The sequence below is a fragment of the Acidovorax sp. GW821-FHT09B03 genome (genome assembly GCF_059418305.1).
This window is the reverse complement of record NZ_JBWKPP010000017.1, coordinates 1-55702: the sequence shown is the minus strand read 5'-3', so window position 1 is coordinate 55702 and position 55702 is coordinate 1. Positions and strand designations below refer to the sequence as shown.

The following is a 55702-nucleotide window of genomic DNA, read 5'->3' as shown; positions in this document are numbered from 1 at the left end:
AGCATTGCCGGCGCCATGGCCTTCGACTGCCGCACGGCCGAGTTCCACGTGGTCCGCGCCAAGGCTGTGGTGCTGGCCACCGGCGCCGCCGGGCGGCTGGGGCTTCCGGCCTCGGGCTACCTCTTCGGCACCTACGAGAACCCGACCAATGCGGGCGACGGCTACAGCATGGCCTACCACGCGGGCGCCGAGCTCTCGGGCATCGAGTGCTTCCAGATCAACCCGCTGATCAAGGACTACAACGGCCCTGCCTGCGCCTACGTGACCGGACCCTTCGGTGGCCACACTACCAACAACAAGGGCGATCGCTTCATCGAGTGCGACTACTGGAGCGGCCAGATGATGATGGAGTTCTACAACGAACTCCAGGGCGGCAACGGCCCCGTCTTCCTCAAGCTGAACCACCTGGCCGAGGAGACCATCGCCACCATCGAGCACATCCTGCACACCAACGAACGCCCGAGCCGGGGCCGCTTCCATGCCGGGCGCGGCACCGACTACCGCGCGCAGATGGTGGAGATGCACATCTCCGAGATCGGCCTGTGCAGCGGCCACTCGGCCTCGGGGGTGTGGGTGGACGAACACGCGCGCACCACCGTGGCGGGCCTGCATGCGGCAGGCGACCTGGCCTGCGTGCCGCACAACTACATGCTCGGCGCCTTCGTCTACGGCAGGCTCGCCGGGGAAAGCGCTGCGCGCCATTGCGCCGAGACCGAACTGCCCGCCCTCGATGCCGGGCAGGTCGCGCGCGAGCATGCGCGTGTCACCGCACCGCTGCTGCGGGGCAGCGGCGGCCTGCCGCCCGCGCAGGTCGAATACAAGCTGCGCCGCATGGTCAACGACTACCTGCAGCCGCCCAAGGTGACGCGCAAGATGGAGATCGGGCTGGCGCGTTTCGAGCAGATCCACGAGGACCTGGAACAGCTCAGCGCCCCCGGGCCGCATGAGCTGATGCGCGCCATGGAGGTGCACGCCATCCGCGACTGCGCCGAGATGGCCGCACGCGCCTCGCTGTACCGCACCGAGAGCCGCTGGGGTCTGTACCACCACCGCGTGGACTTCCCCGAGCGCAACGACCGCGACTGGTTCTGCCACACGCAGCTGCAAAAGCAGGGCGAGGCCATGGTGAGCTTCAAGCGGCCGATCGATCCCTACATCGTGCCGCTGGATGCCCACGAGATGTTGGCCTACCAGCACCTGCGCGTGCCCGCCACGGCGCGTGAAACGGCCGAGACCTGACCACCCCCAACACCCCAAGAAGACCCCATGCCACTCGCCTTCAACCCCACCAGCGTGCCCGTGCGCGTGGACGAGGACAAGTGCATTGCCCACAAGGGCTGCACCGTCTGCGTCGACGTCTGCCCGCTCGACGTGCTCGCCATCGATCTCAGCAAAGGCAAGGCCTTCATGAAATTCGACGAGTGCTGGTACTGCATGCCCTGCGAAAAGGACTGCCCCACCGGGGCCGTCACGGTCGATATCCCGTATCTGCTGCGCTGAGAACCTGTTCGAGGCAGCAGCCCTGTCTATCCAACCGGAGGAAACCACGATGAGAAACGCACGATCCCTGGCCCTGTGGGGCGCAACCCTTGCCCTGGCGCTGGCCTTTCCGGCTGCCCAGGCCGAGACCATCCGCATCGCCATCGGCACGCAGGACACCACGATCAACTGCGCCACCGGTGGCCTGCTGATCCGTGAGCTCAAGCTGCTGGAGAAATACCTGCCACGCACCGGCAAGTACAAGGACGCGCAGTACCAGATCGAGTGGAAGAACTTCACCTCCGGCGCACCGCTGACCAATGAAATGGTGGCAGGCAAGCTCGACCTGGGCTCCATGGCCGACTTTCCGGGCAGCTTCAACGGCGCGGCCTTCCAGAAGGCGGGCAAGAAAAGCATCTTCATCACGGTGCTCTCCGGCAGCACCACCGGCAGCGGCAACGGCATCGTCGTACCCAAGGATTCCAAGGTGCAGTCGCTCGCCGAGCTCAAGGGCCGGACCATCTCGGTGCCCTTCGCGTCGACCTCGCACGGCATGCTGCTGCGCGCCATCCAGGCACAGGGCTGGGATCCGCTCAAGGATGTCACCATCACCACCCAGGCGCCCGAGGTGGCAGGCCCGGCGCTGCAGGCCGGCAAGGTCGAGGCGCATGCGGACTTCGTGCCCTTCGCCGAGCTGTTCCCCTACCGCGGCTTCGCACGCAAGATCTACGATGGCTCGCAGGCGAATGCGCCGACCTTCCATGGCAGCCTGGTCGATGAGGACTACGCCAAGAAGTACCCCGAGATCGTCGCCGCTTACCTGCGTGCCGCGCTCGAAGCCGATCGCCTGGTGGCCGCCGAACCCGAAAAATACAGCGAGCTGATCGCCAAGGTAACCGGCATCGAGGCCGAGGTCAACTACCTGTTCCACGGCCCGCTGGGCCTGCAGACGCGCGACCTGAGCTGGAAGCCCGAGTACCGCCAGGCGGTGAAGACCTCGCTGGAGACCTTGCGCCTGCTCAAGCGCACCGACAACGACATCGATGCCGAGGCCTTCGTCCAGGACGGCTACATCCGCACGGCCTTCAAGGAGGCGGGCCTCGACTACGACCGCCAGCTCAAGAACTACGCCCGCGCACCGCTGGTGGCCAAGGACGCCGTGACCGGCAAGCCCATCACCGACGTGGCCCGCGTGGCCCAGGTCTGGGTGGCCGGCGAACCGCTGGTGCGGCACTACGCCTCGCCCGAGAATGCCCTGGGTGACCTGAACAGGCTGGAAAAGGCCGGCAAGAAGGCCCGCGTGGTCTACGCCCAGGACCGCAACAGCGGCAACAAGCTGCTCGCGGCCGATGCCTGGTTCGTGCTGGGCGCAAAGGGCGAGGTCGATGCCTTCCTGCTCAAGGAGCAGGCCGATGCCTGGGCCGCCAGGCACGGGGGCAAGGTGGCGGACTTCGCCGGCGTGCGCGCCGCGCTGGCCGGCTGACGCCCCCTCCCACCCGACTGCACCACGCGCCAACCGCTCCTGACCGACCATGGCCAGTTCCACCTCCCTGACCCTGCGCGCCGGCCTGCCGCGCGCGGCCTGGCGCATCGCCGCGCTGCTCGCCTGCGTGCTCGCCTGGCATCTGGCCACCGGCCAGCGCATCAACCTGGGTTTCATCACCTTCCAGAACGTGCCGCCGCCGCGCGAGGTGGCCGCGTCCGCCTGGGCCCTGGTGCAATCGCCGCTGGTGCTGCAGCACCTCGGGGCCAGCCTGCGCCGCGTGTTCATCGGCTTCGGGCTGGCCGCCGTGGTGGGTGTGGCGCTGGGCCTGGCCATCGGGCGCGCCCGCTGGGCCGAAGACACGCTGCTGCCGCCGCTGGAAGTCCTGCGCCCGATTCCCGCCGTGGCATGGATTCCGCTGGCGATCCTCATGTTCCCCTCGTCGGAGGCGTCGATGGTGTTCATCACCTTCGTCGGTGCGCTGTTCCCGGTGCTGCTCAACACGGTGCACGGCGTGGATGGCGTGGATGCGCGCCTCGTGGCGTCGGCACGCAGCCTGGGCGCGGGCCGCCTCGCCGTGTTCCGCGAGGTGGTGCTGCCCGGGGCACTGCCCAGCATCGTCACCGGCCTGGCCATCGGCATGGGCACGGCGTGGTTCTGCCTGGTCACGGCCGAGATGATCTCGGGCCAGTTCGGCATCGGCTACTACACCTGGATGTCCTACACGATCCAGAACTACGCCGACATCGTGGTCGGCATGCTGTGCATCGGTGTGCTGGGCATGGGCAGCAGCACGCTGGTGCGCCACGCCGGCCAGGCGCTGATGCCCTGGCGCGCGTTGCAGGAGCAGCGCTCATGAAGGCCGACGTGCGCACCGGGCGCATCGCCATCGACGGCCTGCGGGTGCGCCTGGGCCAGGGCGCCCAGGCCTTCGATGCCGTGCAGGACATCACGCTGCACGCCGAGCCCGGCGAGTTCATCTGCCTGCTCGGCCCCTCGGGCTGCGGCAAGTCCACGCTGCTGGGCGCGCTGGCCGGCCACCTCACGCCCGCCGGCGGTGCCATCCGCGTGGACGGCGAGCCGGTGCACGGACCGCATCCGGACCGCGGCCTGGTGTTCCAGCACCACACCCTGTTTCCGTGGAAGAAGGTGCTGGACAACGTGGCCTTCGGCCTCAAGATGCAGGGCGTGGGCCGCCGCGAGCGCCATGCGCGCGCGCAGGAGATGCTGCGTGTCGTCGGCCTCGGCGACTTCGCGGGCTTCTACCCCTCGCAGCTGTCGGGCGGCATGCAGCAGCGCGCGGAGATTGCGCGCGTGCTCATCAACCGTCCGCGCGTGATGCTCATGGACGAGCCCTTCGGCGCGCTCGACGCCCAGACCCGGCTCATGATGCAGCGCCAGCTGCTTGATGCCTGGGCGCGCGTGCGCACCACCATCGTCTTCATCACGCACGACATCGACGAAGCCCTGTTCCTGGGCGACCGGGTGCTCGTGATGGGGCCACGGCCGGGCCGCATCGTCGCCGAGTTCGCGCTCGGCTTCGCGCGGCCGCGCGATCCCTCGCTGGTCACCTCGCCCGAATTCACCGCGCTCAAGCGGCAATGCCTGCAACTGCTGCATCCCCATGCGGCGGCCAGCGCGCCGCTGGAACGCCTCACGCCGCTGGGTGCGCCCACGGCTGCACAACTGCGTTTCGCCATCTAGACCACCGCCAATGAATCCCTCGACCCTCGACGATCCCGAACTGCAGGCCCTTGCCGAACGCCTGGCCTCGACCGATGCACAGGTGCGCCGCATCGCCGTGATGGACCTCGGCGATCTGGCCGACGAGGCGCATGCGCCCTGGCTGGTCGCGGCCCTGCGCGACGATACGCCGGCCGTGCGCGCCGCGGCCGCGCTGGCGCTGGAAACCATGGAGCAGCAGGACGCGGTGGAAGGCCTGGCCCAGGTGCTCGACGACCCCGATGCCCAGGTGCGTGAGGCCGCCGCCCACAGCCTGGCCGAGCTGAAAGACCCTGCCTGCGCGGCATGGCTGCTGCCGTACGCGAATGGAGGGCCTGCGCGGGTGCGCGCGGCCGTGCTGCGCGCCCTGCGCGAGTTGCGCGTGCCGGCGAGCGCCGCGCCTGCGCTGGCGGTGCTGCAGGAGCCAGGCCCTGGGCAGGACACGGCGGAGGCCGTGGCGCTGCGCCGCGAAGCCATCGGCGTGCTCGGCTACCTCAAGCATGCGCCCGCGCTGCCCGCCCTGGCCGCGCTCGCGGTGACCGACGCCGTGGACGAGGTGCGCCGTGCGGCCGTGGGCGCACTCTCCTTTGCGGCAGGCGACGCCGGCGCCCGCGCCGCGCTGGAAACAGCGCTGCGCGATGCCAGCTGGCAGGTGCGCGAGGAAGCGGCCACCGCGCTGGGCAAGCTGCAGCAGCCGGCGGCCACCGGCGCCCTGCTGGTGGCGCTGGATGATGCTTACTGGCAGGTGCGCCTGCGCGCTGCGCGCAGCCTGGGCCGCTTGCGCAGCGCCGACAGCGTGGCCCCGCTGCTCGCGGCACTGGGCCACAGTATCAGCAACCTGCGCAAGGAGGCGGCGCTGGCCCTGGGCGAAATCGGCGATGCCGCAGCGCTGCCCGGGCTGGAACAGGCCGCGCACGACCCGGACCCGGAGGTGCGCAAGTCCGTGCGCCTGGCCATCGCACAGATCGCTGCCGCAGCAGCAACGCAGTCGGGCACACCCCATGGCGCCTGACTCCATCGTCGACCACCGTGCACGCGCGGCACTCGAGTTCTTCTGGGCGGACGGGGAGCGGCAGGTGGTGGCCTACCCCGTGCTGCGCGCCCACTGCCCTTGCGCCGACTGCAAGGCATTGCGCGGCAATGGTTTGAGCGGGCTGGCCCCGGAGGCCGCGGTCCAGGTGGCAGCCATCCAGCCGGTGGGAGCCTACGGGGTGCAGTTCGTGTTCAGCGACGGGCACGACCGCGGGATTTTTCCGTGGGGGTTTCTCAGGGGATTGCTCGAACGGCAGCACGCCAGCGGCTCTTAGCCCAGAAACAGCCCGCTGAAGCCGGGAAAATACGGGCGATGGAACGACCAAAAGAAAAAAGCCCGCTATCGATGAAATAGCAGGCTTTTCAATACTGGCTTGGAAAATTCTGGAGGCGCGAACCAGAGTCGAACTGGTCTAACCGGATTTGCAATCCGGGGCATAACCGCTTTGCTATCGCGCCGTGAGCCTCAGATTCTAACCGAATTTGCGGCAGGTCTGGAAAACCACCGCTATGCCAGAGCGAAGTCCACGGCCGCCCTGGCGTGCAGCGCCGTGGTGTCCAGCAACGGCAGCGGGCTGTGCACCTGCTGCACCAGCAGCGAGATCTCGGTGCAGCCCAGCACGATGGCGTCGCAGCCTTGTGCCTGCAGTTGCGCAATGGCACGCTGGTAGAAGCCGCGCGAGGCGTCGCGCACGATGCCCTGGCACAGCTCCTCGTAGATCACGCGGTGCACCTCGGCGCGCGTGGGCGCGTCGGGGGTGACGACCTGCAGGCCGTGGTCCTGCGCAAGCTTGTCCTTCAGAAAGGGCTGCTCCATGGTGAAGGCTGTGGCCAACAGGCCCAGCCTGCGCAGGCCGCGCTGGCGTGCGGCCTCGCCCACGGGCGCGGCAATGTGCAGGAACGGCAGGGGCGTGGCGGCGGCGATGGTGCCGGCCAGCCTGTGCATGGTGTTCGTGCACAGCACGATGGCGTCGGCCCCCGCGGCATGCAGGCGGCGCGCGCTGCCGGCCAGCAGCTCGCCCACGTCGTCCCAGCGGCCTTCGTGCTGGGCCTGGGCGACGGGGCCGAAGTCCACGCTGTGGATGAGCAGCTGCGCCGAGCGCAGCGGACCCAGGCGGGTGCGCACCTCCTGGTTCATGAGGCGGTAGTACTCGGCGGTGGATTCCCAGCTCATGCCACCGATCAGGCCTATGGTCTTCACACGAAGCTCCTTCGCAAAAAAATGCCATGATCCGTGCCGTGCAGTCCATCGTCTATCACGGAATTTCAGCGGCCCCTGCCACTGGCCTCACGGTGGAACTGCTCGCGCGCGCGCCCTACAGCGCCCATGACAACCCACAGCGCGCCTCGCTGGGCATGGCGCTGGAGCGGCAGGCCGGCGTACACGCCATCGGCACGGACCGGCGCGAGGACTTCGACACCTGGATGGGCACCCTCTCGTACACGCCGCCGGGCCTGGACGTGTTTTCGGAATCGCCCACAGGCGGTGAGTACCTCGTGATCCGCTGGAATGCTGCGCCCGACGATGGCACAGCTGGCCCGCCCACGCGCCCGCAGTGCACCGCCCCACCCGCCCTGCTGCGCCAAGCCCTGGCCCTGCGGGGGCTGCTGGTGCGCCAAGCCCCGCCTGCAGCGCTGGAGCCCCTGGCGCAAAGCCTGCTGGCTGGACTGGATGCCATGCAGGCCGCCCCTGCCACCCCCAGTGCCCTGGCCGAACTGCGGCCACTGTATGCCCGCGTGCTCGAGCGCATCGACGACGAGGTCGGCCACCCCGATGAGGACCTCTCGCTCGCCGCGATGAGCGCCTGGCTGCAGCTCACGCCGCTGGCCTTTTTGCGCCACTTCAAGCAGCTCACCGGCATGACGCCCCACGCCTACGTCAACGAGCGCCGGCTGCAGCGCGCCCGCCACCTGCTGCATGCGGCGGAGCAGGGCACGCTGGCCGATGTGGCGGCCGCGGCCCAGTACGCCAGCCAGTCGCACATGGGCACGGCGTTCCGCAAGGCATTCGGCACCACGCCCGCAGACTACCGCAGCCGCACCAGCCGTTGACCGGCATGGCGCCTGCGCCGTGGCGCGCGAGCCATAACTCCCCGTCATGGCGGAGTTGCCCCCGGGCCACTGCCGCGATGAAAAGGCCGTACCTAGACTGCGTGGACCGCTTCGGCGGCCCCACTCCCCACCCGAGGTACACCGATGAAATCACGCTTTCGCCCCCTCTCCGCGCTGCTGCTGGCCAGCCTGATGGGCACCGCTCTGTCCGTGTTCGCGCAGCCAGCGCCCACCCCTGCAGACCGCTACCCCAGCCGCCCCGTGCGCATCGTCATCGGGCAGGCGCCGGGGGGTGCGGTGGACACCATTGCCCGCCTGGCGGCAGAGCGGCTGGCCACCCGCCTAGGCCAGCCGGTGGTGGTGGACAACCGGCCCGGTGCCGGCGGCATGCTGGCAGCCGAGACCATTGCCCGCGCCGCGCCGGACGGCTACAGCATCGGCCTGCTCGACGTCGGCGCGCTGGCCGTGAACCCGGTGCTGCAGCCCAAGGTGTCCTACGACGTGGCCAAGGACTTCCGCTACATCGGTACGGTGGCCAGGATCCCGCTGGTGATGGTGGCCCAGCCCGGCATCGCGGCCGCGCCCCGGCCGGCCGAACTGATCGCCTACGCCAAAGCCCACCCGGCCAAGCTGACCTATGGCTCGGCGGGCGTGGGCAGCCCGCCGCACCTGGCTTTCGAGACCTTCAAGGCACGCTCGGGCGTGTTCGTCACGCACATCCCCTACCGCGGCGGTGCGCCGGCGCTGGCCGACGTGGTGGCCGGCCATGTGGACCTGACTTTCATCGACACCAACCTGGCCAGCCAGTACCAGAAGACGGGCAAGGTGAAGGCGATTGCCGTGGCCACGCTGGAGCGCAGCCCGCTGATGCCGGACGTGCCCACCTTCCACGAATCGGGCCTCAAGGGCTTCGACTTCGCGCCCTGGGTGGGCGTGGTGGGGCCGGCAGCCATGCCGGCGGAGGCCGCGGCACGCCTGGCCGCCGCGCTGGAATCCGTCGTCACCAGCGCCGAATTCGCCACGCGCATGCAGGCCCTGGGCTTTGCGCCCTTTGCCAGCACCCCTGCGGACTTCAGCGCGCTGATGCGCACGGAGCTGCAATCCAACCGCGCGCTCATCCAGGAGCGCGGCATCAAACTGGAGAACTGAGCCATGCAAGAAAAAACCCTGCACCTGGACCCTGTCGCGGGCAGCGGCACGCGCGACGCCCGCCCCCGCAACACCTTCGTGGACGCCTGCCACATCCTGGCCCACCAGGGCCATGCCTGCGGCCTGGCCGGCCAGGTGACCATGCGCGATGGCGATTCGTCGCGCATGTTCACGCTGGCCCTGGGCACCGGGCTCGAAGAGGCCGGCGAGGACTCCACCCTGCTCATCGACGAGTACCTGGTCACGCTGGAGGGCCGCGGCAAGGCCAACCCCGGCGTGCGCTTCCACAGCTGGATCTACCGCCACCACCCCGGTGTGCGTGCCATCGTGCACACACACCCGCCCGCCCTGTCGGCCCTGTCGATGCTGGGCATCCCCATGCCTGTGGCGCACATGGATGCCGCCGTGTTCCACGAGGACTGCGGCTACCTGGCGCACTGGCCGGGCGTGCCCACCGGCGACGACGAGGGCGCGCTGATCTCCGGCGCACTGGCGGGCCGGCGCTCGGCCATGCTGGTGAACCACGGCATCGTCTGCACCGGGGCCACGCTGCAGGAGGCCGTCTACCTGAACGTGTTTGCCGAGCGCAACGCACGCATGTGCCTGGATGCCCTGGCCATCGGCCCGCTACAGCCGGTGGAGCCCGCAGCCGCGAAGGAGGCGCACGACTTCCTGCTCCAGGGCGCCATCGTCAATGGCACGTTCGACTACTGGGCACGCCAGGCGGCACGGGCCGCGAACTGACCGATCACCTGCAGCGCGGCCGCCAGCGCCTGCGGCGGCTGGGGGCCGGCGCGGTGGATCACCACCACCTGCCGGCCCAGATCGGCATCGGCGATGGCAAATCGGGCCAGGCCGCGCGGTGCCACGGCCAGCTCGGGCAGCGCGCTGGGCAGGATGACCATGCCCACGCCAGCCGCCGCCAGGTCCAGCGAGGCGCTGACCGAGCTGCATTCGGCGGCGATGGCCAGCGGTCCGGGCAGCTCGCGTTCGATGACACGCCTGAGGGCATAAGGCCGGGGCGGCACGATCAGCGGGCGCTGCGCCAGCGCAGCCACCGTCAGCGGCACGGCCTGCGCCCCCGGCGGCAGCAGGCCATAGGCACACATCTCCTCGTGGTACAGGCGCTGCACCTGCACCGCATCGGTGTTCACCGCCAGGTCGTAGACCATGCCCAGGTCCGCGTGGCCGCGCACCACCTGGTCCACCACATCGGGAGAGCTGGCCGTGTCCAGCCGCACGACCAGCACCGGGTGTGCCTGCCGCAACTGCGCGACGACAGGCGGCAAGAGGTAGGCCGCCAGCGTGTTGACAGAGGCGATGCGCACATAGCGCACGGCATCGGCAGCAGAGCGCGCCGTGTCCAGCGCGGCATCGAGCAGCGCGAACTGCTCGGCCACGCTTTGCGCCAGGCGCTGGCCCGGCGGCGTGAGCGCCATGCCACGCCCATGGCGCGTGAACAGGGCGCATTCGAGAAAGGATTCGAGCGCACTGATCTGCTTGCTCACCGCGGGCTGGGTGAGGCCGAGCTTGTCCGCAGCCTTCTGCAGCGAGCCGCCCTGGGCCACCAGCAAAAATGTGCGCAGCAGGCGGTCCTTGTCATGCATCGCAGCCATTCTATGCAGCCATCGGCGAATCTGCAGGCCCCTAGAATGATCCAGCCCGCCCCTGCTCCTCACCACCCACCATCGCCATGCGCCATGCATTCGCTACACAGCCGCCCGCCCGCCCCACCCGACACCGTGCGCGGCGCCTTCTTGCGCACCTCGTGCTGGCCATGGGCCTGGGGGCCGGCATGACGACCCACGGCGCAGGCACGCCGCCCGAACGCCCGCCCGCCGGCACCGAGGTGGACGAGACCCGCAGCGTGGCCCAGCGCCCACGGGCAGCGGCGTCCTGCCTGTCGGTGCAGTTGAACGGCATCACCGTGCTGCTGGACCGCGAGGCCCTGGCACGCCAGGCAGCGGCCAAGCCCACGCAATGGAAGACCGAGGCCGAGCGCATGGCGCTGATCGAAGGGCGCCGCGCAGCCGCCCTGCTGGAAGCGGCCGGCAGCGCCCGGGACGGCCACGGCTGCAGCCAGGTCACGCAGGCGCTGGACGGTGAAGACCAATGGGTACTGCTGGCCCACCTGGAGCGCGGGCAGGCCGCGGTGCTGCCTCCGGGCGCCAAGGAGCCTGTGGCCGCCGTGTCCATCCGCTACCTGGGCACGCGCTGCGGCCCCACCTGTGGGCGCGGGCACATCATGGTCAGCGTGCCGGGGCAGCAGCGCCCCTTCCTCGTGGCGGACTGGTGGGTGGCCTGAAGCGCAGCGTCCCTCCCCGGGCCGCACTGGCCGTGGCCGCCGCAGCAGCACTGGCCGGGGCCATGGCATGGTGGCTGCTGCACCAGCCGCACACGCCCGCCAGCGCCATCGCCGAGGCCCAGGCCTTCGTGCGCGATGTGGAGCAGGGCCGCTTTGCCGCCGCCCATGCGCGCACGGCACGCAACGCGGCCACCGGGACCACGCTGGAGCAGTTCCAGGCCCATGCGGCCCGCCAGCTGTGCCCACCCGCACAGGTGGGCTACACCCTGCCCCTCCAGTCCCATGGCAACCGCCTGCGCCGCTGGCTCGCAGGGCGCGAGGTTGACGAGCCCCAGGTCACCGTGGAATTCCAGGGCCGCCCTTGCCTGTTCGGCATCGTCCTGCAGCGCACGAGGGCGGGCCAGTGGCGCATCGTGCGCTTTGCCAGCCACGCGGGTTGACGCAAAAGCCCCTTTGCCAGGCCGTGGGATCAGACAGGGCCGCTATGCTTGCCATCCCAGTCCACCGCCGACCCAGAGGCCCGCGTGCTCCTCCCATCCCGCCTTGGCGCCCCGATGCTGTGCTGCTTCGCCCTGCTGCTGTGCAGCACCGGAGTACAAGCGCAGGGCACCACCCGCACCGCCGCCGGCCCGGCCGTTCCCTGCAGCAAGCACATGACACCTTCCACCTGGCAACTCCTGCCCCGCCAAGGCATCTCCTGCGGCGCCTTGAAGATCGACTTCGGCCAGCCGCGTGCGGCCCTGCGTGCGGCCATGGCCTCCGCCGGCTTCGTGCCGCCCAAGCCCGACCGCTACCAGGACGAGGACGATTTCCAGAGCGCCGACAAGGCCACCTTCATCCGCGTGCGCTACGACGCCGGCGACAAGGTGCAGGACATCGAGTTCCTGGGCGGCACGCTGGCCTACCAGGGCGCACCGCTGCACGGCGGCACCACCTTTGCCGAAGTGAAGAAGCGCTTCAAGGCAGCCAAACTGCAGCTGCGCGATACGCAGTGGCTGGGTGATGGCCAGGACTGCCCGGAACTGGGTATCAACATCGCCACGCGCGAGGACGTGGGCGGCGACGGTGACGGCATCGAGTGGGTGATCCTGAGCAGCACTTTCAAGTAAAAAAAGCGCCACCCGCCCGACCGCCAAGGCCCCGCCCCACGGCCCTGCGCGGCGCCCTGGTCCCTGGGCCACATCGCCGCAGCCGGCCGCCGCCCAGGACTGCCTGCGCCTCGTCTGCGAGCAGGGCTCGCACCACGCGCGCATCAGCACCGTCCACGGCTTCACCCGCTGCACCTGGGGCGGCCTCTGACCATCGATCGCCCCAAGGCCCCGGCCCCTGAAAATATCCCCATGCCCGCCACCGCACCCGACACCCTGCGCTGCACCGCCACCCTGGCCCGCAAGGACCCGCGCCTGCCCGTGTACGTGGTGCTGCCCCATGCCGTGGTCGCGCCCTGGGGGCTGCAGGCCACCACGCTTGTGGAAGGCACGGCCAACGGCCATGCACTGGAGCGGCGCACGCTCAAGCGCTGGGACACTTCCCCGCGGTCGCCCTGGTTCCTGGAGTTCACCGCCCCATGGTGCAAGGCGGCCGGCGTGGCCGTGGGCGATGCGCTGCAGGTGGAACTGACCCGCGCGAGCACCGACGTGCCGGCCGAGCTGCAGGCCCTGCTCACGCAGTCACCCGGGCGAGCCGCCGCATGGCAGGGCCTCAGTGGTGCCATGCAGCGCGTGGCGATGGAGCACATCCGCGCGGGCAAGAGCCCCGCGACCCGCGAGCGCCGTGCAGCGCTGCTGGTGCAGCAGTGGGGGGCCGGGGACCCGCAATAGCTAGCTCCCTGCGTCGGACTCCGCGCAGCCGCCGGCACTGTCCAGCGGGTGGTGCTCCATCTCCAGTGCCACCCAGTCGCGTGTGCCCGCGCCATAGCGCCGGCCGATGTCGCACAGGGCGGCGTCCAGCACCTGCGCGGGCCTGGCATCGGCGTACAAGGGCAGTGCAGGCCATGGCGTGCCCTCGGGGCGCGGCGGCAGCAGCACGCGCAGCCCGCTGGCCAGGCGCAGGGGCGGCTCCACAGGACGGCCCGCAACGGCCTGCACCGTGAGCCCGGCGAGGCGGTGCGTGCGGCTCCACGCATCCATGGCCAGCGCGAGCCCGATGTCATCGGCACCGTCCCCGATGCCCACGGCCATGCGCCCGCCCGCCCATCCCCGGGCCTGGTTGGCCAGGTACACCGCCACGCGCCGTGCCGAGAGGCCGAAGGCTTCGCTCGGATGCTCCGGCCCGAAGGACGCTGCCCCCACCTGCCGCGCCAGCGCCTGCGCGGCGGCAGTACCGCCCAGGGCCTCGACCAGCGCGAGCGACACGGGGATGGACGCGGACACCCCGGTGGTGGTCACCACGCCCCGGTCGGCCAGGTAGCGCTGGCCGGGGACGTGGCGGGCCGTAGGGTGGCGGGCTTGCAGCGTGCGCCGGTCGGCCCAGTGACCGGTAAAGCCGCGCCCGTCGAGCAACCCTGCCCGGCCCAGCACGCGCGCGCCCGAGCAGACGCCGACGATGGCGGCCCCCTGGGCAGACTGTCGGCGTACCCAGTCCAGCAGGGCCGGCTCGTCGTCCACCTGCATGGCGGGCACCACCACGCAGTCGGCCCCCTGCGGGTGCTGCCGGTCGAAATCGTCCAGCCCGCAAGGCACCTCCACCTGCAGCGCGGGCAACAGGGCCACCGGCCCCCGGCGCAGTGCCACCGCCTGCACCCGCGCCACGCCCGAGCGGGCCAGCACCGCGTGCGGCACGAGGAAGTCCGTGATCTCCGTGCCCGCGTTGTGCGCGAGCACGGCGACCACGGGCCGACGGGAGCCGCCCGCAGCACGCAGGGAGCGCCGCAGCTCGTCGGCAAAGGCCTGGCGCGACTGGCGGGGCACGGCACCCGGGGCCGGGCGCTCGGCGGTGGCGGCACAGCCGCAGGCAGCCGTGCCGGCCAGCGCCAGGCAGCAGGCCAGGGCCTGGCGGCGGTTGAGGGAGGAAGGAGAAGGCACCATGGGCAAGCAGAAGGAACGGGGCGCGAACGCGGTGCGGTGACGATAGGCGGCCCCGCCGCCTGCGGTCGGACAAAACACCTGCGCTTTCCGCCAACCCTTCGCCGCGGCCGGCAACCCCGGCGCGCGATAGCATGCCCCACCCTTGCCACACGCCCCCAGCCCATGCCCCCCAGCACCGCATCCGACCCGCAACCCGCTTGTACCGAGGTGGTCTTCATCGCCTTCGACGGTGTGCAGATGCTCGACGTGGCCGGGCCCATGGAGGTGTTCGCGGTGGCCAACGAGCACCTGCCGGCGGGCGCCGCGCCCTACCGGCTGACCCTGTGCTCACCCACCGGCCAGCCCCTGGCCACGCACGCCGGCCTGCAGCTGGGCCCGGTGGTCGCGCTGCAGCACGCGCCCCCCGGCATCGACACCCTGGTGGTCACCGGCGGCAGCGAGCAGGCCCTGCTGGCCGCCGCAAGCCACCCCGCCCTGCGGGACTGGATGCAGGCCCGGGCAGCGGCCGCGCGCCGTGTGGTGGGCGTGTGCACGGGCGCACTGGTGCTGGCCGCCGCAGGCCTGCTCGACGGACGCCGGGCCACCACGCACTGGAACCGCTGCGAGCTGCTGGGCTCGCTGGGCACGGCCATCGAGGTGGAGCCGGACGCCATCTTCGTGGCCAGCCACCCGGTCTACACCTCGGCGGGCGTGACGGCGGGCATCGACCTGTGCCTGGCGCTGGTGGAGGCGGACTGCGGCGCGGCCACGGCGCTGGCCGTGGCGCGCGAGCTGGTGCTGTTTTTGCGGCGGCCCGGCGGGCAGTCGCAATTCAGCACCGGCCTGGCGGTGCAGGCCACGGCCACGCCGCCGATTCGCAGCCTGGCCGCCGCCCTCATCGCCGACCCTACCGGCCCGTGCAGCAACGCGGCCCTGGCCGAGCGCGCCGGCATGACCGAGCGCACCTTTGCCCGCACCTTCCGCCGCGAGACGGGATTCACCCCGGCGCAGTTCGTGGAGGCCGCGCGCGTGGACCGCGCCAAGTCGCTGCTGGAAACGTCCGCCTGGCCGCTGGCCCGCGTGGCACAGCGCGCGGGCTTCACCAGCGTGGACGCGCTGCAGCGCGCCTTCATGAAGCGCGTGCGCACCACACCGGGCCAGTACCGGGAGCGCTTCGGGCCCGCGCGGTAAGACAACGGGCGCAAGCAGATGGGGCGGAATGAATGGGAGCGAAGGGACGGCAGAAAACAAAAAAGGATCCCGAAGGATCCTTTTTGCTTGCCTGCAGTGCTTGTGAAAGACACCGCTTGCGAAATATGGAGCGGGAAAAGAGTCTCGAACTCTCGACCTCAACCTTGGCAAGGTTGCGCTCTACCAACTGAGCTATTCCCGCATTTTACCGAAGCCTCACATTGTACATCGTTTAGTACGTTGTGTGCTGCGATGGAGTGAATTGTAGCGCATTTTTTGGGGGTCTCTGGAAAACCCCAGAAAAATTTGCAATCAATTCATTCCATCGACTTTTTCACCAAGGCTGTACCCGCACCCTCTCAGTGCTTGAGGCCGTCGGCCGCCGGTGCGCCGGCCTTCTCGGCCGAAGGCGCGGCCGCCACGGCCACTTCCTCGTCGGTCAGCGGCACGGGCCGGCTGGCCAGGGCCACTTCCAGCACCTTGTCGATCCAGCGCACGGGCACGATCTCCAGGCCACTCTTCACGTTGTCCGGAATCTCGGCCAGGTCCTTGACGTTCTCTTCGGGGATCAGCACCGTCTTGATGCCGCCCCGCAGGGCCGCTAGCAGCTTTTCCTTGAGGCCCCCGATGGCGGTGACTTCACCGCGCAGCGTGATCTCGCCGGTCATGGCCACGTCGGCGCGCACGGGGATGCCCGTGAGCGCGGAGACGAAGGCCGTGGTCATGGCAGCACCCGCGCTCGGGCCGTCCTTGGGCGTGGCGCCGTCGGGCACGTGGATGTGGATGTCGCGCTTCTCGAACGCTTCGTCCTTGATCCCCAGGATGCGCGAGCGGCTGCGCACCACCGTGCGGGCAGCCTCGACCGACTCCTTCATCACATCGCCCAGCGAGCCGGTGCGCGTGATCACGCCCTTGCCGGGCATGGCGGCGGCTTCGATGGTCAGCAGGTCGCCGCCCACCTCGGTCCAGGCCAGGCCGACCACCTGGCCCACCTGGTTCTGCGCCTCGGCACGGCCGTAGGTGTACTTGCGCACGCCCAGGAAGTCGGGCAGGTTGTCGGCCGTGACGATGACCTTGGGCTCGAGCTTCTTGAGCTGCAGGCCCTTGACCACCTTGCGGCAGATCTTGGACAGCTCGCGCTCGAGCGAGCGCACGCCGGCTTCCCGCGTGTAGTAGCGCACCATGTCGCGCACGGCGGGCTCGGTGATCTCGAGCTCCTCGTCCTTCACGCCATTGTTCTTGAGCTGCTTGGGCAGCAGGTACTTCATGGCGATGCTGGTCTTCTCGTCCTCGGTGTAACCCGACAGGCGGATCACTTCCATGCGGTCGAGCAGGGCCGGCGGGATATTCATCGAGTTCGACGTGGCGACGAACATCACATCGGACAGGTCGAAGTCCACCTCGACGTAGTGGTCGCCGAAGGTGTGGTTCTGCTCGGGGTCCAGCACCTCCAGCAGCGCGCTCGACGGGTCGCCACGGAAGTCGGTGCCGAGCTTGTCGATCTCGTCCAGCAGGAACAGCGGATTGCGCGTGCCCACCTTGGACAGGCTCTGCAGCACCTTGCCCGGCAGTGCGCCGATGTAGGTGCGGCGGTGCCCACGGATCTCGGCCTCGTCGCGCATGCCGCCCAGGGCCATGCGCACGTACTTGCGGCCGGTGGCCTTGGCGATCGACTGGCCCAGCGAGGTCTTGCCCACGCCAGGAGGGCCCACCAGGCACAGGATGGGTGCCTTGACCTTGTCCACGCGCTGCTGCACTGCAAGATACTCGAGGATGCGGTCCTTGACCTTGTCCAGGCCGAAGTGGTCTTCGTTGAGCACGCCCTCGGCATTCACCAGGTCGTGCTTGATCTTGGTCTTCTTGCTCCACGGCAGGGCCGTGAGCACGTCGATGTAGTTGCGCACCACGGTGGCCTCGGCCGACATGGGCGACATGAGCTTGAGCTTCTTGAACTCGGCATCGGCCTTCTTGCGCGCCTCGGCGGGCATCTTGGCGAGCTTGATCTTTTTCTCGATCTCTTCCATGTCCGCGCCGTCTTCGCCTTCGCCCAGTTCCTTCTGGATGGCCTTGACCTGCTCGTTGAGGTAGAAGTCGCGCTGGTTCTTCTCCATCTGGCGCTTCACGCGGCCGCGGATCTTCTTGTCGACGTTGAGGATGTCGACCTCGCGGTCGAGCTGCTCGAACAGGTTTTCCAGGCGCGCCTTCACGTCCGACAGGTCGAGCACGATCTGCTTGTTCTCGAGCTTGAGCGGCAGGTGCGCGGCAATCGTGTCGGCCAGGCGGCCCGGATCGTCGATGCTGGAGATGGAGGTGAGGATCTCGGGCGGGATCTTCTTGTTGAGCTTGACGTACTGGTCGAACTGCTGCATCACCGCGCGGCGCAGGGCCTCGATCTCGCTGGGCTTTGCGGCCTCGGCAGCAGGTTCCACGGGCGTCACGGTGGCGGTGAAGTGCGTCTCGCCGTCCTCGATGGACGAGACCAGCGCACGCTGCTGGCCCTCGACCAGCACCTTCACGGTGCCGTCGGGCAGCTTGAGCATCTGCAGGATGGTGGAGACGCAGCCGACGTCGAACATGTCGGCCACCGAGGGCTCGTCCTTGGCGGCGGCCTTCTGGGCCACCAGCATGATGCGGCGGTCGGCCTCCATGGCCAGCTCCAGCGCCTTGATGCTCTTGGGGCGGCCCACGAAGAGCGGTATCACCATGTGGGGGAACACCACCACGTCACGCAAGGGCAACAGCGGCAGGTCGATGGGGGTGGCTGGCAGGGGGGTATGTCCGGACATGGAAATCCTCAGTTAACTCTGTGGCAGATGGTCCACATGTGGGGATTTTCAACCCCCTCCCCCAGCCGCGCTGGAAGAAGGGTTGAAGGGCAGCACCGAGGGCTGCCCGGCGCGGCGCATGCAGTCAGTTGCAGGCACCGCCGGGACATCTTGGAACGCTCAGAACGCGTGGGCTTGCGCTCTCAGGGCCCTAGGCCTTCTTGGCAGCCTCTCGGTACACGAGAAGCGGCGGCTTGCTTTCTTCGATGGTGGACTCGTCCACCACGACTTTCTCGACGTTGCTCTGGTTGGGCAGGTCGAACATGGTACCGATCAGCGACTGCTCCAGGATGGAGCGCAGGCCGCGCGCGCCGGTCTTGCGGGCCAGTGCCTTGCGGGCAATGGCCTTGAGCGCGGCGGGGCGGATCTCCAGGTCCACGCCTTCCATGGCCAGGAGCTTGCTGTACTGCTTGACCAGCGCGTTCTTGGGCTCGGTCAGGATCTGCACCAGCGCATCCTCGCTCAGCTCGGCCAGCGCCGTCACCACGGGCATGCGGCCCACCAGCTCGGGGATGATGCCGAACTTGATCAGGTCCTCGGGCTCGATCTCGGTGAACACCTCGGTCAGCGAACGCTGCTTCTTGCTCTTGACCGATGCACCAAAGCCGATGCCCGACGCCTCGGTGCGGTTCTCGATGACCTTTTCCAGGCCCGCGAAAGCGCCACCGCAGATGAACAGGATGTTGGTCGTGTCGATCTGCAGGAAGTCCTGGTTCGGGTGCTTGCGCCCGCCCTGGGGCGGCACGCTGGCCATGGTGCCTTCGATCAGCTTGAGCAGCGCCTGCTGCACGCCCTCGCCCGACACGTCGCGGGTGATGGAGGGGTTGTCCGACTTGCGCGAGATCTTGTCGATCTCGTCGATGTACACAATGCCGCGCTGGGCGCGTTCGACCTCGTAGTTGCAGCTTTGCAGCAGCTTCTGGACGATGTTCTCCACGTCCTCGCCCACGTAGCCGGCTTCCGTCAGCGTGGTGGCGTCGGCCATCACGAAGGGTACGTCCAGCATGCGCGCCAGCGTCTGGGCCAGGAGCGTCTTGCCCGAGCCCGTGGGCCCGATCAAGAGGATGTTGCTCTTGGACAGCTCGATGTCGTCCTTGTGCGCCTTGTCCTTGTGGCGCAGGCGCTTGTAGTGGTTGTACACCGCGACGGCCAGCGTGCGCTTGGCCTGGTCCTGGCCGATGACGTAGTTGTCCAGGTTGGTCTTGATCTCCAGCGGCGTGGGCAGGTCGCTCTTGGCGTCCTTGGCCAGCTCGCCCGAGGGCAGCTCGTCACGGATGATTTCGTTGCACAGGTCAATGCACTCGTCGCAGATAAAGACGGACGGTCCGGCGATCAGCTTCTTCACTTCGTGCTGGCTTTTGCCGCAAAAAGAGCAGTAGAGGGTTTTCTCGCTGGAGGAGCCTTTTTTCTCGGCCATGGGGGCAATGCCTTGTTACGGAAAGTTGTCGGGATGATAACCAAATAAAAAACGGCGCTCTTTCCCGGGGAAACCGCCCTTGCGACCGGGGGTGAATGCACTGCATCCATCCCGGGCCGCGGGCAGTTTTCATAACTTAACCCCGGCGCAACGCCAAGGCAAGCCAGGGAAACGAGCGCCGCCGCGCGATCGCACGGCCCCGATCAGGGGCGCTGGGCGATCACCTGGTCCACCAGGCCGTATTCCTTGGCCTCGTCGGCCGTGAGGAAGTAGTCGCGTTCGGTGTCGTTCTTGACCTTTTCCAGGGGCTGGCCCGTGCGCTCGGCCAGGATGCGGTTCATCTGGTCCTTGGTGCGCAGGATGTCGCGGGCGTGGATCTCGATATCGGTCGCCTGACCGCGCGCGCCGCCCAGCACCTGGTGGATCATGATCTTCGAGTTGGGCAGCGAGAAACGCTTGCCCTTGGCGCCGGCCGCCAGCAGGAAGGCGCCCATGCTGGCCGCAAAGCCCACGCACATGGTCGACACGTCGGGCTTGATGAACTGCATGGTGTCGTAGATGGCCATGCCGGCCGTCACACTGCCGCCAGGCGAGTTGATGTAGAACGAAATGTCCTTGTCGGGGTTCTCGCTCTCCAGAAAGAGCAGCTGCGCCACCACCAGGTTGGCGGTCTGGTCGTTGACCTCGCCCACCAGGAAGATGATGCGCTCCTTGAGCAGGCGCGAGTAGATGTCGTAGGAGCGCTCACCGCGTCCGGACTGCTCGATGACCATGGGGACCATGCCCAGGGCTTGTGTATCCAGTGAACTCATTATTTCTCCAGTCAGGCACGTACTGTACCCAGAAATGAATTGGGGCTTGTGCACCAAAGCACAAGCCCCTGTATCAGACCGATGCCGAGCCGTCAGCAAAGGACGACCCGTATGCGCATCTTAGTTATCCCCAACGCTGCACACCACCTGCGTGGCATGAAACTGGCGCAACCCAGGCCAGCGCCCCCGTGCAAGGGCCGCCCCGCCGCACCGGGGGCGTCCCCCTCCCAGATTGCGAAGCAATATGAGAGAAGGGGGAAGGCGCGAAGCGACTCAGGGGGTGCCCCAGGTTTTTAGCCTTGCTGGCCCATCAGTTCGTCGAAGGACACGGCCTTGTCGACCACCTTGGCCTTGCCCAGGACGAAGTCGGTCACATTGTTCTCGATGACCACGGCTTCCACTTCGGCCAGGCGTTGGCGGTCGCCGAAGTACCAGCGCACCACGTCTTCGGGCTTCTCGTAGCTGGCGGCCAGCTCGTCGATGTGGGCCTTGAGCTGCTCGGGCTTGGCCTGCAGTTCGTTGGCACGCACCAGCTCGGCCACCACCAGGCCCAGGCGCACGCGGCGCTCGGCCTGGGGACGGAACACGTCCTCAGGGATCTCGGCCTTGTCGGCGTCCTTCAGGCCGCGCTGCTTCAGGTCGGCACGGGCGCCTTCCAGCAGGCGGGCGATTTCGGCCTGCACGCTGGCGTTGGGCAGGTCCAGCTCGGCCTTGGCCACCAGGGCGTCCATCACGGCTTGCTTGTTGCGGGCCAGCAGGCGGAACTTGACTTCGCGCTCCAGGTTCTTCTTGATGTCGGCGCGCAGGCCTTCCACCGAGCCGTCGGCGATGCCCAGCGACTTGGCCAGGGCGTCGTTCACTTCGGGCAGGTTGGCGGCTTCGATCTTCTTGACCGTGACCAGGAAGTCAGCCGTCTTGCCGGCCACGTCCTTGCCGTGGTAGTCGGCAGGGAAAGCCAGCGGGAAGGTCTTGCTTTCGCCGGTCTTCATGCCGCGCACGGCTTCTTCGAATTCCTTGAGCATCTGGCCTTCGCCGACCAGGAACTGGAAGTCCTCGGCCTTGCCGCCGTCGAACGGCTCGCCGTCGATCTTGCCTTCGAAGTCCACGGACACGCGGTCACCGTCTTCGGCAGCGGCACCCTGGGCGCGCTGGGCGAAGGTGCGGCGCTGCTTGCGCAGGATGTCGATGGTCTTGTCGATGGCCGAATCGGTCACATCGGCCGACAGCTTCTCGACTTCGGCGTCCGACAGGTCGGCGATCTTGACTTCGGGGAACACTTCGAAGATGGCGTCGAAGGTCACCTGGCCTTCGGGAGCACCGTCTTTTTCGGTGATGCGGGGCTGGCCGGCCACGCGCAGCTTGGCTTCGTTGGCAGCCACGGCAAAGGCTTCACCGACCTTGTCGTTGAGCACTTCGTACTGCACGGAATAGCCGTAGCGCTGGGCGACCACGTTCATGGGCACCTTGCCGGGACGGAAGCCGTCCATCTTCACGGTGCGCGCCAGGCGCTTCAGACGCGTGTCGACTTCGGTCTGGATCGCGGTCAGGGGCACGCTCAGCGTGATCTTGCGCTCGAGCTTCTCAAGGGTTTCAACAGTAACGGACATGGCTATTCCTCTAAGACTCTAAGAATGTGATCGTGCTCGCTGCTGCGCAGTGTTCCGCAAGGTCTCACATGGATGGTGCGCGGGGGGGGACTCGAACCCCCACACCATTGCTGGCGTCAGGACCTAAACCTGGTGCGTCTACCAATTTCGCCACCCGCGCGGTTCAACAACAAACAAACAGGCGGCAAGCTATGCCCGCCGCCTGTGTGAAATCGGTCAACCTTAGATTTTAACCTGAGAAGCAGGGCTCCCCGATTTCCGCACGCCCATGGCATGCAAGGGTTCACCCTGCCCCCGCCCACGGCAGGGGCATTGCCCCGGGGGCTCAGGCCGCGGCCAGCCGCTCGTCCTCGGGCCGTTTCACGCGGAACCAGGCGGCGTACATCGCCGGCAGGGCCAGCAAGGTCAGCACCGTGGCCACGATCAGCCCGCCCATGATGGCCACGGCCATCGGGCCCCAGAACACGCTGCGCGACAGCGGGATCATGGCCAGCACCGCCGCGGCGGCCGTGAGCACGATGGGGCGCAGCCGGCGCACGGCCGACTCGACGATGGCGTCCCAGGCGGGAATGCCCTTGGCGCGGTCCTGCTCGATCTGGTCGATCAGGATCACCGAGTTGCGCTGGATCATGCCCATCAGCGCGATCACGCCGAGCAGCGCCACGAAACCGAAGGGGCGGTTGAGCAGGATCAGCGCGCCCGCCACGCCGGCCAGGCCCAGCGGCCCGGTCAGGAACACCAGCATCGCGCGGCTGAAGCTGTGCAGTTGCAGCATGAGCAGCGTGAAGGTGACGAACAGCATGATCGGGATGCCGGCCGCGATCGAGGCCGAGCCCTTGGAGCTTTCCTCCACGGCACCGGCCACCTCGATGCGGTAGCCGCCCTGCCCGGCCTCGCGCCACTTGGCCTCGATGGCGCGCAGGCTGGGCAGCAGCTGCGCGGTGACGGTGGCGCCCTGCACGCCTTCGGTCACATCGCCCTGCACGGTGATGGCGTAGTCGCGGTTCTCGCGCCACATCACGCCCGGCTCCCAGGTGAACACCGGCTTGGCGATCTGCGTGAGCGGGATCGACTTGCCCGACGCCGTGGGCAGGTAGGCGTTGGCGATGTCGGTGATGGCATTGCGCTCGTCCAGCGGCTGGCGCAGCATGATGTCGATGAGCTTGTCGCCCTCGCGGAACTGGCCCACCTGCGTGCCCGAGAGAATGGTCTTGCTGGCCTGGGCAATGGACTGGCTGGTCACGCCCAGCGCGCGCGCCTTGGCCTGGTCCACTTCCAGGCGCAGCACCTTCACGGACTCGTTCCAGTTGTCGTTCACGCCGCGCATCTGGGGGTTCTCGCGCAGGGCGGCCTTGACCTCGTCGGCGCGGGCGCGCAGCACCAGCGGGTCCAGCCCGACCACGCGAAACTGCACCGGGTAGGGCACGGGCGGCCCGTTGGGCAGCAGCTTCACGCGGCCGCGCACTTCAGGGAACTCCTGCGCCAGCAGCGCGGGCAGCTTGATGCGCAGGCTCTCGCGCAGCTTCAGGTCCTGCGGCACCACGATGAACTGCGACACGTTGCTCTGCGGGAACACCTGGTCCAGCGGCAGGTAAAAGCGCGGCACGCCCGAACCCACCCAGGTGCTCACCGTGTTCACGCCCGGCTCGGCCAGCAGGCGCGCTTCCACGCGCTTGGTGACCTCTTCGTTGCCCGCGAAAGAGGTGCCCTCGGGGAACCACACGTCCACGATGATCTCGGGCCGGCTCGAATCGGGGAAGAACTGCTGCTGCACCTTGCCCATGCCGAAGATGCCCAGGCCGAAGGTGCCCACGGTGAGGGCAATGGTGATCCAGCGGTGGCGCACGCACCAGGTCACCAGGCGGCGGAAGGCGTTGTAGAACGGGCTGTCGAACACCTCGTGCCCGCCGGCCTCCACGCCGTGGTGCTCCTGGGCATGGGCCACGTGGGCCGGCACCTTGAGCAGCAGGGTGCCCAGGTAGGGCACGAAGTAGACCGAGACGATCCAGCTGAGCACCAGCGCGAGCACCGTCACCGCGAAGATCGCGAAGGTGTACTCGCCGGTGGTCGACTTGGCGATGCCGATGGGCAAAAAGCCCACCGCCGTGATCAGCGTGCCCGTGAGCATGGGCATGGCCGTGAGCTCGTAGGCGAAGGTGGCGGCGCGCACCTTGTCATAGCCCTCCTCGAGCTTGAGCACCATCATTTCCACGGCGATGATGGCGTCGTCCACCAGCAGGCCCAGGGCGATGATCAGCGAACCGAGCGAGATCTTGTGCAGCCCGATGTTCCAGTACCACATGCCCAGGAAGGTCACGGCCAGCACCATGGGGATGGTGATGCCCACCACCAGGCCCGGGCGCGGGTCGATGTACCAGCGCTTCCACAGCGGGTTGTTGCCGGGCCGCCTATGAAAGCCCAGCGCGACGAAGCTCACCGCCAGCACGATGACCACGGCCTCGATCAGCACCTTCACGAATTCGTTGACCGAGGTGGCCACCGCCTTGGGCTGGTCCTGCACATTCACCAGCTTCACGCCGGCAGGCAGTGCGGCGCCGATGCGGTCGGTGGCGGTGTGCAGCGCCTTGCCCAGGGCGATGATGTCGCCGCCCTTGGTCATGGAAACCCCCAGGGCGATCACTTCCTTGCCCTGGTGGCGCACCTTCACGGCGGTGGGGTCCACATAGCCGCGCTTGATCTCGGCGATGTCACCCAGGCGCAGCTGCGCGCCCGAGGGGCCGCGGATCGGCATGGCCGCGAGGTCTTCCACCGCGCTGAACTGGCCGGCCACGCGCACCTGCACCTGGTCCAGCGGCGTCTGTACGGCGCCTGCGCCTTCCACGGCGTTCTGCTGGCCCAGCTGGGCCAGCACCTGGTTCATGTCCAGGCCCAGCTGCGACAGGCGCTTTTGCGAGATCTCGATGAACAGCTTCTCGTCCTGCACGCCGAACAGCTCGACCTTGGCCACGTCGGGCACGCGCAGCAGCTGCTGGCGCGCGTCGTCGGCAAAGTTCTTGAGCTCGGCGTAGCTGAAGCCTTCGGATTCGAGCGCGTAGATCACGCCATACACGTCACCGAAGTCGTCGTTGAAGAACGGCCCCTGGATGCCCGTGGGCAGGGTGTAGCGCATGTCGCCGATCTTCTTGCGCACGGTGTACCAGACGTTGGCCACCTCGCTGGCCTTGGACGAGTCCTTGATCTGGAAGATGATCTGCGACTCGCCGGGCTTGGAGTAGCTGCGGATCTTGTCGGCGTAGGGCACCTCCTGCAGCGTGCGCTCGAGCTTGTCGGTGACCTGTTCGGCCACCTGCTGCGCCGTGGCGCCGGGCCAGTAGGTACGCACCACCATGGCGCGGAAGGTGAAGGGCGGGTCTTCGTCCTGCCCCAGCTGGAAATAGGCCGCAAAGCCCAGCAGCATCAGCACCACCATCAGGTAGCGCGTGAGCGCCGGATGGTCGAGCGCCCACTTGGAGAGGTTGAACCCCTCTTTCGGTTGGATCTGGCTCATGGCGGGCCCTTACTTGGAAGCAGGGGTCGCAGCCACGGGCGTCGCCGCCGGCGCGGGGGCCGCGGCAGCTGCAGCAGGCAGCGCCACATTGCCGGCCGCCGTCTGCGCCTTGGCCGCAGGGGCACCGTTCGACTTGGGCTGGTAGATCATGACCTTCTGCCCTGGCGAGAGCACGTGCACGCCGGTGGCCACGATCTGCATGCCGGGGGTCAGGCCGCCAGCCACCACGGCATCGTTGCCGTCGGCCGTGGCGATCTGCACCACCTGCGATTTCACGGTGCTGGTGGCCGCGTCGTACACCCACACGGCCGTGGCCTGGCCCTCCTGGCGCAGCGCGCTGGTGGGCAGCTTGATGGCGGCCACGCCGGCATGGCCCAGGGCCTTGGGCTGGGCGTACACGGTGGCGCCCAGCGCCGGCACGTCGCTGCCCTCGATGGCCACTTTGACCTGGAAGGTGCGCGTGGCCGCATCGGCACTGGCCGCCACCTCGCGCACCTTGCCCGCCAGCACGGCCCCGCCCGACCAGCCGCGCACGGCCACGTCGGAGCCCACGGCGATCTGGGCCACCTTGTCCTCGGGCACGGCGAACACCACGTCGCGCGGGCCGTCCTGCGCAATGCGCACCACCGGCGTGCCGGCCGAGACGACCTGGCCCGGCTCGGCCTCGATGCCCGTGACCACGCCCGACACGTCGGCCACCAGGCGCGTGTAGGTGGCCTGGTTGCCCTGCGAGGACAGCTGCGCGCGCGCCTGGTCCAGCGTGGCCTGCGCGGCCTTGAGGGTCGCGTCGCGGCGCTCCAGCTCGGCGCCGCTGATGAAGTTCTGGTCCTTCAGGGTCTGGTAGCGCTTGTAGTCGGCTGCCGCCAGGTCGCGCTGCGTGGTGGCCGAGGCCAGTTGCGCACGCGCCGAGTCGGCCGCCAGCTGGTAGTCACGCGGGTCGAGCTGGGCGAGCACGTCGCCGCCCTTCACGCGCTGGCCGAGCTCGGCCTGGCGCTGCACGATCTTGCCCGCCACGCGAAAGCCCAGGCGCGACTCGACCCGGGCGCGCACCTCGCCCGCATACTCCACCTGTGACTGCAGGGCCCCCACGCCCACCGTCATCAGCTTGACGGAGCGCACCGGCTCCTCGGGCGGGGCCGGCTGCGAGCAGGCGGCCAGCACCAGGGCCGAGGCCGCCAGCAACAAAAACCTGGATGACCGGTGAATGGGCCGCGAGGCGGAGGGTGTGCGCATGGAAAATCCGGTGAGTGAAAAAGCCGACACGGGAAACAGCCAGCGCAACGCCCCGCAGCCTGCGAACTGCATCAGGGTTAACACTGGCACCACAAAGTTACTGACTGACTGGTTAGTAATCTATGAGAAACGCCCCCGCCTTGTCAAGCGACAATCACGCCCGTGAACCCTAACCTGCCCACCCCGCCCGCCAGCGCCGCGACACCGGTCTCCCCTGCCCTGCAGGGTGCGCCCGCGGTGGCCCCGCCGGTCACGCACTACGAAAACTTCCCGGTCGCCTCGCTGCTGTGCCCGCCCCACCTGCGCCCGGTGATCGCCGCCATCTACGCCTTTGCGCGCACGGCCGACGACATCGCCGACGAGGGCGATGCCCTGCCCGCCCAGCGCCTGGCCGACCTGGCCGCGTTCGACGCCGACCTCACCGCCATTGCCGAAGGCCGTGCGCCCTCGCCCCGCTGGGCCGATGTATTCATGCCGCTGCAGGCCGTGCTGGTGAGCCACCACCTGCCCGTGCCGCTGCTGGCCGACCTCCTGAGCGCCTTCGCCCAGGACGTGGAAAAGACCCGCGATGCCGACGGCTACGCCGACCGCACCGAACTGCTCGACTACTGCCGCCGCTCGGCCAACCCCGTGGGCCGGCTGCTGCTGCACCTGTATGGCGTGGACGGCGACCAGGCCCTCTCGCAGAGCGACGACATCTGCACTGCGCTGCAATTGGCCAACTTCTGGCAGGACCTGAGCGTGGACATCCCGCGCGGGCGCCACTACCTGCCGCGCGAGGACTGCGCTGCCCACGGCGCCTGCCAAGCGGAGCTGCTGGAATTGCGCAGCACGCCAGAGAACGCCCGCCTCATCATGGGCGTGGCCGCCTGGGCCCGCGCCAGCATGCTGCGCGGCGCGCCGCTGGTGCACCGCCTGCCCGGCCGTGCCGGCTGGGAGCTGCGCCTGGTGGTGCAAGGTGGCCTGCGCATCCTGGACAAGGTGCAGGCCCTCAAAGGGGCCAGCCTGCACACGCGCCCCCGGCTCAACCCCTGGGACTGGTGCGTGATGCTGGGGCGGGCGCTGGTGATGTAGCCCTCTCCACCCGCGCTCGGGCACACTTGCGGACCTACCGAACGACCGCGAACGCGGCACCTGCACACTACCGGGGGGGGGAGGACTCGCTCCATGTCTTACAGGCATCTCTTCAAGATCCTCCAATGGGGGCTGATCCTTTTTTGCCTGGGCTTTGCCATCGTGGGCGGCATAGTGGCCGAACGCACACTGGAGCTGCTGCAATGCCAGCCGCATGCCAACCCCGCACTGCGCAGCTGCTCCTGGCTTTCCAACGCACTGGGCATGCGCCTTGCCCCTTTCCTCACGGCCGTGGGCGTGGCCGACTACCCCTTCGTGCTGCTGCGCAACTTCTGGGCGCTGATTGCAGTGTGGGTTCTGGCCCTGGTGGCCCTGCGCAGGGCTGAACGCAACGCTGCCAGCGCCTCAGCGGCGGCACCGGGCAGCGGCCCGCCCGCCCGCCCCGCCATCAACAGCGCCGACATGGCCCGCTGGGCGGCACGTGCCGGCTTCTGGGCGCTGCTGCTCGGGCTCGTCGGGTTCTGCATCGCCTTTGGCACGCCGATCCTGGGCAACCAGGTGGCCCGGGAGGTGCTGGGCGCACTGGGTTGCTCACCCGGCACGTTCGACCCCTTCTCATCGCCCTGCATGTCGGCCCCGGGCTTCTGGACGCACCGGCTGGCGCTCTACCTCATCCCGCTCGCGGGCCCGCTGCTGGCGCCGCTATGGCTGGTGATGGCGTTCTGGGACGTGCTGATCGCGTGGATGCTGCTCACGGCCGCGGCGTACTTTCTGCAAAGCCACCTGGCGCGCCAGCGGCCTGGCCGCTGAGCCCCGCGGCTCAGGCCACCGCCAGCCACCCGCAGAACGCGACCGATGCCGCGTCCTGCGTGGCACGCGGGGACAGCATCCAGTAGTACTTCTTGTCGCCCGAGAGCAGCTCCGGGAAGGGCATGGCCAGCAGCCCGCTGGCCAGCGCCTCGCCCAGGAAGCGCGGGTTGCCCAGGGCCACGCCCAGGCCCTGGATGGCGGCCTGCACGCTCAGGTGGGCATGGTCGAACACCAGGTCGCCGGCAGGCTGGATGCCCTGCAGGCCCGCCTCCTGCAGCCACTGCTGCCACACCAGGGGGGTGGACCGGCTGTGCAGCAGCGTGTGGCGCGCCAGATCCTGCGGCCGGTGCACGGCCTTGCCCCCTGCCAGCAGCGCGGGGCTGCACACAGGGGTGAGCACATCGGGCAGAAACGTGCCCGCGCTGATGCCGCGCCAGGGCGTGCGCTGCTGCAGCACCGCCAGCTCGCCATCGGCAAAGCAGCGGATGGAGACGTCGTAGTCCGCCGGCTCGAAGTCGAGGTGGCCTACCGTGGTGACGAGCTGCACGGCCAGCCCCGGCATCTGCGCGCAGAACGCCGCCAGGCGCGGGATCAGCCACTGCGTCGCAAAGGTCGACGTGGCATTCACCGCCAGCGTGTTGCGCCGCGTGGGCCGCTCGATGCCGGCGGTGGACTGGGCCATCAGGTCCAGCGCACTGGTCAGCCCCGGCAGGTAGGCCGCACCCGGGGGAGTGAGCGCCAGGCCCCGCCCCTCGCGCTGCACCAGGGCCACGCCCAGCCATTCCTCCAGCGCCTTGATCTGGTGGCTGACAGCGCTTTGCGTCACGCTGAGCTCGTGCGCGGCCTGCGTCACGCTGAGCAGCCGGCCCGCCGCCTCGAAGGCGCGCAGCATGTTCAACGGCGGCAGACGGCGAGGTGCACCCGACACGGGCGGGCCATTTTTGGCATGAGCTGATTTCATGGGTGTGCAAATTATTATCGATAGTCGTGCGCACCGCCACTGCGTAGCATCGGCCCCATGCAAGGACACAACTGGTTAGATTTGCTCATCATGTGCCGGGCCGGCGAAATGCCCGCACCGCGACCCTCCCGGGCGTGTCCGGAGCAAAGCCCTCCCGCCGGCCGAGGGCATGGCCACCCCGCCATGACGGCGACATCGGGCAGCGCCACACTGGCCCCCTTCCAGAGCACCATGACCACCTCCAGCACCGCAGCTCCCGTCTCTGCCGCAGCCCCGGCACGGCCGGTGGCGCCCGCCACGGCCTCCAGCCGGGCGGCGGCGCACGCCACGCGCGTGGCCTTCTTCATCAGCGGCTTTGCCATGGCGGCCTGGGCGCCGCTGGTGCCGTTCACCAAGGCACGGCTGTCCATCCACGAGGCCACGCTGGGCTTGCTGCTGCTGTGCATGGGCGCCGGCTCCATCGTCTCCATGCCGCTGGCCGGTGCGTTCAGCGCGCGCTGGGGCTGCCGGCGTGTGCTGGTGGCTTCGGCCCTGCTGGCAGGCCTGGCCTTGCCGCTGTTGGCCCTGGCACCTTCGGTGGCGTGGCTGGGCGTTGCGCTGTTCCTTTTCGGTGCGGGCATTGGGGGGCTGGGCTGCGCCGGCAACATCCAGGCCATCGTCGTCGAGCGGGCCAGTGGCCGGCCCATGATGTCGGGCTTTCACGGCCTGTTCAGCCTGGGCGGCGTGGCAGGGGCCGGCGGCATGATCGCACTGCTGAGCCTGCTCGATGCATCGCTGTGGCAGGCCACCAGCGCCGTGGCGGCCGTGGTGCTGGCACTGCTGGTGCTGGCGGGGCCGCACTTCCTGGCCCAGGGCAGTGCGCAGAGCGGCCCGGCCTTCGCCCGCCCCACGGGAGTGGTGCTGTTCATCGGCACGCTGTGCTTCATCCTCTTCCTGGCCGAAGGCGCCATGCTGGACTGGAGTGCCGTGTTCCTCACCCAGGTGCAGGGCCTGCCCGCAGAGCGCGCGGGCCTGGGCTACGCCGCCTTTGCCGTGGCCATGACCGTGGGCCGCCTCACGGGTGACCGCTGGGTGCGCCATATCGGCCCGCAGCGCGCGGTGCTGGCGGGCGCCCTGCTGGCGGCCGCCGGCCTGGCGCTGGCCACGCTGGCCCCCGGCTGGCTGCTGGCCCTGCCCGGCTTTGCGCTGGTCGGCCTGGGCTGCTCGAACATCGTGCCCGTGCTGTTCTCCCTGGCCGGTCGGCAGCATGCCATGCCCGAAAGCCTGGCGGTCCCCGCCATCGCCACCATGGGCTACGCCGGCGTGCTCATGGGGCCGGCGCTGATCGGCTTCGTCGCCCATGGCACCAGCCTGGTGGCGGCCATGCTGGTGCTGGTGGCCCTGCTCGTGGGCGTGGCCGCGAGCGCCCGCCGGCTTGGCCACCTGGATTGACGGAACAACGCCGCACGACGGGAGTCACACCCCCATGGCCACCGATTGCAGCACCGCCCCGCCCACCGCCGGCCCTGCCGCGGCTGCAGCACCGCGCGTGGTGGCCCGGTTGCGCGTGGGTGTGCGCCACGCGGCCAGCTCGCTGTGCCTGCGCGTCGCGTGCCTGAACACCACCGCCGCCGCCCCCCTGGGCAACCAGAGTCTGGAGCACGGCATGGCCCAGCTGCTGGCCGCCGCCGACCGCCTGCTGCGCGAGGCCGGCAGCCACAAGCACCGCATCCTCTCGTGCGAGCTGTTCGTGCGCGAGCCCACGCACACGGCGGATGCGCGGCGCATGCTGTGCGGCTGGATGGCCGGCGGCCTGGCCCGCCAGCAGGTGGCACCACCGGCCGTGCATGCCCACTCGCTGGTGCGGCCCCTGCCGGGCACGGCGGGCCAGGCCACTGCCACGCCCCTGGTGGAAATTGCGCTGGTAGTGGCGCACCGGGCAGGCGCAGGCACCGCCCTGTAGCAGCAGCAGGCCGGCAGTCAGCGCAGCACTTCGAGCAGGCGGTCCAGCCCACCTTCGTTGATCGCCACGTGGGCCTGCGCGCGCACCACGGGCTTGGCCCGGTAGGCCACGGCCAGCCCGGCCGCGCCCATCATCGGCAGGTCGTTGGCGCCATCGCCCATGGCGATGGCCTGCGCAGGCGCAATGCCCATCTGCGCGCACACCGCGAGCAGCTTGCGCTTCTTCTCCTCGCCATCGACGATGTCGCCCCAGGGCTGGGGCAGCAGTCGGCCCGTGACCCGGCCATCGGCCACCTCCAGCACATTGGCGCGCACATCGTCCAGGCCCAGGCGCGCCTGCAGGCGGTCGGTGAAGCAGGTAAAGCCGCCGGTGACCAGGATGCAGCGCAGGCCCGCCGCCTTGCAGGCGCCGATGAGCGCCTGCACGCCGGGGTTCAGGCGCAGCCTGCGCTCATACACCTCATCGAGCGCCTGCTCGGGCAGGCCGGCGAGCAGCGCCACGCGCTGGCGCAGGCTCTCCTTGTAGTCGCCGATCTCGCCGCGCATCGCCGCCTCGGTGATGGCTTCCACCGCCGCGCGGCAACCGGCCAGGTCGGCCAGCTCGTCCACGGTTTCGATGGAGATCAGCGTGGAGTCCATGTCGAACGCGATCAGGCGGTAGTCAAACAGGCGCTGCGGCAGCACGGTGCCGCGCACTTGCAGGCCGGGGGCAAAGTCAAGCATGGGTCATGCCTTCAAGGGTTCGGTAAAGACGACGACGAAGCGATCAGACACCCGCATGTCCCTGCTGGCCCAGCCAGTCGATGAACTGGCGCGCCAGCCCGGCCAGCGGGTTGTCCGTGCGGTACTGCGCATACACGCCCGGGCCCTGCAGGCGCGGTCGGGCGAACAGCGGGCGCAGCCGGTCCGCGTGCACATCCTCCTGCAGCAGGCACCAGGGCACGAGGGCAATGCCCAGGTCGTTCATGGCGGCCTGCATGCACAGGAACTGGTGGTCGAACACGGGGCCCGGCAGTTGCGGGGGCACCTGCAGCCCGGCCAGGCCGAACCACTGCGGCCAGGCGTCCATGCCGCCGCTGACCTGCAGCAGCGGGTGCCCCAGGCAGTCGGCCACGGTGTGTACGCGGTTGTTCTGGATGAAGCGCGGTGAGGCCACGGGCAGCAGGTAGTCGTCGAGCACGCGCGTGCAGGTGTGCTCGGGCCGCTGCATGGGCATGCGCTGCACCACCACATCGTTGCTGGCATCGGCCCGCTCGATGAACTGGCGGCCCATGGTGGACAGCTGCACATCCACCCCCGGCACCAGCGCCTGGAAGCCGCCGAGCCGCGGTATCAGCCACTTCATGGCCAGCGATGGCGAGGTGCATACACGCAGCGTGCGCCGCCCACCCGGCGACTTGACGGCCCCGGTGGCCGCCGCAATGCGGTCCAGGCTGGCCTGCACCTCGGCGAAGTACTCGCGCGCATGGGGCAGCAGCACCACGCCGCGGGCCTCGCGCGTGAACAGCGGCTGGCCCAGGTAGTCCTCCAGCAGGCGTATCTGCTGGCTCACCGCGCTGTGGGTGATGCTCAGCTCCTCCGCCGCCGCCGTGAAATTGGCATGGCGCGCCGCCGCCTCGAAGGCACGCAAGGCCTTGAGCGGTGGAAGCACACGCGTCGCCATGCCGTCGCCCTCTCAATCCTGCCCGCGCAACGCAGGGCACATGCACGCAAGTATCTGGCGAACGACAACGGATGGCATGAAGAACAGGGTGTCTTTCAAGAGGGAATCAGCAAAACAGGCGCTTACATCTTAGGGGACGCGTCCATTAGAAAAACTAACCGCATACCCCATAAAAAAGCGCTGGTCGCGGTGCCGCCCCGCTCCCTATCATGGCCCACCACCGGTCACCGCACCCACCCCCACACGCCATGGCATCCATCACCATTGACGGCATCGTCAAGCAGTTCAGCGGCCAGACCGTGCTGCAAAACCTCTCGCTGCACATCCCCGACGGCGCCTTCTACACCCTGCTGGGCCCCAGCGGCTGCGGCAAGACCACGCTGCTGCGCTGCATCGCGGGCTTCTACGAGCCCGATGGCGGGCGCCTGCTGTTCGACAAGGACGACGTGACCCGCGTGTCCACCCACCACCGCGACATCGGCATGGTGTTCCAGGACTACGCGCTGTTCCCCGACAAGTCGGCCTTCGACAACGTGGCCTACGGCCTGCGCGCCCGCAAGGTGGCCAAACCCGAGATCGCGCGCCGCGTGGGCGAGGCGCTGGAAAAGGTGGGTCTGTCGGCCCTGGCCGACCGCTACCCAGCGCAGATGAGCGGCGGCCAGCGCCAGCGCGTGGCCCTGGCCCGCGCCCTGGTGATACGCCCGCGCGTGCTGCTGATGGACGAGCCCCTGTCCAACCTGGACGCCAAGATGCGCCTGCAGATGCGCGACGTGATCCTGGACCTGGTGCGCGAGGCCGGCATCACCACCGTCTTCGTCACCCACGACCAGGAGGAAGCCCTGGCCATGTCCGACCGCATCGCCATCATGGACCGCGGCTCCATCGCGCAGCTGGGCACGCCCGAGGAGCTGTACGGCACCCCCGTGAATGCCTACGTGGCCGACTTCATCGGCTCGGCCAACGTGATCCCCGTGGCGGCCCGGCGCATGGACGAAGGCACGCCCGCCCATGTGCGCTACCAGCTGGCCGGCCAGGAGCTCGATGGCGTGCAGGGCAGCCCGCAGCTGGGCGGCGAGAGTGTGCTCATCGCCCGGCCCGAAGACCTGTCGCTCATGGCCCCGGCCCCGCACGTGCCCAATGCCCTGCACGGCCAGGTGCTGCGCCGCCAGTACCTGGGCTTCAAGACGGCCTACCGCATCCAGCTGCAGGACGGCCCCGAGATCCGCGTCGAGCTGCATGCGGGCAACACCGTGGCCGACTTCCAGGCCGGCGACGCCGTGCAGGTGCTGGTGCCCGCCGACAGCCGTGTCGTGAGCGCATGACCGCACACCCCGAAAGCAAGCCATGAAAATCAACTGGTGGCCCTGGGGCGTGCTGACGCTGGTCAGCCTGGTCCTGCTCTCCTTCTTCGTGCTGTACCCGCTGGCGGTGCTGTTCGGCAACAGCGTGGTGGACGACGGTGGCGGCTACTCGCTGGCTGCCTTCGCCGCACTGGCAAAGGACAGCCAGTACCTGCTGGCCTTCAGAAACACGCTGGTGCTGGGCTTTTCCGTCACCGCCTGCACCGTGCTGGTGGGCGTGCCGTTCGCCTACATGGTGGCGCGCTACGAGTTTCCGCTCAAGAACCTGGTGGCCGTGCTGCCCATCCTGACCATCGTGATCCCCGAGATCATCGTCGGCCAGTCCTGGCTGCTGGTCCTGGGCAACAACGGCCTGCTCACCAACTTCTTCGCCGACATGGGGGTGGAGCTGCCCTCGTTCTACGGCTGGACGGGCATGGTCTTCTCGATGACGCTGGTGTACTACACCTACATCTACCTCGGTGTGCTGGCGGCACTGCGCGGCTTCGACGGGCAGCTCGAGGAAGCCGGCCTGAGCCTGGGCACCTCGCCCTTCGTGACCAAGATGCGCGTGCTGGTGCCGGTGATGCTGCCGGCCGTGCTGGTCAACGCGCTGGTGGTGTTCACGCTGGTGGTCGGCAACTTCGCGCTGTCCATGCTGCTGGGCAGCCGCGTGCCGCTGCTGTCGGTGATGACGTACAACACCTTTGTCAGCGAGATGGGCGGCAGCCCGGCACTGCAGAGCGCCATGTCGGTGGTGTCCATCGCCATCGTGGCCATCGTGCTGTTCTTCCAGAAGCGCGTGGTCGAGCGCAAGATGTACACCATGACCCAGGGCCGCGCACCCGCGCCGGTGCGCGTGCGCTCGGGCGCGGCGCTTCTGTTCACCGTCACCGTGGGCCTGGTCATCCTGGCCTCCATGCTGCCGCTGGTCATCGTGTTCGTGGGTGCCTTCACCGAGACCAGCGGCCCGGTCATGCGCTGGGGCAGCTGGTCGCTGGGCAGCCTGCAGCGCGCGCTGCAGGGCGCGCCCGAGCCCATCATCAACTCCATCAAGTTCTCGTCCATCGCCACGCTGGCGGGGGTGGCCTTCGCGCTGCTGGTGAGCTACCTGACCATCAAGAAGCGCAACACCTTCACCCAGGCGCTCGACTACATCGTGGTGCTGCCGCTCACCATCTCGGGCACGGTGCTGGGCATCGCGCTGGTGCAGACCTTCAACACCGGCTGGCTCATCCTGGCGGGCAGCTCGGGCATCATGGTGCTGGCCTACACGGTGCGCCGGCTGCCGTTCGCGGTGCGCAATGCATCGTCCACGCTGTTCAACATCCCGGACTCGATCGAAGAGGCCTCGATCAGCCTGGGCGTGTCGCCGCTCATGACCTTCTTCAAGGTCATCCTGCCGGCCATGAAGGCATCGCTCATCTCGGCCGCCATCTTGATGTGGGTGACCACCATCTCCGAGCTGTCGGCGTCGGTGGTGGTCTACACCGGGGGCCTGGAGACCATGCCCATCACCATCTTCCGCCAGGTCGACGGCGGCCGCCTGGGCCTGGCATCGGCCTATGGCGCAGCGCTGGTCAGCGTGATCCTGCTGCCCATCGTGGTGGCCATCAAGGTCTTTCGCATCAACCTGTTCTCGAGCAAGTAATCCCTACCCACCACCCAAGAGGCCTTCCATGAAGATCAAGACCCTGTTGCAATGCACGCTGGCCGCCATCGGCCTGGCCGCTGGCCTGGCCCAGGCCCAGACCGTGGTGCTGTACTCCTCCAACAACACCGAGACCATCGAGACCGCGCTCACCGTGGTCAAGCAGAAGGCCGGCTCGCTCAACGTGCAGCAGGTGACCGGCGGCACGGGCTCGCTCATGAAACGCATCCAGGCCGAGGCCAAGAACCCGCGCGGCGACGTGCTGTGGAGCGGCGGCTTCGGCACCATGGGCGCCTACAAGGACCTGCTGGAGCCCTACAAGTCGCCCGATCTGGCCGCCATTCCCGCCGAGTTCCGCGGCCCCGACAACCTGTGGGTGGGCACCAACCTGCACGTGATGGTGCTCATGGTCAATGAACGCCAGCTCAAGGGCCTGGCCGCACCCAAGACCTGGTCCGACCTGATGAAGCCCGAGTGGAAGGGCAAGTTCGCCATCACCGACCCGAGCAAGAGCGCCACCGCCTACATGCTGGTCTACGGCCTGCTCAAGCAGTTCGGCAAGGACGGGCTGGAGAAGATCGCGGCCAACGCCGTGGTCACCTCGTCCTCGGGCACCACCTACAAGGGCGTGGCCTCGGGCGAGTACCCCGTGGGCCTGACCATCGAGTACGCCGCGCAGGAATACGTGGCCGGCGGGCAAAAGGAGATCAAGCTGGTCTACCCCGCCGAAGGCAGTTACCTGGCGCCCGAAGGCATGTTCATCGTCAAGGGCGCCAAGAACATGGAAGCCGCGAAGGCGCTGTACAACGGCCTCCTGAGCAAGGAGGTGCAGCAGGCCCTGCTGGTCAAGAACTTCCGCCGCCCCACGCGCACCGACATCGCCGTCTCCAAGCTCACCGCGCTGCCCGACCTCAAGTCGATCAAGATCTTCCCGCTGGACCAGGACAAGGCCTCGCAGGAGTACGAGCAGCTCGTGGCGCTGTGGAACATCGCGGTGGCCAAGGCGCGCTGAAGGCGGCGAATGTAAGAAACATTCATGGGCGGCAAGCCAGGCCAGCAGATCGCCGACCCAGCGCCACAAAAGCCACCAGCAAAGGGCACTACGCTATTCAATCAATAGCAACCCGAGCCCTTCGCGTACCCGGCCGGCGGCCTGGCACGGTCACTCAGGGATAACGCCCGTACCGGGGCCCGGCTGCGCGGTTAGCCTCAGGCCCACTGCCGCACCAAGAGTGCTGGCAGTGCGAAGGACGCCTGTGGTTCCATGACCGGCCAGCGATGGCGCTACCCGCGCCATCGCCGTTGTCGGCCATCGGCCGGCATGGTGAATGCGTCCTTGTCCCCGTCATCCACGGAACCCCACGGCCCTATCCCCCACCGCGAGCACAGTCCCCATGTCCGTCAGCGTTTTCGACCTTTTCAAGATCGGCATCGGCCCCTCCAGTTCGCACACCGTGGGGCCCATGATCGCGGCGCGGCAGTTTGCCTGCCACCTGCAGGCCACGGTGGGCCTGGCGGCGGTGCACGGCGTGGTGGTGGAGCTGTTCGGCTCGCTCTCGGCCACGGGCGTGGGCCACGGCACCGATACCGCCGTGCTGCTGGGCCTGGCCGGGCATGAGCCCGACCGCATCGACCCCGACCAGATCGGCCCCGCCATCGCCCAGATCCGCGCCAGCCGCAGCCTGGCCCTGCTGGGCGAGCACAGCGTGCCCTTCGTGGAAAAGGAACACCTGCTGTTCCGCCGCCGCAGCCTGCCGCTGCACCCCAACGGCATGGCCTTCCATGCGCTGGATGCCCAGGGCATCAAGATCGCCGAGCGCGAGTACTACTCTGTGGGCGGCGGCTTCGTGACCAACGCGGCCGGCGAGCGGGTGCTGAACTCGGCAGCGGCATCCGGGCCCGACGCCGCCGGGCATGGCAACGGCCTGCCCTATCCCTTCAGCACCGGCGCCGGCATGCTGGCCCAGTGCCAGGCCACCGGCATGACCGTGGGTGCGCTCATGGCCGCCAACGAACTGCACTGGCGCAGCGCCGCCGAACTGCGCCGCCAGCTGCTGGCCATCTGGCACACCATGGCCGGCGCCGTGCAGCGCGGCTGCGCGGCCACCGGCACCCTGCCCGGCCCCATGCGCGTGCGTCGCCGCGCGGCAGAGCTGCACCGGAGTCTCAACACCCAGTCCGAGGCCGCCCGGCACGACCCCCTGTCGATGATGGACTGGGTGAACCTGTACGCCATGGCCGTCAACGAGGAGAACGCCGCCGGTGGCCGCGTGGTGACCGCTCCCACCAACGGCGCGGCCGGCGTGATCCCTGCCGTGCTGCAGTACTACGTGAACTTCCTGCCCGGCGCCGATGAGGAGGGCATCGCCACCTTCCTCCTCACTGCGGGCGCCATCGGCATCATCTACAAGGAGAACGCTTCGCTGTCGGGCGCCGAGGTGGGCTGCCAGGGCGAGGTCGGCGTGGCCTGCTCCATGGCCGCCGGTGCCCTGGCTGCCGTGATGGGTGGCAGCCCCGAGCAGGTGGAAAACGCCGCCGAGATCGGCATGGAGCACAACCTCGGGATGACCTGCGACCCCGTGGGCGGCCTGGTGCAGATTCCCTGCATCGAGCGCAACGCCATGGGCGCCATCAAGGCCATCAACGCCGCCCGCATGGCCCTGCGCGGCGACGGCCAGCACGTGGTCTCGCTCGACAAGGTGATCAAGACCATGATGCAGACCGGCGCGGACATGAAGGTCAAGTACAAGGAGACCTCGCGCGGCGGGCTGGCGGTGAACGTCGTCGAGTGCTGAGCCCCCTACTCCGGTAGGGTTCTCACGGGCCGGCCAGGCCCACAGAATCGGGCTTTTTGCCATGACCACACTGTTCCCTGCGACTTCACCGACCGCCCCGCTCACCCGGCTCTCGCTGCTCACCCTCGCCGCCGCACTGGCCGGCTGCGGCGGCGGGAGTGATGACCCGCCCCCGCAGGACGTGGCCCTGCTCGCGGGCGACTGGCAGTCCCAGGGCTGCACGGTGATCGGCAGCCGCCTGAGCGAACGCAGCCTCTTGCGCCTGGTGCGCCAGGACGCCACACTGTTCACCCAATCCTATGGGGCAGTGGTCTATGCCAACGGCGACTGCACTGGCAACGGCACGGTGCGGCTTCTCCCGCCGGAGACGGCCACCCCCCTCGTGGTACGGCGCACAGCCTCCACCGGCTCCCTTGCCGTCTTCTGGGCACACTGGACGCAGGATTCGGTCGACAGCACACCCTATGGCCGCTGGGCGCTCAAGGGAGATTTCATGTGCCCCGTGTTCTACGCTGTCGTGTTGGGCATCTTCCCCCCGCCACCGCCGCCACCTCCGCACACCTCCTACGACCTGGAAATCGCCACACGCCAGACCGACGAGATGCTGCAGCGCAGGGCCTGTTACACGCGCGTGCCCGCATAGGCCGCTGCCCGGCGAGCCCCCGCTCAACCCTCCGCGACCAGCGCCGCCAGCTTAGCCAGCGACATGCGCCAACCGGCCTCGTTGTCTTCGGGCGCCACGCCGGGCGGCAGGCCTTCGTGCAGCGCGACCAGCCGGGTACCGCCGCCCGGCTCGTCCGAGAGCTCCACCGTGGAGGTCATGCGGCCTTGCATGGCGGGGTTGACGGTTTCGAACTCCATCACCTCGACCACCCGCTCGTTCACGGCCAGTTCCTGAAAATGGCCGTGGTAGGTGTCGGTATGCGCCGAGGTCTTGCCGGCCAGGCCGGGCTCCTCGTAGGTGAGCGAGATCCGAAAGCGCCCGCCCTCGCGCGCATCGAAGGCATGCACCACCATGGCCATGCCATCGGGCACTTTCCATTGCGCAATGGCCTCGGCATCGACCAGTGCGGCATAGACGCGCGGGCGGGGGGCAGGGATGTGCACGGAGATGCGGGTGGAGGCCATGGGCACAGCGTAGGGGCAGTCCACACCGGACGCAAGAGATCACTGGCCTCCTGTCGGCCAAGCCGCCAGGCAGCCAGCGCTGTAGACTGGTGGCGCCTGCTTTTTCACCGAGGTTTTGCGTGGAAGCTCCTGCTGGTGAAGGCCGCTCAAAAACAGCCCCCGCGCATTTTCCCTACCGCGCCACCGCTCCAGGAAACCTATGTCCAATAGCCAGTTCGCCTTCCTCCACCGCTCATCCGTCCCCGACCGCGCCACGCTGCAGGCCTCGCTGGACCGGCTCGGCTTCGACCTCAAGCTGCACCCGGACTTCACCCGCTTCGACGACTCGGGGTTTCTGCCCTTCACGCTCAACGGCGTGGAAGGCCCGGGCTTCGAGATCCACTACAGCGAAGCGCAGGATGTGGTGGCTGACGACGAGAACTTCGCCGCCATTGCCGATGGCCGTGACTACTGCATCACCATGTGCTGGGGTGGCCGCATGAAGGACCTGGCCTGCGTGATGATGGTCAGCTGCGCACTGGCCCAGGACTTCGGCGCGGCGGTGTCGTACGAAGGCGAGGAGCCGTCGCCGCTGGACGAGATGCTGCACACCGTGCAGGTCGCGCTCAAGGAAGCGGCGAAAGAGAAATAGGCGAGGCAGGCGATCAATCCGCCGCCCGCGTCCCGATTCACCCGAACGGTCGCTTGGGCACCTGCCGGGCCAGCTCCGCAAAGTGGCCCACGCTGCCCCAGGCAGTGCGCGAACCGACCACGTACAGCCGCGACTTCGCGCGCGAGGCCATGACGTTGAGGATGTTGGGCACGCCGCCGGCCCACTGGCGGGCGCCCTTCTCACCCGCCATGGGCGCGCCCAGCACGGCGATCACGGCCTCGGCTTCCTTGCCCTGGAAGGTGTGGATGGTGCCCACGCGCTCGTCGAGCCATTTGCGCGCATCGACCCCGAAGAGCTCGAACAGCTGGGGTTCGGCGCGCAGCAGCAGGCGCATTTCCTGCGCCACCACGCGGAACGGGCAGATCACGTAGATGTCCGGGTTCTGCACGCCGGCGCGGGCCAGCTTGCGCAGCATGCGCATGACCACCTGGCCCTCTTCGGCGCTCCACTTGGGGGCGCTGGCGGTGGAGCTGGTGTCGGGGTCGAACCAGGCGGAGGGGCCCAGCACGTCGGCGACGTCGCCCACGCTGTCCGGCCCCATGGCCGGCACCATGCGGTTGTCGTACGCAATCGCGTTGGACACGCCGAACATGGGCTCCTGGAAGCGGCGGCGCACCAGCAGCGGCAGGCCCACGGCGCGCGTGCCGTCTGGCGTGCTGAACTGGGCCTTGATGACACTGGCGCTGTCGGCCAGGGTCTGCACCGAGGCCTGCGGTGCACACCAGAGCCCCCGGTCCACGCGCTGCTGCAGGGATATCTGGTTCACCAAGTTTTCGGGGATGGTGACCACGGGCGGGATCTGCAGCGTGTCGCCCACGATCACGGCACGCCGGGCGCGCAGCAGCGCGCCCACCGCGGCCTGGGGCGTGGCCTGCCCGGCTTCGTCCACCAGCAGCCAGCCGAACGATGCCGGCGGCAGGTCGCCCAGCATGCGGTGGATGGAGGCAAAGGTGGTGGACACCACGGGCACCACCAGGAACAGGCTGGACCACAGGTCCGGCAGCAGCTGGCGCCGCGCCGCATCCGGGAAGGTACCCGACTGCAGGGCCGCCATGAGCACGCCCAGGTTGTGCTCCATCTTGTGGGCCGCCACGGTGACGAAGGCCTTGTGCACATCGAGAGCGGCGACGAACAGCTTCTCGCGCTGCTGGTGGACCTGGTCGTCGAGCCAGGGCACGGCCAGGTTCCAGGCCTCGTGGCCGCGGTCGAAGAAGGACTCGTCGACGAAGCGGTCACCGATGCGGGCGTAGGCCTCCTTGAGCATGGCACCGAGGTTCTCGGCCTCGCGCTGGGCGGTTTCCAGCTGGGCATTGGTGGCGCCCAGCTCCTCGGCAAAACCCTTTTGCCGCTGCGCGGCGGTCTCCAGCGTGGCCTGTGCCTGCGCTTCGGCACGCACGGCCTCGCGGTGCACACCTTCCCGCGCCGAGGCCTCCGACATCCAGCGCCGGAAGGCTTCGGAGACGAACACCCGCGCCGACACGCCAGGCCGGGCCGCCTGCAGGGCCTGCAGCTCGCGCTCGGCCGCCACGACGGCGGCGCGCGCCTTGCTCGATCCCTCGATGGCCTGGGCATAGGCCGCAGAGGCCGCGCTCAGCGAGCGGGCGATGGCCTTGTGCTTGCCATGCAGCTGGTTGATGTCATCGCGCAGGCGCGACAACCGGGGTGCCAGGGTGCGCGTCTCTTCCAGCCGGGCCAGGATGGCCTCGACCGAGTGCTTGAGTTCGATGAAGGACTTGCGCGCCCGTTTCCACTGCTGCAGGGCGGCATCGCCGCTGAGCGGCCGCTCGGCGGCGACGATGCGGGGCGCCACCATCCGCGGCGGCTGGCCTTCGGCGGCAGGCTCCGGGCGCGAGACGTCCAGCCCGCGCGCGGCCTTGAGGTAGGTGCAAAAACCGAAATCCTCGTGCAGCCAGAAGCGCTGGCGGAAATCCCGGCGGTTGCGGCTGTTGCCGAGTGCGGCGGCCATCAGCCCCCAGGGTTGGTCGGCGGGGTCGGCAGGGAAGTTCTTTTCCTCGCCATACAGCAGGGCCCGGGCGGTGGCGGCAAAGTAGCGCGGGCCGGGCTCGACGCTGCGGCCCGCAGGCAGCTCGCGGCTGACGTTTTCCACCGCCTTGTTGTTGCTCGAGGCGACGAGCACCTCGAAGCCCTTGAGCCGGGGGGCCAGCCCATGCAGGTGCAGGAACTCGCCCTCGCCGACCTGGAAGCGCTGCCCCGTCGGGATGAACGCCTTGTTCGGATCGTCGAACTCCACCAGCCGGGCCGCGCGGCTCTCCACGCAGTGCGCCACCAGGTCGCGCAGCAGGGTGATCTTGCCGGTGCCTGGCGGGCCGTTCACCGCCAGAATGCCCTGCCTGTCGCCCGCGAACTCGGCGCGCGCCGCATTCACGGCCGCCTGCTGCAGCGTCACCACCGGGTGGCTGCCCCGGCTGGGCCAGCGTGCGGGCGGAAAGCGCGCGGGAGCAATCAGATCGGCAATGCCTGCAGTGTCCTTGAGCAGGTCACGTGCGGGCCCGGACTTCAGTACGGACAGGTAGCGCAGCAGGGCCTCGGGTGCAGCCCCGGAGTCCACCATGGCGCGCGCCTTGGCCAGGTCATCGAGGTAGAAGGAGTTGATGGGCGGCGAATCGGGCGCCCCTTCCAGCTTGGGGTGGCGGTACAGCCGCGCCACGAAACTGGGTGGCAGCACATGGTCGGGGCGCAGGCCCAGGGTGGCACACAGCCAGGCGTGGCTGTCGTTGATCGCCTTCAGGTCCAGCGGCAGGGGCCGGCCTTCGCCGTCCACCCGGGCCAGGCGCTGGTGCAGTTGCTCGCGCAGCAGCCTTTCGGCATCGGGCCAGCGCGCAAGCGCGCCAGCCTTGCCGCGCAGCACCGCCGGAACGCCCCAGGCAAAGCTGGAGATGGCCACGGTTTCGGGGCCCGCGAGCAGGCCATCCTGGTCCACGATGGCCATGGCGATCGGCGCCCGGTGCCGTTGGTAGGTGCGCGTCTCCTCGTCCTTGCCGAACGAGGACAGCAGATCGGTCATGCACATTTCCATGCTCACCTCGCCGAGCACGACCAGGTAGAACAACCGGAACGGCGGCTTGTAGGACTGCTCGCCCCGCTGCCACGGCAGGGGTTCGCCATCGACCTTGGCGATGGATGCACGGTCGCCACCGACCAGCGTTGCCGGGTCGGTGTACGCCAGGGGGGCCAGCACCTCCAGCGACAGCCAGGCGGACAGGATGGCGTGGGCCGAGTCCTGCGCGGCATGCAGGCTGGCGGGGGTCACCGACTCCAGCGCGGCCAGGGCGTCCCGGGCCTCGGTATCGCCGACGGCGCTTGCCACCATCGGCCCCGGTGCCGGCACGGGCACGAAAGCCGGGGCAGCGCCCGGCGCGGCGGGTGCCGGGGCCGTGGCCTGGCCGGCACGTGCGCCCGCCGGCCGCGGCATCGCGGAAGGCAGCGAAAGGGAAAACGGTGCGCGGTCCACGGTACCTGCCAGCCCGTTCAGCGACGGCGCGCGCAGGTCGCCATCGACCGGCGGGCTGCCCCGGCCATCCGGCACGGCACGGGCTGGCGGGCGATGTTCCTGTTCTGCGGCAGTGGCATGGACGACCTCCCTCGGACCTTGTATGGCTTCGTGCGGCATTGGCAGATCGGCAGTGCCCTCCCCGGCATCGGGGCGGTTGGCTGGGGGGGAAGGCATGGCTGTCAAAAAATGCGCGCAGCCGAGCATGTTACATGCGACAGCCCGCCGTTCCCAGTGCCTGGCCGATGGATGGAAGCAAAAACCTGGTTGGCGGCGCATTGCAGATGGCCCTCCCCGGCCCTGCATGGTCCATGCCAATCGCCAATTCTTGGTGCTACCGCCCCGCCGCTCGCGTCCCTAAAGTCCAGCCCATGGACCCACACCCACCCCTTCTCCCCAGCACCTTGCCGCCATCGGCGGCCAGCCATGCACCCTATGGCCCGGCGTTGCGCCATGCCGACACCGATGCCGACCTGGTGGCCTGCTGGCCCGTGGTGCAGCAATTGCGCCCGCGGCTGCAGAGCGCCGAGGACTTCATCGCCCGTGTGCACCGCATGCGCGCCGACCGCTACCGCATCCTGGCCGCCTGGCAGGACCGGCACACCGCCGTGGCGCTGGCCGGCTACCGCGTGGCGGAGAACCTGATCTACGGGCGCTTTCTGTACGTGGACGACCTGGTCACCCTGGACACCGCGCGCGGCGCGCGCTGGGGCCAGGCACTGATGGATGCGATGGCGCGCATTGGCGAGGCCGAAGGCTGCAGCTGCCTGGTGCTGGACACCGGGCTGTCCAACGCGCTGGCCCAGCGCTTTTACTTTCGCCAGGGGCTGCTGACGCAGGCCCTGCGCTTCGGGCGCCCGCTGCAGGCCGCACCGCAGGGGGCCGGGGCATGACCGCGAACATCCTGCACATCACCTGCAGCGCCCGGGCCGAGGAGTCGCAGAGCACGCGCTTTTCCTACCGCATCGTGGAGCGCCTGCAGCCGGCCGGCGTCACCCTGCGCGACCTGACCTGGGCCCCGCTGCCGCATGTGGACAGCGCCTATGCCCACGCCCTGGCGGGCCGGCCGCCGGGGGAGCATAACGCGCCCCACTTGGACAGCCTGGCCCGGTCGGAGCAGTTGATCGCCGAACTGGACGCTGCCCACGCCATCGTCATCGGCCTGCCGATGCACAACTACACCATTCCTTCGTGCCTCAAGGCCTGGGTGGACCATGTGCTGCGCATCGGCCACACCTTCGCGCCCTCGCCAGAGGGCAAGCGCGGGCTGCTGCGCGACCGGCCGGTGTACATCGCAGTGGCCTCGGGTGGGTTCTTCACCGGGGCCAAGGCCAACCAGCCCGACTTCGTGACGCCCTACCTGCAAGCCGCCCTGAACACCATGGGCCTGCGCACGCTGCATTTCTTTGCCCTGCAGGGCCTGGTCTTCGGCCCCGAGCGCGTGGCCCAGGCCTGGAGCGAGGCCACAGCGGCGCTGGATGCCGTGCTGGCCCCTGCGAGCGCTGCCGCGGCGATCGCCTGAGCGCCTTTCCCCCTTCTCTTTTTTTGATCCAGGAGTACCCATGTCCCAACGCCTTGACCACAGCAAGATCGCCCCCAACGCCGCCAAAGGCTTCTACGCCGCCAGTGCCTACCTATCCCAGTGCGGCCTGCCCACCGTGCTGATCGACCTGGTCTACCTGCGCGTGTCCCAGATCAACGGCTGCGCCTACTGCGTGGACCTGCATTCGCGCGACCTGCTCAAGCACGGCGTCAGCGTGGACAAGCTGGTGCTGGTGCCTGTGTGGCGCGAGGCCGGCGCGCTGTTCGATGCGCGCGAAAGCGCCGCGCTGGCATGGGCCGAGGTGCTGGCGCGCGTGGACCAGACGGGTGCGCCCGACGAGGACTTTGCCGCCGTCTCCCGCGTCTTCAGCGAACGCGAGGTGGTGGACCTGACCATGGCCATTTGCCTCATGAGCGCCTTCAACCGCCTGGGCGTGGGCATGCGCCTGGTGCCCCAGGCAGCGGCAGCGGCTGCAGCGGCCGCCTGAGCGCTCAGCCGCGCTGTTGGCCCTCGACCAGGCCCAGGAGCTGCCGGCAGTGCGCGGCAGCCTCGCCCTCGGGCACATTGGCCACCCCCAGCACCAGGCCGGCATGGTGGGGCTGCGGGTCGGCATACCAGGGCGACAGCGGCACCGGGGCCAGGCCGTGCTGGCGTGCCTGCAGGGCCAGCGCCACGTCGTCCATCCCCGGAGGCAGGCGCAGCAGCACCGAGAGCCCCGCCGTGCGGCAGGTGGCCGATTGCGCTTGCAGGCTGGCCACGATGGCGTCGCGCCGACTGGCGTACAGCTGCTTCATGCGGCGCAGGTGCCGCAGTAGGTGGCCAGCTTGCAGGAACTCGGCCACCGCCTGCTGCAGCAGCGGCGCGGGGGCCGAGCCGAACAGGGCCGCCGCCTCGTCGAAGCGCGCCACCTGCGCGGCCGGCACCACCAGGAAGCCCAGGCGCAGCGACGGGTTGATGGTCTTGCTGAAGGTGCCCACGTGCAGCACGCGCCCGCCAGCATCCTGCGCGGCCAGGGCCGGCATGGCGCGGCCCGGTGGCAGTTGCAGCTCGCCCAGGTAGTCGTCTTCGAGCAGCCAGGCGCCGGCCTGCGCTGCCCAGCCGAGCAGGGCCTGCCTGCGCTCCACCGACAGCGTCGCCCCCAGCGGCGCCTGCTGCCCCGGCGTGACCACGGCTAGCACCGCCTGGGGCGCAGCCGCCAAGCCGGCCGCCACGTCCAGGCCCATCGCATCCACCGGCACGGGCACGCCGGCCACGCCCAGGGCCGCCAGCGTGCGGCGCGTGAGCGGATAGCCCGGGTCTTCGCACCAGGCCTGGCCGCCTCGCAGACCCAGCGCCTGCACGGCCAGCGCGATGGCGGCCGTGTGGCCGCTGGTGATGAACACCTGCGCCGCGCTGCTGGCCATGCCGCGCGCCACGGCCAGGTAGGCCGCGATGGCCGTGCGCAGCAGCGCCTCGCCACGCGGGTCGGGGTAGCGCAGCGGGGCCTCGGCCGACGCCCGCGCGGCGCGCGTGACGGTGCGCGCCCAGACCTTGGCCGGGAAGGCATCCTGCGCGGGCACGCCCATCTGGAACATGCCGCTCACGCTGCGCGGGTAGTTGGCCACCGGGTCGCGCAGCACGGCGGCAGCCGGGCCCGCAGCCGGTGCCACCGGTGCAGGCGCCACATGGCGCCCGACGAAGGTGCCCGCCGCGCCCAGGGCCACGATCAGCTGGGCATCGATCAGTGCCTCGTACGCCGCACGCACGGTGCCGCGCGCCACGCCCAGCTGCGAGGCCAGGTCGCGCCAGGACGGCAGGCGCGCACCCGGGGCCAGCCGCCCCTGGGCAATGGCCGCATGCAGCGCCTTGCGGATCTGCTCCGTGACCGGCTCGCGCGCGCTGCGGTCCACCGCCAGGTGCAGCGTGGCGGGCGTGGAGGCAGGAGAACCAGGAGCGGGAGATTCCATGGAACAGGGCGTGCGTTCAAAGGCGGCAGCAAAAGGCAGTCCCGTGGATCATGCCCATGATTGCCGCCCCGCGCCGCGGCCGGTGAATGTGGCGGAATGCCGACGCCCAAGGGCGAGACAGTGGCAAAGCGGGCAAGGCCCCTTCACAATCCGCGCATCGACCAGGACGGCCCACAAGGCATGGTCCCTGGCGTTTTTTCATCGGGCACCCGCCCGGCTCCTTTTCTTTTCATCCTTCCATGAAATCTGTTTCGATGCTGCGCCACGTGGCGCTGATGGCGGCGCTGTTGCTGGCCAACGCCCCCGCCTGGGCCGAAGACACGCTGGCGCGCATTGCCAGCTCGGGCGAGCTGCGCCTGGGCCACCGCGAAAAATCGCTGCCCTTCTCGTACAAGGACGCCAGCAGCGGCAAGGTGCAGGGCTACACCGTGGACATCTGCCTGCAGATCTTCGAGGAGATCAAGAAGGAGCTGAAGCGCCCGGACCTGAAGCTCAAGTACCTGCTGGTGGACGGCAAGAACCGCATCAGCGACGTGAAGGACAACGTGGTGGACCTGGAATGCGGCGGCACGGCCAACACGGCGGCGCGGCAAAAGGAGATTTCCTTCAGCCACCACATCTTCGTGGCGTCCTCGGCCTTCCTGGTGCGCAAGAATTCGGGCATCAAGACGCTCGACGACCTGCAGAACAAGAAAATCGCCGTGCAGGGCAAGACCACCAACGAAAACCTGCTCAAGGCCAACGAGCGCACCTTCAACCGCAAGTTCAACTACGTGGCGGTGGACAGCACGCTGGACGCCGTGAACGCACTGGCCAAGGGCGAGGCCGACGCCGCCTTTGCCGACGACGCCGGCATCTGGATCCCGCTCACGCGCCTGGGCAAGTCCATGGACGACTACCTGTTCCTGGAAAAGCGCCTCTCGGTGGAGCCCTACAGCATCGGCCTGCGCCGCGAAGACCCCAAGTTCAAGGAGCTGGTGGACCGCGTCACGCGCCGCATGATCCAGGGGGGCGAGATGCTGACGCTGTACAAGCGCTGGTTCAGCTCGGACCAGGGCACCCTGCCGATGAGCATCTTCATGAAGGAAGCGCTGCGCCGGCCCAGCGACATCGGGGTCGAGCAGATCGCGTTTTGAGCCCCTGCGAACGGCAAGGGGCTTGACCTGCATCAAGACGACCCCTTTCGCTTCCTGAAATCCAGCCGAATTCCCGTCGGTGATGGACCGTAGTCGTTTTATAGTCGATAGTAATAATTTGTAGCTATTGCATGACGACGACAGACCCTCTCATGGCTGCTGGCCTGGATGGTACCGACAGCCCCCACTACCTGCGCGCGCTGACCGACATGGCCGACGAGCGCACGGTGGTGGCGGGCGCCGCCATCTACACCGACAACGGCATCAAGCTGGTGGAAAAGGGCGCGCGCATCGACAGCCGCCTGTACGACCGCTTGGTGCAGCACAAGCTGCGCGAGCCCATCGACAAGCACCTGACCATCGACAACCCCGTGACCGTGGAGGTCCTGATTGCCACCGGCCAGGAGTTGGCGGCGCAGGATGTCCTGGTCAATCTGCTGGCCGAGGCCATCGGGTCCGCCGTGCGCCTGCTGGCCCCGCTGCGCTCCCTGCCGCTGCCCGGGCCCGTGGCCTGCAAGCTCACGGTGATGCGTGACAAGCGGCCCGAGCTGTACCAGCACAGCCTGCGCATGATGATGGTGGCCGTGTTCCTGGGCCTCAAAGCCGGCATGCCCGAGCGCGATTGCGCCACGCTGGCCGCTGCCGCCCTGCTGCATGACCTGGGCGTGCTGCACATGGACCCGGCCTGGAACGACCCCGATTTCAAGGCGGTGGGCGTGCAGCGCAAGCACCTGGTGGCGCACCCGATCACCGGCATGCTCATGGTGCGCGACACCAACGCCTACCCCAAAGCGGCCGAGACCGCCGTGCTGGAACACCACGAGCGCATGGACGGCAGCGGCTACCCGCGCGGCCTGGCGGGGGCCGACATCTCGCCCATGGGCCGCATCCTGATGCTGGCCGAAGTGGTGGCCGCCTTCTTCGAGAAATACGACGACATGCCGGCACAGCGCCTGTCGCTGGTGCTGCGGCTGAACCACCGCAAGTTCCCGTCTGCGCTGGTGGGGCACATCCTCCCGCTGCTGCAGGAAGAGGTGGCACGCGAATCGGCGCTGATGCCGCTGGGCAACGATGCCCCGCGCCAGGCCGAGCTGCTGGCCGACGCCTTCATCAAATGGGACGAACTCAAGACCGCCCTGCCTCCGGCCCTGCTCAAGGCCATGCCCCCCTCCAGCGCCTTCGTGTTTGCCGATGCGCGGCTGATGGCGCTGCAGAAGGCCCTGGTGGAGGCCGGCTCCCACCCGCAGCACCAGGCCGACCTGATGGCCCAGCTGCAGGGCGACGCCATGGGCCTGGCCGAGGTGGCTCTGGTGGGACGCGAAGCGATTTTCCAGCTGCAGAGCGTGCTCAATGCCTGCCACCGCCGCTGGCCCGACCTCGCCCAGCGCGCCACGCCGGGCGACACAGCCGTGGCCAACTGGTGCGACTGGGCTGCCGAGCGGCTGTAAGCCGCATCAAAAAGCATAGCTGCCCATCCTTTGTGACAGGCGGCTGACTGCCCCACAGGCAAATCCCGCCCGCCACCGGGTGGGGGCCCGGACATGGGACAATCGCCCCCCATGACACCGCAGCAGTACGTACAACAAAAAGCCGTCGCCTCAGGAAGCAGCTTCTACTACGCCTTCCTGTTCCTGCCGGCGCCGCGGCGCGCGGCCATCACGGCGTTCTACGCGTTCTGCCGGGAGGTGGACGACGTGGTCGATGAAGTGAGCGACCCTGGCGTGGCCCGCACCAAGCTGGCCTGGTGGCAGGCCGAGGTGGCCAAGGCCTACGCCGGCCAGCCCACCCACCCCGTGATGCAGGCGCTGATGCCGCTTGCGGCCGACTATGGCATCGAGCAGCGCCACCTGCAGGCCGTGATCGACGGCTGCCAGATGGACCTGGAGCAGACGCGCTACCTGGATTTCGCCGGCCTCACCCAGTACTGCCACCTGGTGGCGGGCATCGTGGGCGAGGTCACGGCGCGCATCTTCGGCCAGACCGACGAGCGCACCACGCAGTACGCCCACACCCTGGGCCGCGCCTTCCAGCTGACCAACATCATCCGCGACGTGGGCGAGGACGCCATGATGGGCCGCATCTACCTGCCCGTGTCGGAACTGCAGCAGTTCGACGTGAAGGCGCACGAGGTCCTCAAGCGCCAGTACTCCGACCGCTTCACCGCGCTGATGAAGTTCCAGGCCGAGCGCGCGCACCGCACCTACGACGAGGCCCTGGCCCTGCTGCCCGACGCCGACCGCCGCGCGCAAAAGCCCGGGCTGATGATGGCCAGCATCTACCGCACCCTGCTGCGCGAGATCGAACGCGACAACTTCCAGGTGCTGCACCAGCGCATCCGCCTGACCCCGCTGCGCAAGTTCTGGCTGGCGTGGAAGGTGCAGGCGCTGGGGCGCATGTAGTCCGTCCCCCGGGAAACCCGCCATGAACCATTCTGTGCGCCCTTCGCCCCTCCCGCACCTGGCCGGTGCCGCCGTGCTGGCGCTCGCCCTGGGCGCCGCCGCCCTGCCCCAGCCCGCACACGCCTTCTGGGGCCTGCTGGGCAAGGCCGCCAGCGGGGCCGGCAAGGCAGCCGGGGGCACCGCGGGCAAGGCAGCCGGGGCTGCAGGCGCGGCCGGGGCCGCCGGGGTGGCGGGCGAAGCAGCCACCGCGGCCGGTACGGCCGGCAAGGCTGCCGCGGCCGGGGCAGGCGCCGCCACGCTGGCCGATGATGCGGCCCGGGCCGGCGGCAAGGCGGCCGGCACCGCCGACGCCGCAGGCGGTGCGGCCCATGGTTTCAGCGCCGTCAACGCCGCGCTGCCCCCCGAAGTGGCCGTGTACCTGGCCAAGCCCGCCGCCAGCCTGACAGGCAGCGACACGGCGGCCATGATGGGCCTGTACCAGCGCATGGTGGCGCAGGCCGGCAAGACCGGCGATTTCAGCGTGATCGAGCGCATGCCCCAGGTGCACGGCGCCAAGACGCTGCCGCAGCAACCCGTTTCAGTACCGGTCAAGGCCGGCGCCACAGCCCAGCCATCGCCGGCCGCAGCGGCCCCTTCTCCATCGGCCGCCGCCGAGATGAGCCTTGCCGGGCTGCGCCTGCTGGCGCATGCCGCATCGGCCGGCCACCGCGCGGCACGGCAGGAATTGCGCGATCGCTGCACCGACCCCGCGGTGCTGCGCACCGCACCGGCCGATGTGCAGGCCGCCTGCAAGGCCGCGGCTTCCAGCTCCACCTCCGCCCCCGCCAAGCCCCGGCCTGCGGCCACATGAAGAAGATCGCCGTCATCGGCGCCGGCTGGGCCGGCATGGCCGCGGCCATCGCGCACGCGCAGGCAGGCCACGCCGTCACCGTGCTGGAGGCCGCGCGCACCGTGGGCGGCCGCGCCCGTGCGGTGCAGGCCACCCTGCCTGACGGCACGGCGGCCACGCTGGACAACGGCCAGCACATCCTGATTGGCGCCTACACCGAGAGCCTGCGCCTGATGCGCCTGGTGGGGGTGGATGCGGGGTCCGCACTGCTGCGCCTGCCGCTCACGCTGCAGTTCCCCGACGGCACGGGTCTGGCCCTGCCCGACCTGCCGCCCCCCTTCGACGCCGTGCTGGGCATCGCCCGCGCACGCGGCTGGGGCTGGCGCGACAAGCTGGCGCTGCTGCGCGCGGCCAGCGGCTGGCAACTGGGCGGCTTTCGCTGCGCGCCCGAAACCTCGGTGGCGCAGCTGTGCGCCGGCTTGCCGAAGCGGCTGGTGGCCGAGTTCATCGACCCGCTGTGCGTATCGGCCCTGAACACCCCTGCCCACGAGGCCAGCGGCCAGGTGTTCCTGCGCGTGCTGCGCGACAGCCTGTTCAGCGGACGGGGCGGCTCCAACCTGCTGCTGCCGCGCGTGAACCTGGGCGCCCTGTTCCCCGAGGCGGCGGCACGCTGGCTGGCCGCGCAGCATGGCGGTGCGGTGCATGCCGGGCAGCGCGTGCAGGGCATCGCGCAGCAGGCCGATGGGCGCTGGGAACTGCAGGGCACGGACTTCGCAGGCCCTTACGACCACATCACCCTGGCCTGCCCACCGTGGGAGGCCAGCCGCCTGATCGCGGGCGCCACGGGCCTGCCGGCGGGGCAGGATGCCACGCGCCAGCAGTGGTGCGCCACCGCCGATGCGCTGCGCTTCGAAGCCATCACCACCGTGTATGCCCATGGCACGGGCGCGCGCCTGGCCCAGCCCATGCTGGCGCTGCGCAACACGGCAGAGATGCCCGCGCAGTTCGTGTTCGACCGCGGGCAGCTCGACGGACTGCACGGCGTGCTGGCCTTCGTGGTGAGCGCCAGCACCGGCGAGCGCGCCGTGGTCACCGAGCAGGTGCTGCGCCAGGCCGCCGAGCAACTGGCTCTGCCCGGCCTGCAGGCCCTGCAGACCGTGGTGGAAAAGCGCGCCACCTTTGCCTGCACACCCGGCCTGGCGCGCCCCGGCATGCAGGTGGCACCCGGCCTGGTGGCCTGCGGCGACTATGTGGACGGCCCCTACCCGGCCACGCTGGAAGGCGCCGTGCTGTGCGGCACGGCAGCGGCTGCTGCGCTGGCGTGCTGAGTGCCCGCCTCGGGTAAACCCCGAGGCTTTCAGGCCCCCGAAGGCACAGGATGGGCCCCGACTGACAGCATTCCGAAAGCAGGCCCGCGCCACCATCGGCGCAGGCCATTTTTTTCTTTCGAGCCGCTTCTGACGGAGACAACCCCATGCATCCCTTCCTCACTCCCCACGCCCCCTCTTCCTCCCCCTTGTCCTCTCTGGACGCGCGCCGCCGCCAGCTGCTGTCCGCCGGCGGTGCCGCCGCCCTTGCGGGCCTGCTGCCCGGCATGGCCCGGGCGCAGGCCGCCTGGCCCGCCAAGTCCATCCGCTTCGTGGTGCCCTTCGCGCCCGGTGGCAGCTCCGAAATCGTGGCACGCTCCACGGCGGCCGAGCTGACCAAGACCCTGGGCCAGAGCGTGTTCGTGGACAACAAGCCCGGCGCGGCCGGCAACATCGCCATGTCCGAGGTGGCGCGCGCGGAAGACCAGCATACCCTGATCCTGGGCCACATCGGCACGCTGGCGGTGAACCCCTTCATCTTCGACAAGCTGCCCTACGACCCGAACAAGGACTTCAAGCCCGTGAGCCTGCTGGCCAAGGTGCCCAGCCTGTACGTGGTGCACCCCGACGTGCCGGCCAAGAACCTGCGCGAGTTCGTGGCTTACGTCAAATCCAAACCGGGCAAGCTGAGCTACGGCTCCGCTGGCAACGGCAGCGCCGGGCACCTGGCCTTCGAGTACCTGAAGATGACGGCCGACTTGTTCATGCTGCACGTGCCCTACCGCGGCACCGGCCCGATGCTGACCGACCTGCTCTCGGGCCGCGTGGATGCCTCGGCCGTGGGCGCCGCGGCCATCCTGCCGTTCATCAAGTCGGGCAAGGTGCGCTGCATCGCCACCGGCTCGGCCAAGCGCCTGCCGCAGTTGCCCGATGTGGCCACGGTGGCCGAGCAGGGCTTCCCCGGCTTCGAGATGACACAGTGGTACGGCATGCTGGCCCCGGCCAACCTGGCGCCCGCCAACCTGGACAAGCTGGCCGCCGAGACCGCCAAGGCCGTCAAATCGCAGGGCTCGCTGGAGCGCCTCAATGCCGATGCCGCCGAGGCCATTGGCGACACGCCGGCGCAGTTCGCGCAGTTCATCGCGGCCGAACAGGCGCGCTGGAAGAAGGTGCTGCTGCGCGCCAAGGTGAAACCGGACTAAGAAGGTGTGAACGAACCCGCCATGCCCGCTCATCCCGCCAAAACACGCGCGCTCGTCGTTGCAAATGCTCGCCATAGCCCGAGCTATGGCTGCGCTTTGCGCCTAGATCGCACGCGTTTTGACGGCCTGCTCTGGCACGCCGGATCCATTCACACCTTCTGAGCCACTCGCCGCCCTGTCGGCGCGCGGGTAGCATCCAGCCACCACCATGCGCATCCTCCTGGCCGAAGACGAACACACCCTGGGCACCTGGCTGAGCCGGGCGCTGGAGCACGCCGGCATCCAGGTCGAATGGGTGACCGACGGCCGCCTGGCCGACCGCGCGCTGCAGCAGCGCGACCACGACGCCCTGGTGCTCGACCTGGGCCTGCCCGGCCTGGACGGCCACGCCGTGCTGCAGCGCCTGCGCGCGCGCGACCAGCGCCTGCCGGCGCTGATCCTGACCGCGCGCGACTCGCTCGACGAGCGCGTGCGCTCGCTCAACGCCGGGGCCGACGACTTCCTGGCCAAGCCCTTCGAGCTGGCCGAACTGGAGGCCCGCCTGCACGCCCTGGTGCGCCGCGCGCGCGGCACCGAGCACCCGCGCCTGGCCTGCGGGCCGCTGGTGTACGACGGGGCGCGCAAGCAGTTCGTGCTGCACGGCGAGCCGCTGGCCCTGTCGCCGCGGGAGCAGGCGGTGCTGCGCGTGCTGGTGCAGCGCAGCGGGGAGCCGTTTTCCAAGCAGCAGATACTGGACCGGGTGTTTTCGGATGAGGAGGATGTGCATCCTGAAGCCGTCGAGGTGTTTGTGCATCGGCTTCGCAAGAGGCTGGATGGGAGTGGGGTACGCATCACGACCTTGCGGGGGTTGGGGTATGCGTTGGAGCAGGAGTGATGGCTTCTGCTCGTTGGCTAAGGTTGCTGCATGCCTTGCTTGAGGGCGGGAGCCGGGTCTCGGCCCGGCGGCCGAGGTACTTGTTCTTTGCTTCGCCAAAGAAAAGTACCCAAAAGAAAG

General features: G+C 69.1%; 50 protein-coding genes and 3 tRNA genes (1 of these 53 cut by a window edge). 35 read left to right on the top strand and 18 right to left on the bottom strand.

Annotation, left to right across the window (positions count from 1 at the left end):
• The 7 genes in view from AC07PA_RS24870 to AC07PA_RS24840 are tightly spaced (at most 49 nt apart) and all read left to right on the top strand, a layout consistent with a single transcriptional unit that may run on beyond the window.
• Positions 1-1239 carry the 3' portion of a fumarate reductase/succinate dehydrogenase flavoprotein subunit gene (locus AC07PA_RS24870; RefSeq protein ID WP_494609118.1) on the top strand. The gene continues 501 nt to the left of window position 1, outside the view, so the window shows 1239 of its 1740 coding nt (coding positions 502-1740); its start codon lies beyond the left edge, outside the window; its stop codon occupies positions 1237-1239.
• A gap of 27 nt (positions 1240-1266) precedes the next feature.
• Entirely contained in the window at positions 1267-1500 is a 234-nt protein-coding gene (locus AC07PA_RS24865) for a 4Fe-4S dicluster domain-containing protein (protein WP_007856045.1), read from the top strand.
• Between the two features lie 49 nt (positions 1501-1549).
• Positions 1550-2962 carry an ABC transporter substrate-binding protein gene (locus AC07PA_RS24860; RefSeq protein ID WP_494609119.1) on the top strand — a complete coding sequence of 471 codons (1413 nt, stop codon included), beginning with the start codon at positions 1550-1552 and terminating at the stop codon, positions 2960-2962.
• Between the two features lie 49 nt (positions 2963-3011).
• Positions 3012-3821, top strand: coding sequence for an ABC transporter permease (locus AC07PA_RS24855; protein WP_145696082.1), 810 nt, complete (start codon positions 3012-3014; stop codon positions 3819-3821).
• Positions 3818-4666 (top strand): ABC transporter ATP-binding protein, encoded by an 849-nt coding sequence (locus AC07PA_RS24850; protein WP_007856038.1) that lies wholly within the window; start codon positions 3818-3820, stop codon positions 4664-4666. The genes AC07PA_RS24855 and AC07PA_RS24850 overlap by 4 nt, the downstream gene beginning before the upstream one ends.
• A 10-nt stretch (positions 4667-4676) precedes the next feature.
• Positions 4677-5696 carry a HEAT repeat domain-containing protein gene (locus AC07PA_RS24845; protein ID WP_494609120.1) on the top strand — a complete coding sequence of 340 codons (1020 nt, stop codon included), beginning with the start codon at positions 4677-4679 and terminating at the stop codon, positions 5694-5696.
• On the top strand, positions 5686-5991 hold the full coding sequence (locus tag AC07PA_RS24840) for a gamma-butyrobetaine hydroxylase-like domain-containing protein (RefSeq protein WP_494609121.1): 306 nt from the start codon (positions 5686-5688) through the stop codon (positions 5989-5991). Before AC07PA_RS24845 ends, AC07PA_RS24840 begins: the two co-directional genes overlap by 11 nt.
• 110 nt (positions 5992-6101) lie before the next feature.
• On the opposite strand, the gene AC07PA_RS24835 is transcribed toward AC07PA_RS24840, so the two are convergent.
• Together AC07PA_RS24835 and AC07PA_RS24830 are read right to left on the bottom strand one after the other, a co-directional pair.
• Positions 6102-6175: transfer RNA gene (locus tag AC07PA_RS24835), tRNA-Cys, on the bottom strand.
• Between the two features lie 49 nt (positions 6176-6224).
• Positions 6225-6917, bottom strand: coding sequence for an aspartate/glutamate racemase family protein (locus AC07PA_RS24830; protein ID WP_494609122.1), 693 nt, complete (start codon positions 6915-6917; stop codon positions 6225-6227).
• A gap of 26 nt (positions 6918-6943) precedes the next feature.
• Here AC07PA_RS24830 and AC07PA_RS24825 point away from each other — a divergent pair, with 26 nt between their 5' ends.
• The 3 genes from AC07PA_RS24825 (at position 6944) to AC07PA_RS24815 (ending at position 9661) form a co-directional block, all read left to right on the top strand.
• Positions 6944-7768: a helix-turn-helix domain-containing protein gene (locus AC07PA_RS24825; RefSeq protein ID WP_494609123.1), complete on the top strand. Its 825-nt coding sequence runs from the start codon at positions 6944-6946 to the stop codon at positions 7766-7768.
• 144 nt (positions 7769-7912) lie between these two features.
• Positions 7913-8917, top strand: coding sequence for a Bug family tripartite tricarboxylate transporter substrate binding protein (locus tag AC07PA_RS24820; RefSeq protein WP_494609124.1), 1005 nt, complete (start codon positions 7913-7915; stop codon positions 8915-8917).
• A 3-nt stretch (positions 8918-8920) separates the two neighbouring features.
• Positions 8921-9661 carry an aldolase gene (locus AC07PA_RS24815; RefSeq protein WP_494609125.1) on the top strand — a complete coding sequence of 247 codons (741 nt, stop codon included), beginning with the start codon at positions 8921-8923 and terminating at the stop codon, positions 9659-9661.
• On the opposite strand, the gene AC07PA_RS24810 is transcribed toward AC07PA_RS24815, so the two are convergent.
• On the bottom strand, positions 9625-10524 hold the full coding sequence (locus tag AC07PA_RS24810) for a LysR family transcriptional regulator (protein ID WP_494609126.1): 900 nt from the start codon (positions 10522-10524) through the stop codon (positions 9625-9627). The genes AC07PA_RS24815 and AC07PA_RS24810 overlap by 37 nt on opposite strands.
• A gap of 86 nt (positions 10525-10610) precedes the next feature.
• Here AC07PA_RS24810 and AC07PA_RS24805 point away from each other — a divergent pair, with 86 nt between their 5' ends.
• The 4 genes from AC07PA_RS24805 (at position 10611) to AC07PA_RS24790 (ending at position 13042) form a co-directional block, all read left to right on the top strand.
• Positions 10611-11222: a hypothetical protein gene (locus AC07PA_RS24805; protein ID WP_494609127.1), complete on the top strand. Its 612-nt coding sequence runs from the start codon at positions 10611-10613 to the stop codon at positions 11220-11222.
• On the top strand, positions 11210-11662 hold the full coding sequence (locus tag AC07PA_RS24800; RefSeq protein WP_494609128.1) for a hypothetical protein: 453 nt from the start codon (positions 11210-11212) through the stop codon (positions 11660-11662). Before AC07PA_RS24805 ends, AC07PA_RS24800 begins: the two co-directional genes overlap by 13 nt.
• A 213-nt stretch (positions 11663-11875) precedes the next feature.
• Positions 11876-12331: a hypothetical protein gene (locus AC07PA_RS24795; RefSeq protein ID WP_146187919.1), complete on the top strand. Its 456-nt coding sequence runs from the start codon at positions 11876-11878 to the stop codon at positions 12329-12331.
• Positions 12332-12562: 231 nt separating this feature from the next.
• Positions 12563-13042 carry a YdeI/OmpD-associated family protein gene (locus AC07PA_RS24790; RefSeq protein WP_494609129.1) on the top strand — a complete coding sequence of 160 codons (480 nt, stop codon included), beginning with the start codon at positions 12563-12565 and terminating at the stop codon, positions 13040-13042.
• On the opposite strand, the gene AC07PA_RS24785 is transcribed toward AC07PA_RS24790, so the two are convergent.
• Positions 13043-14248, bottom strand: coding sequence for a DJ-1/PfpI family protein (locus AC07PA_RS24785; protein ID WP_494609130.1), 1206 nt, complete (start codon positions 14246-14248; stop codon positions 13043-13045).
• 162 nt (positions 14249-14410) lie between these two features.
• Here AC07PA_RS24785 and AC07PA_RS24780 point away from each other — a divergent pair, with 162 nt between their 5' ends.
• Positions 14411-15418 carry a GlxA family transcriptional regulator gene (locus AC07PA_RS24780; RefSeq protein WP_494609132.1) on the top strand — a complete coding sequence of 336 codons (1008 nt, stop codon included), beginning with the start codon at positions 14411-14413 and terminating at the stop codon, positions 15416-15418.
• Positions 15419-15544: 126 nt separating this feature from the next.
• On the opposite strand, the gene AC07PA_RS24775 is transcribed toward AC07PA_RS24780, so the two are convergent.
• From AC07PA_RS24775 to AC07PA_RS24740, 8 genes are all read right to left on the bottom strand, one after another.
• Positions 15545-15620: transfer RNA gene (locus tag AC07PA_RS24775), tRNA-Gly, on the bottom strand.
• 157 nt (positions 15621-15777) lie between these two features.
• The gene (gene lon, locus AC07PA_RS24770) at positions 15778-18204 is read right to left on the bottom strand and encodes an endopeptidase La (protein WP_494609133.1); all 2427 of its coding nucleotides are present in this window, start codon (positions 18202-18204) and stop codon (positions 15778-15780) included.
• A gap of 190 nt (positions 18205-18394) precedes the next feature.
• A complete protein-coding gene (gene clpX / locus AC07PA_RS24765; protein WP_007855690.1) occupies positions 18395-19660 on the bottom strand; it encodes an ATP-dependent Clp protease ATP-binding subunit ClpX in 1266 nt (421 codons plus the stop codon).
• A 203-nt stretch (positions 19661-19863) separates the two neighbouring features.
• Complete coding sequence (gene clpP / locus AC07PA_RS24760; RefSeq protein WP_007855689.1) at positions 19864-20472, bottom strand: ATP-dependent Clp endopeptidase proteolytic subunit ClpP; 609 nt, start codon at positions 20470-20472, stop codon at positions 19864-19866.
• Between the two features lie 293 nt (positions 20473-20765).
• On the bottom strand, positions 20766-22079 hold the full coding sequence (gene tig, locus AC07PA_RS24755; RefSeq protein WP_007861418.1) for a trigger factor: 1314 nt from the start codon (positions 22077-22079) through the stop codon (positions 20766-20768).
• 73 nt (positions 22080-22152) lie between these two features.
• Positions 22153-22239, bottom strand: a tRNA-Leu gene (locus AC07PA_RS24750).
• A gap of 165 nt (positions 22240-22404) precedes the next feature.
• Positions 22405-25587, bottom strand: coding sequence for an efflux RND transporter permease subunit (locus tag AC07PA_RS24745; RefSeq protein ID WP_007859529.1), 3183 nt, complete (start codon positions 25585-25587; stop codon positions 22405-22407).
• 9 nt (positions 25588-25596) lie between these two features.
• Complete coding sequence (locus tag AC07PA_RS24740) at positions 25597-26820, bottom strand: efflux RND transporter periplasmic adaptor subunit (protein ID WP_494609134.1); 1224 nt, start codon at positions 26818-26820, stop codon at positions 25597-25599.
• A 162-nt stretch (positions 26821-26982) separates the two neighbouring features.
• On the opposite strand from AC07PA_RS24740, the gene hpnC reads away from it, so the two are divergent.
• Together hpnC and AC07PA_RS24730 are read left to right on the top strand one after the other, a co-directional pair.
• The gene (gene hpnC, locus AC07PA_RS24735; protein ID WP_494609135.1) at positions 26983-27894 is read left to right on the top strand and encodes a squalene synthase HpnC; all 912 of its coding nucleotides are present in this window, start codon (positions 26983-26985) and stop codon (positions 27892-27894) included.
• Positions 27895-27987: 93 nt separating this feature from the next.
• Positions 27988-28704, top strand: a complete 717-nt coding sequence (locus AC07PA_RS24730) for a hypothetical protein (protein ID WP_494609136.1) — start codon at positions 27988-27990, stop codon at positions 28702-28704.
• A gap of 10 nt (positions 28705-28714) precedes the next feature.
• Here the strand turns inward: AC07PA_RS24730 and AC07PA_RS24725 are convergent, their stop codons facing one another.
• Positions 28715-29665 (bottom strand): LysR substrate-binding domain-containing protein, encoded by a 951-nt coding sequence (locus tag AC07PA_RS24725; RefSeq protein WP_494655394.1) that lies wholly within the window; start codon positions 29663-29665, stop codon positions 28715-28717.
• A gap of 183 nt (positions 29666-29848) precedes the next feature.
• Here AC07PA_RS24725 and AC07PA_RS24720 point away from each other — a divergent pair, with 183 nt between their 5' ends.
• Positions 29849-31096: an MFS transporter gene (locus AC07PA_RS24720; protein ID WP_494609137.1), complete on the top strand. Its 1248-nt coding sequence runs from the start codon at positions 29849-29851 to the stop codon at positions 31094-31096.
• A gap of 34 nt (positions 31097-31130) precedes the next feature.
• A complete protein-coding gene (locus AC07PA_RS24715; RefSeq protein ID WP_494609138.1) occupies positions 31131-31607 on the top strand; it encodes a hypothetical protein in 477 nt (158 codons plus the stop codon).
• 17 nt (positions 31608-31624) lie between these two features.
• On the opposite strand, the gene serB is transcribed toward AC07PA_RS24715, so the two are convergent.
• Together serB and AC07PA_RS24705 are read right to left on the bottom strand one after the other, a co-directional pair.
• Positions 31625-32329 carry a phosphoserine phosphatase SerB gene (gene serB, locus AC07PA_RS24710; protein ID WP_494609139.1) on the bottom strand — a complete coding sequence of 235 codons (705 nt, stop codon included), beginning with the start codon at positions 32327-32329 and terminating at the stop codon, positions 31625-31627.
• A gap of 43 nt (positions 32330-32372) precedes the next feature.
• Complete coding sequence (locus AC07PA_RS24705) at positions 32373-33269, bottom strand: LysR substrate-binding domain-containing protein (RefSeq protein WP_007859540.1); 897 nt, start codon at positions 33267-33269, stop codon at positions 32373-32375.
• A gap of 248 nt (positions 33270-33517) precedes the next feature.
• On the opposite strand from AC07PA_RS24705, the gene AC07PA_RS24700 reads away from it, so the two are divergent.
• From AC07PA_RS24700 to AC07PA_RS24680, 5 genes are all read left to right on the top strand, one after another.
• The gene (locus AC07PA_RS24700) at positions 33518-34591 is read left to right on the top strand and encodes an ABC transporter ATP-binding protein (protein ID WP_007859543.1); all 1074 of its coding nucleotides are present in this window, start codon (positions 33518-33520) and stop codon (positions 34589-34591) included.
• A 22-nt stretch (positions 34592-34613) separates the two neighbouring features.
• Positions 34614-36260, top strand: coding sequence for an ABC transporter permease (locus AC07PA_RS24695; RefSeq protein ID WP_007859545.1), 1647 nt, complete (start codon positions 34614-34616; stop codon positions 36258-36260).
• A 28-nt stretch (positions 36261-36288) separates the two neighbouring features.
• Positions 36289-37272: an ABC transporter substrate-binding protein gene (locus AC07PA_RS24690; RefSeq protein ID WP_494609140.1), complete on the top strand. Its 984-nt coding sequence runs from the start codon at positions 36289-36291 to the stop codon at positions 37270-37272.
• 382 nt (positions 37273-37654) lie between these two features.
• On the top strand, positions 37655-39055 hold the full coding sequence (locus tag AC07PA_RS24685; protein WP_494609141.1) for an L-serine ammonia-lyase: 1401 nt from the start codon (positions 37655-37657) through the stop codon (positions 39053-39055).
• Positions 39056-39116: 61 nt separating this feature from the next.
• Positions 39117-39698, top strand: a complete 582-nt coding sequence (locus tag AC07PA_RS24680) for a hypothetical protein (RefSeq protein ID WP_494609142.1) — start codon at positions 39117-39119, stop codon at positions 39696-39698.
• A 23-nt stretch (positions 39699-39721) separates the two neighbouring features.
• Here the strand turns inward: AC07PA_RS24680 and AC07PA_RS24675 are convergent, their stop codons facing one another.
• Positions 39722-40183: an SRPBCC family protein gene (locus AC07PA_RS24675; RefSeq protein WP_494609143.1), complete on the bottom strand. Its 462-nt coding sequence runs from the start codon at positions 40181-40183 to the stop codon at positions 39722-39724.
• 199 nt (positions 40184-40382) lie between these two features.
• Between AC07PA_RS24675 and AC07PA_RS24670 the strand changes: the two genes are divergently transcribed.
• Positions 40383-40814, top strand: a complete 432-nt coding sequence (locus AC07PA_RS24670) for a hypothetical protein (protein WP_494609144.1) — start codon at positions 40383-40385, stop codon at positions 40812-40814.
• A 37-nt stretch (positions 40815-40851) separates the two neighbouring features.
• Here the strand turns inward: AC07PA_RS24670 and AC07PA_RS24665 are convergent, their stop codons facing one another.
• Positions 40852-44523, bottom strand: coding sequence for a DEAD/DEAH box helicase (locus AC07PA_RS24665; RefSeq protein ID WP_494609145.1), 3672 nt, complete (start codon positions 44521-44523; stop codon positions 40852-40854).
• Between the two features lie 194 nt (positions 44524-44717).
• Between AC07PA_RS24665 and AC07PA_RS24660 the strand changes: the two genes are divergently transcribed.
• The 3 genes from AC07PA_RS24660 to AC07PA_RS24650 are packed head-to-tail and all read left to right on the top strand — an operon-like array spanning position 44718 to position 46376.
• Positions 44718-45239: a GNAT family N-acetyltransferase gene (locus tag AC07PA_RS24660; RefSeq protein ID WP_494609146.1), complete on the top strand. Its 522-nt coding sequence runs from the start codon at positions 44718-44720 to the stop codon at positions 45237-45239.
• Positions 45236-45868 (top strand): FMN-dependent NADH-azoreductase, encoded by a 633-nt coding sequence (locus AC07PA_RS24655; protein ID WP_007859555.1) that lies wholly within the window; start codon positions 45236-45238, stop codon positions 45866-45868. The genes AC07PA_RS24660 and AC07PA_RS24655 overlap by 4 nt, the downstream gene beginning before the upstream one ends.
• A gap of 40 nt (positions 45869-45908) precedes the next feature.
• Positions 45909-46376 carry a carboxymuconolactone decarboxylase family protein gene (locus tag AC07PA_RS24650; RefSeq protein WP_145696058.1) on the top strand — a complete coding sequence of 156 codons (468 nt, stop codon included), beginning with the start codon at positions 45909-45911 and terminating at the stop codon, positions 46374-46376.
• Positions 46377-46380: 4 nt separating this feature from the next.
• Here AC07PA_RS24650 and pdxR read toward each other — a convergent pair whose 3' ends face one another.
• Positions 46381-47835, bottom strand: coding sequence for a MocR-like pyridoxine biosynthesis transcription factor PdxR (gene pdxR / locus AC07PA_RS24645; RefSeq protein WP_494609147.1), 1455 nt, complete (start codon positions 47833-47835; stop codon positions 46381-46383).
• Between the two features lie 239 nt (positions 47836-48074).
• Here pdxR and AC07PA_RS24640 point away from each other — a divergent pair, with 239 nt between their 5' ends.
• The 7 genes from AC07PA_RS24640 (at position 48075) to AC07PA_RS24610 (ending at position 55582) form a co-directional block, all read left to right on the top strand.
• Entirely contained in the window at positions 48075-48971 is an 897-nt protein-coding gene (locus AC07PA_RS24640) for an amino acid ABC transporter substrate-binding protein (protein WP_238541929.1), read from the top strand.
• Positions 48972-49123: 152 nt separating this feature from the next.
• Positions 49124-50419: an HD-GYP domain-containing protein gene (locus AC07PA_RS24635; RefSeq protein WP_494609148.1), complete on the top strand. Its 1296-nt coding sequence runs from the start codon at positions 49124-49126 to the stop codon at positions 50417-50419.
• A gap of 111 nt (positions 50420-50530) precedes the next feature.
• The gene (gene hpnD / locus AC07PA_RS24630) at positions 50531-51370 is read left to right on the top strand and encodes a presqualene diphosphate synthase HpnD (protein ID WP_145696055.1); all 840 of its coding nucleotides are present in this window, start codon (positions 50531-50533) and stop codon (positions 51368-51370) included.
• Positions 51371-51392: 22 nt separating this feature from the next.
• Positions 51393-52220, top strand: coding sequence for a hypothetical protein (locus tag AC07PA_RS24625; RefSeq protein WP_494609149.1), 828 nt, complete (start codon positions 51393-51395; stop codon positions 52218-52220).
• On the top strand, positions 52217-53527 hold the full coding sequence (gene hpnE / locus AC07PA_RS24620) for a hydroxysqualene dehydroxylase HpnE (RefSeq protein WP_494609150.1): 1311 nt from the start codon (positions 52217-52219) through the stop codon (positions 53525-53527). The genes AC07PA_RS24625 and hpnE overlap by 4 nt, the downstream gene beginning before the upstream one ends.
• A 146-nt stretch (positions 53528-53673) precedes the next feature.
• On the top strand, positions 53674-54708 hold the full coding sequence (locus AC07PA_RS24615) for a Bug family tripartite tricarboxylate transporter substrate binding protein (protein ID WP_007860788.1): 1035 nt from the start codon (positions 53674-53676) through the stop codon (positions 54706-54708).
• Between the two features lie 208 nt (positions 54709-54916).
• The gene (locus AC07PA_RS24610) at positions 54917-55582 is read left to right on the top strand and encodes a response regulator (RefSeq protein ID WP_007860789.1); all 666 of its coding nucleotides are present in this window, start codon (positions 54917-54919) and stop codon (positions 55580-55582) included.
• Positions 55583-55702 lie beyond the last annotated feature (120 nt).

What these genes read in the sequence shown, in the direction of transcription:
- AC07PA_RS24865 (WP_007856045.1), top strand. Translation starts at nt 1,267, where the DNA reads ATGCCACTCGCCTTCAACCCCACCAGCGTGCCCGTGCGCGTGGACGAG.
- AC07PA_RS24860 (WP_494609119.1), top strand. Translation starts at nt 1,550, where the DNA reads ATGAGAAACGCACGATCCCTGGCCCTGTGGGGCGCAACCCTTGCCCTG.
- AC07PA_RS24855 (WP_145696082.1), top strand. Translation starts at nt 3,012, where the DNA reads ATGGCCAGTTCCACCTCCCTGACCCTGCGCGCCGGCCTGCCGCGCGCG.
- AC07PA_RS24850 (WP_007856038.1), top strand. Translation starts at nt 3,818, where the DNA reads ATGAAGGCCGACGTGCGCACCGGGCGCATCGCCATCGACGGCCTGCGG.
- AC07PA_RS24845 (WP_494609120.1), top strand. Translation starts at nt 4,677, where the DNA reads ATGAATCCCTCGACCCTCGACGATCCCGAACTGCAGGCCCTTGCCGAA.
- AC07PA_RS24840 (WP_494609121.1), top strand. Translation starts at nt 5,686, where the DNA reads ATGGCGCCTGACTCCATCGTCGACCACCGTGCACGCGCGGCACTCGAG.
- AC07PA_RS24825 (WP_494609123.1), top strand. Translation starts at nt 6,944, where the DNA reads ATGATCCGTGCCGTGCAGTCCATCGTCTATCACGGAATTTCAGCGGCC.
- AC07PA_RS24820 (WP_494609124.1), top strand. Translation starts at nt 7,913, where the DNA reads ATGAAATCACGCTTTCGCCCCCTCTCCGCGCTGCTGCTGGCCAGCCTG.
- AC07PA_RS24815 (WP_494609125.1), top strand. Translation starts at nt 8,921, where the DNA reads ATGCAAGAAAAAACCCTGCACCTGGACCCTGTCGCGGGCAGCGGCACG.
- AC07PA_RS24810 (WP_494609126.1), bottom strand. Translation starts at nt 10,524, where the DNA reads ATGCATGACAAGGACCGCCTGCTGCGCACATTTTTGCTGGTGGCCCAG.
- AC07PA_RS24805 (WP_494609127.1), top strand. Translation starts at nt 10,611, where the DNA reads ATGCGCCATGCATTCGCTACACAGCCGCCCGCCCGCCCCACCCGACAC.
- AC07PA_RS24795 (WP_146187919.1), top strand. Translation starts at nt 11,876, where the DNA reads ATGACACCTTCCACCTGGCAACTCCTGCCCCGCCAAGGCATCTCCTGC.
- AC07PA_RS24790 (WP_494609129.1), top strand. Translation starts at nt 12,563, where the DNA reads ATGCCCGCCACCGCACCCGACACCCTGCGCTGCACCGCCACCCTGGCC.
- AC07PA_RS24785 (WP_494609130.1), bottom strand. Translation starts at nt 14,248, where the DNA reads ATGGTGCCTTCTCCTTCCTCCCTCAACCGCCGCCAGGCCCTGGCCTGC.
- AC07PA_RS24780 (WP_494609132.1), top strand. Translation starts at nt 14,411, where the DNA reads ATGCCCCCCAGCACCGCATCCGACCCGCAACCCGCTTGTACCGAGGTG.
- lon (WP_494609133.1), bottom strand. Translation starts at nt 18,204, where the DNA reads ATGTCCGGACATACCCCCCTGCCAGCCACCCCCATCGACCTGCCGCTG.
- clpX (WP_007855690.1), bottom strand. Translation starts at nt 19,660, where the DNA reads ATGGCCGAGAAAAAAGGCTCCTCCAGCGAGAAAACCCTCTACTGCTCT.
- clpP (WP_007855689.1), bottom strand. Translation starts at nt 20,472, where the DNA reads ATGAGTTCACTGGATACACAAGCCCTGGGCATGGTCCCCATGGTCATC.
- tig (WP_007861418.1), bottom strand. Translation starts at nt 22,079, where the DNA reads ATGTCCGTTACTGTTGAAACCCTTGAGAAGCTCGAGCGCAAGATCACG.
- AC07PA_RS24745 (WP_007859529.1), bottom strand. Translation starts at nt 25,587, where the DNA reads ATGAGCCAGATCCAACCGAAAGAGGGGTTCAACCTCTCCAAGTGGGCG.
- AC07PA_RS24740 (WP_494609134.1), bottom strand. Translation starts at nt 26,820, where the DNA reads ATGCGCACACCCTCCGCCTCGCGGCCCATTCACCGGTCATCCAGGTTT.
- AC07PA_RS24730 (WP_494609136.1), top strand. Translation starts at nt 27,988, where the DNA reads ATGTCTTACAGGCATCTCTTCAAGATCCTCCAATGGGGGCTGATCCTT.
- AC07PA_RS24725 (WP_494655394.1), bottom strand. Translation starts at nt 29,665, where the DNA reads ATGAAATCAGCTCATGCCAAAAATGGCCCGCCCGTGTCGGGTGCACCT.
- AC07PA_RS24720 (WP_494609137.1), top strand. Translation starts at nt 29,849, where the DNA reads ATGACGGCGACATCGGGCAGCGCCACACTGGCCCCCTTCCAGAGCACC.
- AC07PA_RS24715 (WP_494609138.1), top strand. Translation starts at nt 31,131, where the DNA reads ATGGCCACCGATTGCAGCACCGCCCCGCCCACCGCCGGCCCTGCCGCG.
- serB (WP_494609139.1), bottom strand. Translation starts at nt 32,329, where the DNA reads ATGCTTGACTTTGCCCCCGGCCTGCAAGTGCGCGGCACCGTGCTGCCG.
- AC07PA_RS24705 (WP_007859540.1), bottom strand. Translation starts at nt 33,269, where the DNA reads ATGGCGACGCGTGTGCTTCCACCGCTCAAGGCCTTGCGTGCCTTCGAG.
- AC07PA_RS24700 (WP_007859543.1), top strand. Translation starts at nt 33,518, where the DNA reads ATGGCATCCATCACCATTGACGGCATCGTCAAGCAGTTCAGCGGCCAG.
- AC07PA_RS24695 (WP_007859545.1), top strand. Translation starts at nt 34,614, where the DNA reads ATGAAAATCAACTGGTGGCCCTGGGGCGTGCTGACGCTGGTCAGCCTG.
- AC07PA_RS24690 (WP_494609140.1), top strand. Translation starts at nt 36,289, where the DNA reads ATGAAGATCAAGACCCTGTTGCAATGCACGCTGGCCGCCATCGGCCTG.
- AC07PA_RS24685 (WP_494609141.1), top strand. Translation starts at nt 37,655, where the DNA reads ATGTCCGTCAGCGTTTTCGACCTTTTCAAGATCGGCATCGGCCCCTCC.
- AC07PA_RS24680 (WP_494609142.1), top strand. Translation starts at nt 39,117, where the DNA reads ATGACCACACTGTTCCCTGCGACTTCACCGACCGCCCCGCTCACCCGG.
- AC07PA_RS24675 (WP_494609143.1), bottom strand. Translation starts at nt 40,183, where the DNA reads ATGGCCTCCACCCGCATCTCCGTGCACATCCCTGCCCCCCGCCCGCGC.
- AC07PA_RS24670 (WP_494609144.1), top strand. Translation starts at nt 40,383, where the DNA reads ATGTCCAATAGCCAGTTCGCCTTCCTCCACCGCTCATCCGTCCCCGAC.
- AC07PA_RS24665 (WP_494609145.1), bottom strand. Translation starts at nt 44,523, where the DNA reads ATGCCTTCCCCCCCAGCCAACCGCCCCGATGCCGGGGAGGGCACTGCC.
- AC07PA_RS24660 (WP_494609146.1), top strand. Translation starts at nt 44,718, where the DNA reads ATGGACCCACACCCACCCCTTCTCCCCAGCACCTTGCCGCCATCGGCG.
- AC07PA_RS24655 (WP_007859555.1), top strand. Translation starts at nt 45,236, where the DNA reads ATGACCGCGAACATCCTGCACATCACCTGCAGCGCCCGGGCCGAGGAG.
- AC07PA_RS24650 (WP_145696058.1), top strand. Translation starts at nt 45,909, where the DNA reads ATGTCCCAACGCCTTGACCACAGCAAGATCGCCCCCAACGCCGCCAAA.
- pdxR (WP_494609147.1), bottom strand. Translation starts at nt 47,835, where the DNA reads ATGGAATCTCCCGCTCCTGGTTCTCCTGCCTCCACGCCCGCCACGCTG.
- AC07PA_RS24640 (WP_238541929.1), top strand. Translation starts at nt 48,075, where the DNA reads ATGAAATCTGTTTCGATGCTGCGCCACGTGGCGCTGATGGCGGCGCTG.
- AC07PA_RS24635 (WP_494609148.1), top strand. Translation starts at nt 49,124, where the DNA reads ATGGCTGCTGGCCTGGATGGTACCGACAGCCCCCACTACCTGCGCGCG.
- hpnD (WP_145696055.1), top strand. Translation starts at nt 50,531, where the DNA reads ATGACACCGCAGCAGTACGTACAACAAAAAGCCGTCGCCTCAGGAAGC.
- AC07PA_RS24625 (WP_494609149.1), top strand. Translation starts at nt 51,393, where the DNA reads ATGAACCATTCTGTGCGCCCTTCGCCCCTCCCGCACCTGGCCGGTGCC.
- hpnE (WP_494609150.1), top strand. Translation starts at nt 52,217, where the DNA reads ATGAAGAAGATCGCCGTCATCGGCGCCGGCTGGGCCGGCATGGCCGCG.
- AC07PA_RS24615 (WP_007860788.1), top strand. Translation starts at nt 53,674, where the DNA reads ATGCATCCCTTCCTCACTCCCCACGCCCCCTCTTCCTCCCCCTTGTCC.
- AC07PA_RS24610 (WP_007860789.1), top strand. Translation starts at nt 54,917, where the DNA reads ATGCGCATCCTCCTGGCCGAAGACGAACACACCCTGGGCACCTGGCTG.